Source organism: Paenibacillus allorhizosphaerae (genome assembly GCF_042659105.1).
In the GTDB taxonomy this organism is placed as follows: Bacteria; Bacillota; Bacilli; order Paenibacillales; family NBRC-103111; genus Paenibacillus_G; species Paenibacillus_G allorhizosphaerae.
This window is the reverse complement of sequence record NZ_JBHSRV010000021.1, coordinates 1-57,671: the sequence shown is the minus strand read 5'-3', so window position 1 is coordinate 57,671 and position 57,671 is coordinate 1. Positions and strand designations below refer to the sequence as shown.

57 protein-coding genes, 1 tRNA gene, 1 rRNA gene, 1 pseudogene and 1 riboswitch (1 of these 61 running past the window's edge) are annotated in these 57,671 nt (G+C 51.9%); of the genes and pseudogenes, 2 read left to right on the top strand and 58 right to left on the bottom strand.

Translation table 11 applies throughout. The annotated features are described in order from the left end of the window. The 47 genes and pseudogenes from pabC to ACFQI7_RS33820 all read right to left on the bottom strand — a co-directional run. A protein-coding gene (gene pabC / locus ACFQI7_RS34050; protein ID WP_218102600.1) for an aminodeoxychorismate lyase crosses the window boundary here: on the bottom strand, positions 1-207 show its 5' portion. Its footprint begins 687 nt before the window's first position; only the first 207 of its 894 coding nucleotides appear in the window; it begins with the start codon at positions 205-207; its stop codon lies beyond the left edge, outside the window. Further along, the gene (gene pabA, locus ACFQI7_RS34045) at positions 204-785 is read right to left on the bottom strand and encodes an aminodeoxychorismate/anthranilate synthase component II (RefSeq protein WP_218102599.1); all 582 of its coding nucleotides are present in this window, start codon (positions 783-785) and stop codon (positions 204-206) included. Before pabA ends, pabC begins: the two co-directional genes overlap by 4 nt. Continuing rightward, entirely contained in the window at positions 782-2,365 is a 1,584-nt protein-coding gene (locus ACFQI7_RS34040; RefSeq protein WP_377518360.1) for an anthranilate synthase component I family protein, read from the bottom strand. The genes pabA and ACFQI7_RS34040 overlap by 4 nt, the downstream gene beginning before the upstream one ends. 113 nt (positions 2,366-2,478) lie before the next feature. Beyond that, the gene (gene cysK, locus ACFQI7_RS34035) at positions 2,479-3,417 is read right to left on the bottom strand and encodes a cysteine synthase A (protein WP_218102597.1); all 939 of its coding nucleotides are present in this window, start codon (positions 3,415-3,417) and stop codon (positions 2,479-2,481) included. Between the two features lie 111 nt (positions 3,418-3,528). Beyond that, positions 3,529-4,470 (bottom strand): peptidyl-prolyl cis-trans isomerase, encoded by a 942-nt coding sequence (locus ACFQI7_RS34030; RefSeq protein WP_218102596.1) that lies wholly within the window; start codon positions 4,468-4,470, stop codon positions 3,529-3,531. A gap of 32 nt (positions 4,471-4,502) precedes the next feature. Then, positions 4,503-5,375, bottom strand: coding sequence for an Hsp33 family molecular chaperone HslO (hslO, locus tag ACFQI7_RS34025; RefSeq protein ID WP_218102595.1), 873 nt, complete (start codon positions 5,373-5,375; stop codon positions 4,503-4,505). 47 nt (positions 5,376-5,422) lie between these two features. After that, complete coding sequence (locus ACFQI7_RS34020) at positions 5,423-6,187, bottom strand: type III pantothenate kinase (protein WP_218102594.1); 765 nt, start codon at positions 6,185-6,187, stop codon at positions 5,423-5,425. Then, the gene (gene nadC, locus ACFQI7_RS34015; RefSeq protein ID WP_218102593.1) at positions 6,187-7,062 is read right to left on the bottom strand and encodes a carboxylating nicotinate-nucleotide diphosphorylase; all 876 of its coding nucleotides are present in this window, start codon (positions 7,060-7,062) and stop codon (positions 6,187-6,189) included. Before nadC ends, ACFQI7_RS34020 begins: the two co-directional genes overlap by 1 nt. Further along, positions 7,055-8,668 carry an L-aspartate oxidase gene (gene nadB, locus ACFQI7_RS34010; protein WP_218102592.1) on the bottom strand — a complete coding sequence of 538 codons (1,614 nt, stop codon included), beginning with the start codon at positions 8,666-8,668 and terminating at the stop codon, positions 7,055-7,057. Before nadB ends, nadC begins: the two co-directional genes overlap by 8 nt. Positions 8,669-8,707: 39 nt before the next feature. Beyond that, positions 8,708-9,646 carry a quinolinate synthase NadA gene (nadA, locus tag ACFQI7_RS34005; RefSeq protein WP_218102591.1) on the bottom strand — a complete coding sequence of 313 codons (939 nt, stop codon included), beginning with the start codon at positions 9,644-9,646 and terminating at the stop codon, positions 8,708-8,710. Positions 9,647-10,012: 366 nt separating this feature from the next. Further along, positions 10,013-11,971: an ATP-dependent zinc metalloprotease FtsH gene (gene ftsH, locus ACFQI7_RS34000; RefSeq protein WP_218102590.1), complete on the bottom strand. Its 1,959-nt coding sequence runs from the start codon at positions 11,969-11,971 to the stop codon at positions 10,013-10,015. 71 nt (positions 11,972-12,042) lie between these two features. After that, positions 12,043-12,582, bottom strand: coding sequence for a hypoxanthine phosphoribosyltransferase (hpt, locus tag ACFQI7_RS33995; protein ID WP_218102589.1), 540 nt, complete (start codon positions 12,580-12,582; stop codon positions 12,043-12,045). 43 nt (positions 12,583-12,625) lie between these two features. Continuing rightward, on the bottom strand, positions 12,626-14,077 hold the full coding sequence (gene tilS / locus ACFQI7_RS33990; RefSeq protein ID WP_377518356.1) for a tRNA lysidine(34) synthetase TilS: 1,452 nt from the start codon (positions 14,075-14,077) through the stop codon (positions 12,626-12,628). Positions 14,078-14,104: 27 nt separating this feature from the next. Continuing rightward, entirely contained in the window at positions 14,105-15,016 is a 912-nt protein-coding gene (locus tag ACFQI7_RS33985; RefSeq protein WP_230415612.1) for a protein kinase domain-containing protein, read from the bottom strand. Then, entirely contained in the window at positions 15,000-15,770 is a 771-nt protein-coding gene (locus tag ACFQI7_RS33980) for a vWA domain-containing protein (protein ID WP_218102585.1), read from the bottom strand. Before ACFQI7_RS33980 ends, ACFQI7_RS33985 begins: the two co-directional genes overlap by 17 nt. Before the next feature lie 272 nt (positions 15,771-16,042). Continuing rightward, positions 16,043-18,538 carry a stage II sporulation protein E gene (gene spoIIE, locus ACFQI7_RS33975; protein WP_218102581.1) on the bottom strand — a complete coding sequence of 832 codons (2,496 nt, stop codon included), beginning with the start codon at positions 18,536-18,538 and terminating at the stop codon, positions 16,043-16,045. A 396-nt stretch (positions 18,539-18,934) separates the two neighbouring features. Then, positions 18,935-19,720 carry a hypothetical protein gene (locus ACFQI7_RS33970; protein ID WP_218102579.1) on the bottom strand — a complete coding sequence of 262 codons (786 nt, stop codon included), beginning with the start codon at positions 19,718-19,720 and terminating at the stop codon, positions 18,935-18,937. Positions 19,721-19,778: 58 nt separating this feature from the next. Further along, complete coding sequence (locus ACFQI7_RS33965; RefSeq protein ID WP_218102578.1) at positions 19,779-21,110, bottom strand: ABC transporter substrate-binding protein; 1,332 nt, start codon at positions 21,108-21,110, stop codon at positions 19,779-19,781. 230 nt (positions 21,111-21,340) lie between these two features. Continuing rightward, entirely contained in the window at positions 21,341-22,327 is a 987-nt protein-coding gene (locus ACFQI7_RS33960) for a LacI family DNA-binding transcriptional regulator (RefSeq protein WP_218102571.1), read from the bottom strand. A gap of 118 nt (positions 22,328-22,445) precedes the next feature. Further along, positions 22,446-22,519 (bottom strand) — tRNA-Met (locus ACFQI7_RS33955). 131 nt (positions 22,520-22,650) lie between these two features. Next, the gene (locus ACFQI7_RS33950; protein WP_218102569.1) at positions 22,651-23,127 is read right to left on the bottom strand and encodes a S1 domain-containing RNA-binding protein; all 477 of its coding nucleotides are present in this window, start codon (positions 23,125-23,127) and stop codon (positions 22,651-22,653) included. A gap of 122 nt (positions 23,128-23,249) precedes the next feature. Further along, positions 23,250-23,576 (bottom strand): FtsB family cell division protein, encoded by a 327-nt coding sequence (locus ACFQI7_RS33945; protein WP_218102568.1) that lies wholly within the window; start codon positions 23,574-23,576, stop codon positions 23,250-23,252. A 204-nt stretch (positions 23,577-23,780) separates the two neighbouring features. Next, positions 23,781-24,356 carry a spore cortex biosynthesis protein YabQ gene (gene yabQ / locus ACFQI7_RS33940; protein ID WP_218102566.1) on the bottom strand — a complete coding sequence of 192 codons (576 nt, stop codon included), beginning with the start codon at positions 24,354-24,356 and terminating at the stop codon, positions 23,781-23,783. Next, positions 24,353-24,637 (bottom strand): sporulation protein YabP, encoded by a 285-nt coding sequence (gene yabP, locus ACFQI7_RS33935; protein WP_218102563.1) that lies wholly within the window; start codon positions 24,635-24,637, stop codon positions 24,353-24,355. Before yabP ends, yabQ begins: the two co-directional genes overlap by 4 nt. A 213-nt stretch (positions 24,638-24,850) precedes the next feature. Then, positions 24,851-25,126, bottom strand: coding sequence for an RNA-binding S4 domain-containing protein (locus tag ACFQI7_RS33930; RefSeq protein WP_218102560.1), 276 nt, complete (start codon positions 25,124-25,126; stop codon positions 24,851-24,853). Continuing rightward, the gene (locus ACFQI7_RS33925; protein ID WP_218102559.1) at positions 25,126-25,398 is read right to left on the bottom strand and encodes an HU family DNA-binding protein; all 273 of its coding nucleotides are present in this window, start codon (positions 25,396-25,398) and stop codon (positions 25,126-25,128) included. Before ACFQI7_RS33925 ends, ACFQI7_RS33930 begins: the two co-directional genes overlap by 1 nt. Positions 25,399-25,465: 67 nt before the next feature. Further along, on the bottom strand, positions 25,466-26,980 hold the full coding sequence (locus tag ACFQI7_RS33920; RefSeq protein ID WP_218102557.1) for a bifunctional methyltransferase/pyrophosphohydrolase YabN: 1,515 nt from the start codon (positions 26,978-26,980) through the stop codon (positions 25,466-25,468). A 37-nt stretch (positions 26,981-27,017) separates the two neighbouring features. After that, complete coding sequence (locus ACFQI7_RS33915) at positions 27,018-28,706, bottom strand: putative polysaccharide biosynthesis protein (protein ID WP_218102551.1); 1,689 nt, start codon at positions 28,704-28,706, stop codon at positions 27,018-27,020. Positions 28,707-28,879: 173 nt separating this feature from the next. Next, on the bottom strand, positions 28,880-29,422 hold the full coding sequence (gene spoVT, locus ACFQI7_RS33910; protein WP_218102549.1) for a stage V sporulation protein T: 543 nt from the start codon (positions 29,420-29,422) through the stop codon (positions 28,880-28,882). A gap of 238 nt (positions 29,423-29,660) precedes the next feature. After that, positions 29,661-30,722 carry a peptidylprolyl isomerase gene (locus ACFQI7_RS33905; protein WP_218102544.1) on the bottom strand — a complete coding sequence of 354 codons (1,062 nt, stop codon included), beginning with the start codon at positions 30,720-30,722 and terminating at the stop codon, positions 29,661-29,663. Continuing rightward, positions 30,709-34,233 carry a transcription-repair coupling factor gene (mfd, locus tag ACFQI7_RS33900; RefSeq protein ID WP_218102542.1) on the bottom strand — a complete coding sequence of 1,175 codons (3,525 nt, stop codon included), beginning with the start codon at positions 34,231-34,233 and terminating at the stop codon, positions 30,709-30,711. The genes ACFQI7_RS33905 and mfd overlap by 14 nt, the downstream gene beginning before the upstream one ends. Before the next feature lie 317 nt (positions 34,234-34,550). Continuing rightward, on the bottom strand, positions 34,551-34,781 hold the full coding sequence (locus ACFQI7_RS33895; RefSeq protein WP_218102540.1) for an anti-sigma-F factor Fin family protein: 231 nt from the start codon (positions 34,779-34,781) through the stop codon (positions 34,551-34,553). Between the two features lie 99 nt (positions 34,782-34,880). Then, complete coding sequence (pth, locus tag ACFQI7_RS33890) at positions 34,881-35,441, bottom strand: aminoacyl-tRNA hydrolase (protein ID WP_218102539.1); 561 nt, start codon at positions 35,439-35,441, stop codon at positions 34,881-34,883. Between the two features lie 232 nt (positions 35,442-35,673). Continuing rightward, positions 35,674-36,309, bottom strand: a complete 636-nt coding sequence (locus ACFQI7_RS33885) for a 50S ribosomal protein L25/general stress protein Ctc (protein WP_218102538.1) — start codon at positions 36,307-36,309, stop codon at positions 35,674-35,676. A 97-nt stretch (positions 36,310-36,406) separates the two neighbouring features. After that, complete coding sequence (gene glmU / locus ACFQI7_RS33880) at positions 36,407-37,813, bottom strand: bifunctional UDP-N-acetylglucosamine diphosphorylase/glucosamine-1-phosphate N-acetyltransferase GlmU (protein WP_329958288.1); 1,407 nt, start codon at positions 37,811-37,813, stop codon at positions 36,407-36,409. A gap of 209 nt (positions 37,814-38,022) precedes the next feature. Beyond that, complete coding sequence (spoVG, locus tag ACFQI7_RS33875; RefSeq protein WP_010501706.1) at positions 38,023-38,307, bottom strand: septation regulator SpoVG; 285 nt, start codon at positions 38,305-38,307, stop codon at positions 38,023-38,025. Between the two features lie 123 nt (positions 38,308-38,430). Next, positions 38,431-38,817 (bottom strand): RidA family protein, encoded by a 387-nt coding sequence (locus tag ACFQI7_RS33870; RefSeq protein WP_218102537.1) that lies wholly within the window; start codon positions 38,815-38,817, stop codon positions 38,431-38,433. Between the two features lie 12 nt (positions 38,818-38,829). Continuing rightward, on the bottom strand, positions 38,830-39,663 hold the full coding sequence (gene purR, locus ACFQI7_RS33865) for a pur operon repressor (protein WP_218102536.1): 834 nt from the start codon (positions 39,661-39,663) through the stop codon (positions 38,830-38,832). A 134-nt stretch (positions 39,664-39,797) separates the two neighbouring features. Then, positions 39,798-40,652, bottom strand: coding sequence for a 4-(cytidine 5'-diphospho)-2-C-methyl-D-erythritol kinase (gene ispE / locus ACFQI7_RS33860; RefSeq protein ID WP_218102535.1), 855 nt, complete (start codon positions 40,650-40,652; stop codon positions 39,798-39,800). Between the two features lie 339 nt (positions 40,653-40,991). Next, positions 40,992-41,180: pseudogene (locus ACFQI7_RS33855) on the bottom strand (small, acid-soluble spore protein, alpha/beta type); the annotation flags it as partial. Between the two features lie 309 nt (positions 41,181-41,489). Next, positions 41,490-41,762: a biofilm formation stimulator Veg gene (veg, locus tag ACFQI7_RS33850; protein WP_218102534.1), complete on the bottom strand. Its 273-nt coding sequence runs from the start codon at positions 41,760-41,762 to the stop codon at positions 41,490-41,492. Between the two features lie 207 nt (positions 41,763-41,969). After that, positions 41,970-42,845, bottom strand: a complete 876-nt coding sequence (gene yabG, locus ACFQI7_RS33845) for a sporulation peptidase YabG (protein WP_218102533.1) — start codon at positions 42,843-42,845, stop codon at positions 41,970-41,972. 68 nt (positions 42,846-42,913) lie between these two features. Further along, positions 42,914-43,837, bottom strand: a complete 924-nt coding sequence (gene rsmA / locus ACFQI7_RS33840; RefSeq protein ID WP_329958286.1) for a 16S rRNA (adenine(1518)-N(6)/adenine(1519)-N(6))-dimethyltransferase RsmA — start codon at positions 43,835-43,837, stop codon at positions 42,914-42,916. Continuing rightward, on the bottom strand, positions 43,830-44,387 hold the full coding sequence (gene rnmV / locus ACFQI7_RS33835) for a ribonuclease M5 (protein WP_218102532.1): 558 nt from the start codon (positions 44,385-44,387) through the stop codon (positions 43,830-43,832). The genes rsmA and rnmV overlap by 8 nt, the downstream gene beginning before the upstream one ends. Before the next feature lie 103 nt (positions 44,388-44,490). Continuing rightward, positions 44,491-45,624: a 3D domain-containing protein gene (locus tag ACFQI7_RS33830; protein ID WP_230415609.1), complete on the bottom strand. Its 1,134-nt coding sequence runs from the start codon at positions 45,622-45,624 to the stop codon at positions 44,491-44,493. A 320-nt stretch (positions 45,625-45,944) separates the two neighbouring features. Then, a riboswitch (cyclic di-AMP (ydaO/yuaA leader) is annotated at positions 45,945-46,170 on the bottom strand. 225 nt (positions 46,171-46,395) lie between these two features. Continuing rightward, positions 46,396-47,163, bottom strand: a complete 768-nt coding sequence (locus ACFQI7_RS33825; protein WP_218102531.1) for a TatD family hydrolase — start codon at positions 47,161-47,163, stop codon at positions 46,396-46,398. A gap of 57 nt (positions 47,164-47,220) precedes the next feature. Further along, positions 47,221-48,504 (bottom strand): HD domain-containing protein, encoded by a 1,284-nt coding sequence (locus ACFQI7_RS33820; RefSeq protein WP_218102530.1) that lies wholly within the window; start codon positions 48,502-48,504, stop codon positions 47,221-47,223. 391 nt (positions 48,505-48,895) lie between these two features. On the opposite strand from ACFQI7_RS33820, the gene ACFQI7_RS33815 reads away from it, so the two are divergent. Then, positions 48,896-49,150 carry an AbrB/MazE/SpoVT family DNA-binding domain-containing protein gene (locus tag ACFQI7_RS33815; RefSeq protein WP_218102529.1) on the top strand — a complete coding sequence of 85 codons (255 nt, stop codon included), beginning with the start codon at positions 48,896-48,898 and terminating at the stop codon, positions 49,148-49,150. A 203-nt stretch (positions 49,151-49,353) separates the two neighbouring features. Here the strand turns inward: ACFQI7_RS33815 and rsmI are convergent, their stop codons facing one another. The 10 genes from rsmI to ACFQI7_RS33765 all read right to left on the bottom strand — a co-directional run bounded on the left by rsmI (position 49,354) and on the right by ACFQI7_RS33765 (position 56,788). Next, complete coding sequence (gene rsmI, locus ACFQI7_RS33810) at positions 49,354-50,241, bottom strand: 16S rRNA (cytidine(1402)-2'-O)-methyltransferase (protein WP_218102528.1); 888 nt, start codon at positions 50,239-50,241, stop codon at positions 49,354-49,356. Between the two features lie 32 nt (positions 50,242-50,273). Continuing rightward, entirely contained in the window at positions 50,274-51,086 is an 813-nt protein-coding gene (locus tag ACFQI7_RS33805; protein ID WP_218102605.1) for a tRNA1(Val) (adenine(37)-N6)-methyltransferase, read from the bottom strand. Positions 51,087-51,159: 73 nt separating this feature from the next. Continuing rightward, complete coding sequence (gene yabA, locus ACFQI7_RS33800) at positions 51,160-51,525, bottom strand: DNA replication initiation control protein YabA (protein WP_218102527.1); 366 nt, start codon at positions 51,523-51,525, stop codon at positions 51,160-51,162. A gap of 46 nt (positions 51,526-51,571) precedes the next feature. After that, complete coding sequence (locus ACFQI7_RS33795) at positions 51,572-52,375, bottom strand: PSP1 domain-containing protein (RefSeq protein WP_218102526.1); 804 nt, start codon at positions 52,373-52,375, stop codon at positions 51,572-51,574. Positions 52,376-52,377: 2 nt separating this feature from the next. Further along, the gene (gene holB, locus ACFQI7_RS33790) at positions 52,378-53,355 is read right to left on the bottom strand and encodes a DNA polymerase III subunit delta' (RefSeq protein ID WP_218102525.1); all 978 of its coding nucleotides are present in this window, start codon (positions 53,353-53,355) and stop codon (positions 52,378-52,380) included. 45 nt (positions 53,356-53,400) lie between these two features. Beyond that, a complete protein-coding gene (locus tag ACFQI7_RS33785; protein ID WP_218102524.1) occupies positions 53,401-53,847 on the bottom strand; it encodes a YaaR family protein in 447 nt (148 codons plus the stop codon). An 18-nt stretch (positions 53,848-53,865) separates the two neighbouring features. Next, complete coding sequence (locus ACFQI7_RS33780) at positions 53,866-54,195, bottom strand: cyclic-di-AMP receptor (RefSeq protein ID WP_218102523.1); 330 nt, start codon at positions 54,193-54,195, stop codon at positions 53,866-53,868. A 108-nt stretch (positions 54,196-54,303) separates the two neighbouring features. After that, complete coding sequence (gene tmk, locus ACFQI7_RS33775) at positions 54,304-54,942, bottom strand: dTMP kinase (protein WP_218102522.1); 639 nt, start codon at positions 54,940-54,942, stop codon at positions 54,304-54,306. Positions 54,943-55,003: 61 nt separating this feature from the next. Then, complete coding sequence (locus tag ACFQI7_RS33770; protein WP_218102520.1) at positions 55,004-56,485, bottom strand: aminotransferase class I/II-fold pyridoxal phosphate-dependent enzyme; 1,482 nt, start codon at positions 56,483-56,485, stop codon at positions 55,004-55,006. Between the two features lie 99 nt (positions 56,486-56,584). Next, complete coding sequence (locus ACFQI7_RS33765) at positions 56,585-56,788, bottom strand: sigma factor G inhibitor Gin (protein WP_218102519.1); 204 nt, start codon at positions 56,786-56,788, stop codon at positions 56,585-56,587. A 185-nt stretch (positions 56,789-56,973) separates the two neighbouring features. Between ACFQI7_RS33765 and ACFQI7_RS33760 the strand changes: the two genes are divergently transcribed. Continuing rightward, positions 56,974-57,504 carry a hypothetical protein gene (locus ACFQI7_RS33760; RefSeq protein ID WP_218102518.1) on the top strand — a complete coding sequence of 177 codons (531 nt, stop codon included), beginning with the start codon at positions 56,974-56,976 and terminating at the stop codon, positions 57,502-57,504. A gap of 68 nt (positions 57,505-57,572) precedes the next feature. On the opposite strand, the gene rrf is transcribed toward ACFQI7_RS33760, so the two are convergent. Next, positions 57,573-57,671, bottom strand: a 5S ribosomal RNA gene (rrf, locus tag ACFQI7_RS33755); the annotation flags it as partial.

The window sequence follows — 57,671 nt, the reverse complement described above, 5'->3', positions numbered from 1 at the left end:
CAGTTTGTCAGGATCCGGCGTAAAGTCGATATCAAGTTCCCGGCATCCCTCTGTCATTCGCTTCAAGTGGGCATCCAGCAGAAAAGGCTGCCCGACGTAGGTGCGGAATGTTTCAAAAAGCCCCATCCCATAAAGAAAACCGTGGTCGTATACGGAGACCACGGCCTTCTTCTCGTCGATCATGCTGCCATTTAGCACAATGTTCACGCTTTGCCCACAACCGTTTCACGTAAAAAATTGCGCAGCATCTGGTGACCGTGGTCCGTAATGATCGATTCCGGATGGAACTGTACGCCTTCGATCGGGTAATGCTTGTGGCGAAGTCCCATAATCTCGCCCTCCGCTGTCTCGGCGCTAATCTCCAGGCAATCGGGCAGCGTTTCCCGCTTCACGATCAAGGAGTGATATCGCGTCGCTGTGAACGGTGACGGCAAGTCTTTGAATACCGTTTTGCCGTCATGGAAAATGTCCGACGTTTTGCCATGCATCAGCCTCTCGGCGCGAATCACGTCACCGCCAAAAACTTGTCCGATCGATTGATGGCCCAAGCATACGCCCAGAATCGGAATTTTGCCTTTGAAATGCTCGATCAGCGCGAGGCTGATGCCGGCCTCATTCGGCGTGCAAGGGCCTGGCGAAATGAGGATATGGTCCGGTTTGAGCGCCTCAATTCCGACGAGATCGATCTCGTCGTTGCGCCGTACTTCAATCTGTTCCCCGAGCTCTCCCAAATACTGTACGAGATTGTACGTAAACGAATCGTAATTATCAATGACCAGAATCATATGCTTCTACCTCCTGCGGCCGCACCGCTCTGTTCGCTGTATTGAATTGCCTTCCACATCGCCTTCGCTTTGTTGATCGACTCCGTGTATTCTTTTTCCGGCACGGAATCGATCACGATTCCCGCTCCGGCCTGCACATACCCGATGCCGTCCGAAACGACTAGCGTCCGAATAATAATGTTAAATTCCATATCTCCATTATAATCGATCCAACCGATGGAACCGGTGTACGGACCGCGCCGGACCGGCTCCAGCTCTTCGATGATTTCCATCGTTCTGATTTTGGGAGCGCCGGTGATCGTGCCGCCGGGGAATGTCGCGGCGATGACATCGAATGCGTCCCGGCCCTCGGCCAGTTTTCCATCGACTTGAGATACGATGTGCATCACGTGAGAGTAATATTCGATGACCATGAAATCTCTGACTCTCACGGTGCCGTAAGTTGAAATTCGTCCCAGATCGTTGCGTTCCAAATCGACAAGCATAATATGCTCCGCCCGTTCCTTCTCGTGTGCAATCAGCTCGCTGGCCAGACGCCGGTCTTCTTCCGCATTCGCTCCGCGAGGCCGCGTTCCGGCGATCGGCCGAGTTCGCACTTCGTCTTTCTCCACTTGCACAAGCAGCTCAGGCGAACCGGATACGAGCTGAAAATCGGCGAACCGCAGCAATCCCATGTACGGAGAAGGGTTCACCAGACGCAGCCATTCGTAAATGACTTCCGGCGACTCCTTCAGCGACTTATGCTGCCTGACCGAAAGATTGACCTGGAACACGTCACCGGCCCCGATGTAGCTTTGAATTTTCCGGACCGCTTCTATATATTGTTCTTTTTCAAAATCGGCGGCAATGCCTTCGATCGCATCAACGTCAATCTCCAGCCGGTCTTCGCGAATCGCTGCTTGCATTCGTTCCAGCCTACGTATCGTCAGCTCCTCTGTCCCTACAGAGACAATGCGATCCCACACGGCCTTCATTCGGTCAGCCGCCGCCGCCGCTTCCTCATACTTTGTCTTTAGCGAAGCTGGGGTTGAATCTTGCGCTATTACCGAATGAACCGCGCAGTACAATGTTTTCTCAGCGTGATCGATAATCCACAGCTCCTCTATACGCATAAACGCGTAATCGGGAACGGTCAAATCCGCCTTAGCCCGGACCGGGATGCGCTCAATGGAGCGAATAACGTCGTATCCCCAAAAACCGATGCAGCCGCCAATCCACTTCGGAGCCCCGTCTACCTTCGGCGAGCGGTAAGGCTCCATCCAACGTTTGACCAGCTGAAGCGGCTTCCCGGTCCATTGCTCCCGCTCTACGCCGCGATTGGTAACCACCGCTTGCTCCACAGTACCCCGGATCGTCGAAACCGGTGCCAGTCCAATGAACGTATAGCGCCCGCCTTTGCCGCTCTCCAGCACGAACGATTCCGGAGCCGACTGCCGCCAAGCTAGTTCCCATGTGAGCGGCCGATCCTCTTCGAGAGGCCAGCTTACGATATAAGGGAGCGCGGTGAATTCACCTGCCCAACGCAACCACTGCTCTAATGAGGTGAGAATCACGCTACGGCCCCCTTTCCGTTCTTCCATAGATGGAATTAGTATACTTGAAAATGCACACGATGAAAAGGAGATAGCTTCATATAACCGGAGGCTAAAAAAAAGAAAAACCCCTTCAAGTATCGAAGGGGGCGGTTGCCTGATTAGTCTTCAAACTGATAAAGCGGTGTAGAGAGATAACGTTCGCCGTTGCTTGGAACAACCGCTACGACGCGTTTGCCGGCTCCTAATTCTTTGGCCACCTTCAAAGCGGCGAAAATCGCTGCACCGGAGGAAATTCCGCCGAGGATCCCTTCCTCTTTCGCTACGCGACGGGACGTTTCGAACGCTTCATCGTTCTCTACCGGAATCACTTCATCATACACGTTCGTGTTCAAGATGTCAGGCACGAATCCTGCGCCAATGCCTTGAATTTTGTGAGGACCCGGTTGGCCTCCGGACAATACCGGAGAAGCTTTTGGCTCCACCGCGTAAATCTTGATGTTCGGGAAGTTTTCCTTCAGCACGCTGCCGGCACCTGTGATCGTTCCGCCCGTACCGATCCCTGCAACGAACGCATCGAGCTTGCCGTCGTACCCTTTAATCGCTTCGACGATTTCCGGCCCGGTCGTTTCACGGTGAATTTTCACGTTCGCCTGATTTTTGAACTGCTGCGGCATGTAGTAGCCCGGATTGGCTGCAACAATTTCTTCCGCCCGCTTAATGGCGCCCTTCATTCCTTCCGCTCCAGGCGTCAACACCAGCTCGGCCCCATATGCGCGAAGCAGATTGCGGCGTTCGATGGACATCGTTTCCGGCATAACCAGAATTGCTTTATAGCCTTTCGCCGCGGCGACCATCGCAAGCCCGATCCCCGTGTTTCCGCTGGTCGGCTCCACAATCGTATCCCCCGGTTTAATGCGGCCTTCCTGCTCGGCAACTTCGATCATGGAGATCGCAATGCGGTCTTTTACGCTGGCGCCGGGATTCTGGAACTCCAGCTTCACGTATACTTCTGCACTGCCTTCCGGAACAACCCGGTTTAATTTAACAAGCGGTGTATCCCCAATCAATTGCGTAACGCTTTGCACTAATCTGGCCATATCCGTTTTCCCTCTCCTTATTAAATAATATCCGAGTATTTTGGTAGGTATTATATTACTTATCTTATCAACACGTATCCATGTTGTCAATACGTATTTACCAATTGCATCCTATAATGACTGGAGAATCGTTACCTTCCATTTTTCACGCAGCTTTTTTATGATTTCTTTGATGGACGGCGCTTCACGGAGCGCCATTTCTTTGCGAACCTGCTCCTTGATTGCGTTGTCGCTTCCCGTTTTTAGCGCCTCTTTCCGTTCTTTCAGCTTCAGCACGACGAATGCGCCGTCCACCTCGATCGGGGCTGACGTTTGCCCTGGCTTCAGCTGCTTGGCGGACTTCATCACCGCGGCGGGAATGAACGGATCATCCTCCTCGAGCCACCCGAGATCGCCGCCGTTTTCCCGCGTTGCATCGTCGAGCGACCGTTCTTTGGCAACTTGAGCAAAATCGCTGCCTTTGGCCAAATCGTTCAGCGCCCGGTTCGCCTGATCTTTATTCGCCGTAACGATCTGCGCAAGCTTTAACTGCGCCGGCGTTTTGAATTCATCCGCATGCGCCTTGATGTACGCTTCTACCTGTTCGTCGGTAATCCGAATCCCCTGCATGGCGATTTTTTCCGACAGCAGCTTATAATATATATCTTTCTTCAGCGCTTCCGGCGTGAAGCCAAGCTGCTCCTTCATTGCTTTAAAAAATTGCTCTTCACTGTCGTATCCTTGCTGCATCCGCTTGATTTCCTGCTGGACCTCGCTATCGTCCACGCTAATCCCCTGCGCTTTGCCTTCCATGCGAATGACTTCATGATCAATGATTTGATTCAGCAGTTCCCGGCCATACTTGCTCATCAGCTGCTCTTCCAACATACGAACGGTAATGGTTTTGTCTCCTACGGTTGCTATGGGCCGCGCTCTGTCGTCCTGTTTCGTTTGATCCGGGGTCATCCCGACATTGGATTGCTTCAAGGAATTGGCTGTCAGTACGGAGGAAAGGGAGATCACAGCTATCAACAATACCGCGATAGTGCCCCATAATACCTTGACGTTTCGCATCTCCTAATCCCCTCGTACGATCACTCTCATCCTTATAACTGCCTAATAATTCCCTTTAAATCTTCCCCATTGAAACGGTACGCTTCATTGCAAAAATGGCACACCACTTCCGCCTGCCCGTCTTCTTCCAGTATATGCTCCATTTCATCCCGTCCTAATGAGATCAAGGTTTGCTCTACCCGCTCCCGAGAACATTTGCATTGAAACCGAATGTCCTCCCGGCGCTCGAGCACCTCCACATCGGGCAGAAAAGCGGTGAGAATATCTTCCAGCTTCTCCCCCCGGTCCAGCAGCGAAGTGATCGGCGGAAGCAATCCGAGCTCCTTCTCGATCTGCGCAATCTCTTCGTCGGTCAGTCCAGGCAACAGCTGGATAATAAAACCACCTGCCGTTTTGACCGTATAGTCGACATCGACGAGCACGCCCAGCGCTACTGCGGAAGGCGTCTGCTCCGACTTGGCAAAATAGTAAGTAAAATCTTCGCCGAGTTCGCCCGAAATGATCGGAACGCTTCCACGATACGGCTCCTTTAGCCCCAGATCCTTAATCACGTACATAAACCCGTCCGTACCGACCGCGCCCGCTACATCGAGCTTGCCGATCGCATTGAGCGGCAGATCGACCCCCGGATTGTCCACATAGCCGCGTACGTCCCCTTGGGCGTCGGCATCGACAACGATTTGCCCGATGGGACCGCCGCCCTTCACCTGAAGGGTAAGCTTCTCCTCACCCTTCAGCATCGCCCCCATCATGACGCCGGCCGTAGCCGTCCGTCCCAGCGCCGCCGTAGCCACAGGTGTGGTCTGGTGGCGCCTTCTCATTTCCTCGACGATGGAAGTCGTCAGCACCGCAAAGGCGCGAACTTTCCCGCCATAAGCCGTCGCGCGAATCAAATAATCCTGCATGGGAAAAGACTCCTTCTTTTGTTCTAAAAACTGGATGCCATATACCGTTAAATGTTGCGCTCATAAATCAGTTGCAAGCCTTGCAGGGTGAGCAGCGGGTTAACAAGCTGTATCGTTCGGGACTCGGCAATAATCAGTTCCGCGAGGCCGCCGGTAGCGACGACTTTCGGTTCCGAGCGGAATTCCTGGCGAATTCGTTCCACAATGCCGTCGACTTGCCCGGCAAAACCGTAGATGATGCCCGCCTGCATCGATGCGATCGTATTGCGCCCGACCACGCTCTTGGGCTTGACGAGCTCAATGCGGGGCAGCTTCGCCGCGCGCTGATAGAGCGCCTCGGTGGAAATGCCGATGCCCGGGGCGACCGCTCCGCCGATATACTGCGCATTTTCATCGATGTAATCGAACGTCGTAGCGGTGCCGAAGTCGACGACAATGCACGGCGCGCCGTACAGTTCAATCGCCGCCACACTATTTACGATCCGATCCGCGCCGACTTCCCTGGGATTTTCGTAGCGGATGTTGAGCCCGGTCTTGATTCCCGGTCCAACAATGAGCGGATTCTTCTTTAAGTATTTTAAACACAAAGTCTCGAGCACAAACATCAAAGGAGGAACGACGGAAGAAATAATGACCCCTTCCACCTGATGTAATGCGATGCCCGCATGATGGAACAAATTGTACATCGTCATGCCGTATTCGTCTGCCGTCGCCGACCGGTTGGTGCTGAGCCGCCAATGGTGCAGCAGCTCTTTGCCCTCGTAAATACCAAGTACGATATTCGTGTTCCCCACGTCCACGACCAAAATCATTAACGGGCCTCCCTTTGTCCCTTTTGCTCGTTCAAATCCAGACTAATATCCAGCGACTGCACGGAATAAGTCAGCCGGCCGACCGAGATGACGTCGACCCCCGTTTCCGCAATGCCCCTCACCGTCTCCAGAGACACGCTGCCGGACGCTTCTACAATGATATGCGGCGCCTGTTGTTTCATGCGCTGTACCGCTTGCTTCATCCGGTCGGGCGTCATGTTGTCCAGCATAATAATGTCGGGCTTCGCGGCAAGCGCTTCTTCCAGCTGTTCGAAGCTCTCCACTTCCACTTCGATTTTCATCGTGTGCGGAATTTGCGAGCGGGCCGCGGCAATCGCTTTGGCGATGCCGCCGGCGCCTTTTATGTGGTTATCCTTGATCATGGCGGCATCGTACAAGCCGAACCGGTGATTATGGCCGCCCCCAACGCGAACGGCGTATTTTTCAAGCATCCGGTGCCCCGGCGTTGTTTTCCGTGTATCGACCAGACGCGTGGGGAGCCCGTCCAGCTGATCGACGAATTGCCTTGTACGGGTCGCAATGCCCGACATCCGCTGCAGCAGATTCAGTGCAAGCCGTTCTCCGAGTAAAATGCTCCGCGTGCTGCCGCTCACCTCCGCGATGACCTTTCCATAACCGACGCGTTCGCCGTCGACTGCTTTCGCTTCAAAGCAAAGCTGCGGGTCCACCAAGGCAAATACTGCTTCCGCCACGGACAGCCCGGCAACAATCCCCGTATCCTTCATATGGATGATCCCTTTGGACTGTCCGTCTAAAGGGATGGTAGTCATGGTGGTTACGTCTCCCATGCCGATATCTTCTTCCAGCCAAAGGCGCAGATTCGGTTCCAGCAGGGACCGGTTCAGCTCAAACATCGTCGATCCTTCCTTCCGTTATCCCGTTTACCCGGTTAAAGATGATATGCTTTCGCCAAGTCAAATCGTCTTTCTCCGGAAAATCTACCCGATAATGTCCGCCGCGGCTTTCCTGCCGGGCCAAAGCGGCTTGGGTCGTTAACAAAGCGCAAATCAGCAGGTTGGCAAACTCATATTCTTCTCTCTTGGATAAGTGACTGTCGTAAATGGTTATGTGCCGCCTTAGTTCCTCGTAGCCTTTCTCCAGTCCCCGGGCATCGCGCTTCAAACCTACATAGCGCAGCATCACCTTTTGCAGCTTCAGCTTCTTTTCCACGACAGGCTGGATGGCGTTGCCGTTGCGGCCAAGCTGCTCGCGGATCACCGGCGTCCGTTCCACCGGAGACAAGCCTTCAATGCGCTGGACGATCCGGCGGCCGAAGACAATCGCTTCCGACAGCGAATTACTGGCAAGCCGGTTCGCGCCGTGAACGCCCGTAGACGAAACTTCCCCGCATGCGAAAAGACGTTTGACGGAGGTTTCCCCATACAGATCGGTTTCGACCCCGCCCATCATATAATGCGCGGCAGGGGCGACCGGGATCCAATCTGACGAAAGATCAAGCCCATAAGTGAGGCAAAACTCGTATATTGTGGGGAACCGGTGTTTGGTGGCCTCTTCCGATTCATGCGTAAAATCGATATAGACGAATGTCGATTTGGTCGTTTCCATTTCATTCACAATCGCTCGCGCTACGACATCCCTCGGAGCGAGCTCCAGCTGCGGGTGATATTTCTCCATGAAGCGTTCCCCGTTAATATTTCGCAGAACCGCGCCTTCTCCGCGAACCGCTTCAGAGATGAGAAACCGAGGCGCGCCCGGATAACATAGCGATGTCGGATGGAATTGAATGAATTCGACATCGCGTATATTCGCTCCGGCACGGTAAGCGATCGATATGCCGTCCGCGGTAGCGATTTCCGGATTCGTCGTATAACGGTACAGCTGTCCTGCGCCGCCGCTGCAAAGGATTGTCGCGTTGGCGCGCACGAATATTTTGTGTCCGTCCGGCTTCTGTACCAGGGCACCGAAACACTCGCCGTCTTCCGTAATCAGATCGATCACGAAATGATCGTCCCATACTTCGATATTCTCATCTTGCTTCGTTTTTTCCGATAACGCCCGGACAATTTCCGCCCCGGTCGCATCGCCCTGCGCGTGCAAGATACGTCGCTGGCTGTGAGCACCTTCTTTGGTCAGAGCATAATGTCCGTCTTCCATGTCGAATTCCGTACCCATACGAATCAAATCGTTGACACCGGCCGGCCCTTCGTGGACAAGCACATCGACAGCGTCGGAAGAACAGAGCCCCGCGCCTGCAATGAGCGTATCCTGCCGATGGTAATCCGGCGAATCCTCATCGGAAATAACAGCGGCAATCCCGCCCTGGGCGTAACGCGTATTGCTGTCGAGCAGCGACTTCTTGGTCACCATGAGCACCTTGTGGTTCTCCGCCGCCTTCAATGCGGTAAAAAGACCGGCGATGCCGGCACCGATCACGATGACGTCGGTATGTACTTGCGGCAAGCTTTGCAGATCCAAATCGACTAAATAACGAGGAATCATAAGTCCCACCTATCCTTACAAGAAGAGAAGTAGCGCATGCTACTTGACCTGCAGCATGCGCTCCAAGGATGCTCTGGCTTTGTCGGCAACATGAGGCGGTACGTATATCTGAGGGCCGTTCGTCTCCAGGCATTTGACTACTTTTTTCAAATTGTTCACTTTCATATTCGGACAAACCAAATATTTCGTGGCAAAGTGGAACTTTTTATTCGGGCTGTCCAGCCGCAGCTGATACCCTGTTCCGTCTTCCGTGCCTACGATGAACTCCTGACAATCCGATTCGCGGCAGTATTTGATGATCGCTGTCGTGCTGCCGACAAAATCACCCATCTTGACCACTTCGGGACGGCATTCCGGATGAACGACGAACTGGGCATTCGGGTACTGCGCCTTCATTTCCTCTACATCTTTTACGGTCAACATGTCGTGGGTGTTGCAGTATCCTTCCCAGATGATCATCTTTTTATCGGTAAACTTGGATACGTAGTCGCCCAAATTTTTATCCGGCACCCATATGATTTCATCCGAGTCGACCGACTCGATGACTTTGATCGCATTCGCGGATGTACAGCAAATGTCCGTCTCGGACTTCACGTCCGCCGATGTATTAATGTAAGCGACCACTTTGGCGTTCGGGTGCTGCTTCTTCAAAGCACGCAGACCGTCGACGTTCACCATATCCGCCATAGGACAACCGGCACGCTCATCCGGGATCAGTACGGTTTTGTTAGGGGCCAATATTTTAGCGCTTTCTCCCATAAAATGAACGCCGCAAAAGACGATGACATCCGCATCGGTGGAAGCCGCCTTTTGTGCGAGCAGGAACGAATCCCCGCGGAAATCGGCTACTTCTTGAATTTCATCCCTTTGATAATAATGAGCAAGAATAATAGCGTTTCGTTCCTTCTTCAGCTGAGCAATTCGCTCTTTCAGTTCTCTGTTCTGCTCGGCCTTGCGTTCCAACGCTAATGCTTCCATGGTACACCATCCTTTTTCTAAACACCTGGTAGTTAGTGAAAACCTTCACAAATAGCTTAAAGGTTTGCACCTTATCGCTTGCAGATTTACACCTAATTTACACAACGATCCCTGTTGTGTCAATGATTAAATAACCATGAAAACTTCCGATAAACGCCGATTTCAATGCGGTAAGAAGCTTCCTGCTCGCCTTAGGTGTAGTTTCTCGCCAAACCCTCGTTTTTACCCAGACCAAGGATAACCGGATTCCCCGTCCTCCCGACTGTACCCGATTGTTAAGATCATATGAAGCGTACATAGCGCAAGCGATATATTTCCTTGTGACCAAACAAAAAACCGGTGCTTGCCGCACCGGTTTGTTTGTTGTTATTTCTCGTCTTTATTGTCATCCGTACCTTCTTTATCGAAATCCAGCTTATTGTCGCCGGATTCCTGATGTTGGCTTTGGATGTTCACTTTCACGTCGTCGTTCTTATGCGTAGGTTCCTGGATCGCACCCAGTTTGCCGCTTTCGATCAATTCCCGGATCTGCTCTTTCTCGAGCGTCTCTTTCTCGATCAACGTTTCGGCAATGAGTCGAACCTGGTCGGCATATTTCGTTAACGTTTCTTTGGCGCGATCATAGCATTCGCGAATAATGCTCTGCATTTCCTGATCGATCTCATAGGCAATGGCGTCGCTGTAGTTCTGCTCATGCCCGATATCGCGGCCGAGGAATACTTGGCCTTGCGTCGTACCGAATTGCATCGGACCGAGCTTGTCGCTCATCCCGAACTCGGTAATCATGCGGCGGACAATGCCGGTCGCGCGTTGGAAGTCGCTGTATGCGCCCGTTCCAACCTCACCGATGAACAGCTCCTCGGAAACGCGGCCCGCAAGCAAGCCCGTTACCTTATCCAGAAGCTCGGACTTCGTCTGCATCATGCGGTCTTCGCCTTCTTTAGGGAGCATCATCACATATCCGCCTGCGCGTCCGCGCGGGATGATCGTCACTTTGTGCACCATCTCGGCGTTCTCGACATGGACGCCTACGATCGTATGACCTGCTTCGTGGAAAGCAACCATTCGCTTCTCACGCTCGCTGATCACACGGCTTTTCTTCTGCGTTCCGACGATGACGCGATCGAACGCTTCGTCGATCTCGTCCATCGATATATCTTTGCGGTTGCGGCGCGCCGCGATCAATGCCGCTTCGTTCAACAAATTCTCAAGATCGGCTCCCGTAAAGCCTGTCGTATAACGGGACAACTGCTCGAGCTTTACATCTTTGGCAAGCGGCTTGTTGCGCGCGTGCACTTTAAGTACCGCTTCGCGTCCTTTCACATCCGGACGATCTACCGTGATTTGACGGTCGAAACGACCTGGACGGAGAAGCGCCGGGTCCAGGATGTCCGGTCGGTTCGTTGCGGCGACGATAATAATGCCCTCGTTCGCGCCGAAGCCGTCCATCTCGACAAGAAGCTGATTAAGCGTCTGCTCGCGCTCGTCGTGACCGCCGCCTAGACCGGCACCGCGCTGACGGCCTACCGCATCAATCTCATCTATAAATATGATACACGGTGCATTTTTCTTAGCATTCTCGAACAAATCGCGTACACGCGATGCCCCGACCCCAACGAACATTTCCACGAAATCGGAACCGCTGATACTGAAGAACGGAACACCGGCTTCACCGGCAACCGCACGGGCGAGCAATGTTTTACCTGTACCCGGAGGCCCTACGAGAAGCACCCCTTTTGGAATTCGGGCGCCAACGGCCGAAAATTTCCGGGGATCTTTCAAGAATTCAACAACCTCGACAAGCTCCTGCTTCTCTTCGTCAGCGCCGGCGACGTCCTCGAACGTAACCCGCTTCTTCTCTTCATTGTAAAGCCGCGCCCGGCTTTTCCCGAAATTCATTACTTTCCCGCCGCCACCTTGGGCTTGGTTCAGCAAAAAGAAGAACAGGATGAAGATGATCACGAACGGAATAATGGAGGTAAGGAAGCTGATCCAAACGTTGTCCCCTTCCATCTTCTCAATGTTCACGTTTGGTACTTCGCTCGTCTGAATCATCTTGAATATTTCGTCGCTGTAAGGTGCACGGGTCTCAAAATTTTTCTTGTCCGCGGCAGGCGCGTTTTTGTATTTCCCCCGAACCAAATACGTTTGAGCGTCATATTTCACAATGATGGATTCGACATTTTTCTGTGCTAACGCTTGTTGAAGCTTATCGTAGCTTATGACATCTTTCTGATCATTTTGCGTGCTGATAAAATGTACGATACCGACGGTGACCAAAAAAATGAGCAGATAAAAGCCCGTATTGCGAATAATTCGATTCATCCCCTACCTCCTCTCAAAAAACGGCAACATTGTATATTGTACCACAGCAAGTCTCGGCATCTCAAGAAATGCTAATGGGAGTACACTTCTGGCTTCAAGATCCCTACATAAGGCAAGTTCCGGTACTTCTCCGCATAGTCTAACCCATAGCCGACCACAAATGCATCGGGTATGACAAATCCTTTGTAGTCCGCATCCAAATCGACGGTGCGGCGCCCCGGTTTATCGAATAGGGCTGCAATCGTGATCGATTGCGCATTGCGGCGTTCCAGCACGTCGATCAAGTAGCTGAGCGTCAGCCCGCTGTCGATGATGTCCTCGACGATCAGGACATGCCTGCCCTCAACGGAAATGTCCAGATCCTTGATGATTTTAACGACACCCGACGACTTGGTCGTGGCTCCGTAGCTGGATACGGCCATAAAGTCAATTTCCAGCGGGACGTCAATCTGCTTGACAAGGTCGCCCATAAAAATAAAGGCTCCTTTCAATACGCAGATCACGAGTGGATTACGCCCCTCGAAATCCCGACTGATCGCAGCGCCCATCTCCTTTACTTTGTCTTGAATTTGTTGTTCCGAGTAGAGTATTTCTTGTACGTCGTTTTGCAAGAGAGATCCTCCCACTTTTCAGTTAAAATTGGTTGTATTATGATTATCTTGACATGCTGAAAAGAGGACTCTCCGGCATGTGAAGCTTCATATGTAGATAGTGTACCGTCTTGGCGCCGCATCCGGCATGAGCCGAGCGTCTGACGCCGGGAAGCCAAAGCACCGTTCCCTTCGCATCTTCCACTATCGGTATGCGCTCCCTAAGCAGCGGAGGGATCTTTGCGTCGATGTACATATCTTTTACTTTTTTTGTTCCGTTTAGTCCGTACGGCTTCATGCGGTCCCCCGGCTTGCGGCTGCGAACCGACAACGGAAAATCAAGCTCATCGGCATCAAACCAAGCCTCGTAAGGAGCAGCGCCCCGCGCAGGAGAAATTTCGCCATCCAGCCACCGAAACTCCAGCATGACGCCGGTCTCCGGAATGACGATCGTTTCGCTCCCCCGCTCTACAGCATACGCATAAGCCACTGGCTGTAAAACCATAGTATGAACAGCAATTCGATCATATTCCCTGACGATCGTAATGTTTTGTCCGATCTCTCTCCGGAAATTCGAAGGCTCCTTCGCCGCAATCGCGAGCCTGGCTCCTTCAACAGTCACAAAATCAATGCCGTCCGGGTCAGAGGCAAGATAATTTAATATTAGTTTAATCAAACGCCTTTGTAAAGCAACATGTACCCCTGCGAACGATTTTGCGGACCAGGTGTAGATTCCGCCATCCCGCTTCACCATTTGCTTGAAAATTTCGCTAGTTTCCCGCTCCATATAATCGTTTTCCGCGGCCGCCATTTCCGTAAGGTGAAGCAGCGAGGAGGACAGCTGTTCATTATACTGTCTCAAAAACGGAAGCGCTACGTTGCGCATCTGGTTGCGAAAATATTTGTTCTCCAAATTGCTGCTGTCCGTGCAATAGGGCAGGCGGTGCCGATGGCAGTAATCAACCAGGTCTGATTTGTATATACGAAGCAATGGGCGAATAAGTTCCAACCCATTTTTTACCATCCGCCGCATCGGCATGCCGGCTAGTCCGGAAGGCCCCGTTCCGCGGATAAACCGCATCAGCGCGGTCTCCGCCTGATCGTCGGCGTGATGCGCCAGTGCGATACGGCTGGCACTCGAACGCTCCGCAACTTCCGTCAAAAATGCATAGCGCAGCTCCCTGGCGGCAACTTGCGCATTTTTGCCGGTTTCCCGTATGTGCCGCGGCACATCGATATCCACGCTCTCGCAAGGCAGCCGCAGCTCTTGCGCTAACCCCACCACAATTGCAGCCTCCCGTTCGGATTCCTCGCCGCGGAAGCCGTGATTGACGTGGGCAACGGTGAGCCTCCACCTATAGCGCCCGGACAGCGCAAAAAGGAGATGCAGCAGCGCGACGGAATCGGGCCCTCCTGATACCGCGACAACGACGCCGTCCCCTGGCGAAATCAAATGTTCCGTGCGGATTAACCGTTCTACGCGAGCCGTCAACTCTCCTGCAGATTCCATCCCCATAAACCTCTTCCTTTGGTTGAAAGCAACTTACGGCCAAAACATATAGACCGTAGCTCCGAATAACAGCAGCGAAGCGGCAAAGCATAATTTGATCCAGTTGCCGCTTACCGGTTTTTTACGCACGGGTCGCTTGGCGAGGCTGCGCGCCCGCCAATCGGCTAACGCTTGCTTCGAGCCGGCGTATTGGCCCAACAGCGCTTTGCGCAGCACCGGCGCCGCAGGCGCAAGCAGTTCGTTATCCCGCAGCATCTCGATCAGCGTATCGACGTTGCGGTTCTGCGGAAGAATCGTCTTGAAGCCTTGAAGCCGCCGCTGCCGGTCCGTCACGCTAAGGAGCAATACAGCGAAGGAGAACAAATCGTAAGCCTCATCCGCGGTGCGCGTACCCGCATTCCAGAATCCCCGGTCATACACTTCCGTAAACTGCTTAATCGAGCGACCCTTCGCGGTCAGTCCGCCGAAATCGATCAGCTCTGTATCGCCATAGCCGCTTATAATCATATTCTCGGCTTTCAAATCGCCGAACACGAAGCCGCCGGCGTGAAGCTCAGTCAGCTTGCGCAACAGCTGCAGTCCAACCAGATGCACCCAGTCCCGGCCGTTATCTGCAAGAAAATCCGTTAACGATTTGCCTCGTATGTATCTCATGACATAAAAAGGATAGTCTTTCCCTTTATATACAAAGTCGTCGGAATCGACCATAAACTGCTGAAACGCGCTCGAAGAACGGGACAACGCTTTAAGCGCGTTCACTTCCGATTGATGATCATGCGGATCAAAACCGGATTTCAGCGCAAAGTGCAGTTTGCCTTTGCGAACAAGATAGACCCTGCCGTTCGCTCCCTCGCCAAGAAGCCTTTCTATGCGGTATTGGCCGTTATTCCACTTCCCCTGAATCAGGGTTCCTGCCGGAAAAGCAGGCTCAAACGACGTAGTCACTCCATATCCCATCCCTACCTGCGTTTGCACGGTTGTGTATTTCGCGGCCCTCCCGATGCAGCGTATCCGCTTCGATCTCATCGGCATCTCCGGCTATAAACCGAATCACTTTCAGCAAAGCCGGACCGGTTGGTGTCGTTCCCTTCATGTTTAATTTATAAAACAACCGGTTTAAATTTGCAAGGTCTCGCGTCCAATCCAGATCCATCTCCACCTCCTGATCCCCTGAAACATTTCCGGGGAAATGAAAAACGGACAGCAAGCTCTCGCCGGCACGGGACTGCAAACTGAGCTGCAAATCATATATGGCGTCCTTGACGGCGTTTAGCTTAGGCTTCATGCTGGCGCTGGCGTCGATTAGAAGCGCCACTTTGAGCGCTGTCGTCTCCGTCAACTCATCGATAACGCGCACAACGTCGGACCGCTGTTCCGGGGGAAGCGCTTCAAGCTTCGAATGCCCGAGTATCGTTCTTAATTCTTCACTTACCACCTGCTGAATCGTCTGAATCACCGTTTTGCGCGTCATCATTTGTACGGTTTGGGACAGCTGCGCAGGCTGCACCATCCGGCTCATGCCGCCTCCGGCTTTGGCAATCTCCTGGATTTCTTCCGCGCCCTGCTCCCCTATGCCACCGCCGTCCAATACGCCGATGACGTGCACGACGATCCCTTCCGCTTTGGCATGGGCAGCCGCCACTACCGGACTGATCCCCACGTTCGAGCAGCCGTCGGTAATGAGAATAATTTGTTTCATTGGCTTCCTGCCTCCCTTCTATCTATCTTCTAGTTTTTCCATTTGAAATATTTCTAAACTTAAGGAGGCAGTATTGTAGCTTGGCGCGTTCGAACAGAAGGCTTGCCAATGGCATTCAGCGGCCTGCAGTCAAAGGCGCAGCCTCTTAGGGGGAAGCTACTCGTACGAGTGAATCTGAGAGGACAGCACAAAAAAGCGGCATCCGTCTCGGATCGCCGCTTTATATCGCTTTTTCCTGAATAACGCTCATTTGAAGCCGCCTCTGCCGCCGGTTAGCTGACTGTCTTCGGCCGTTCGATCCGCTGCAAGCCCGGCCAGCGGAACGTCGCCCACTCGGGTTGGAACTTCTCGACGCGCGCGACAACGACCGTCATATCGTCGAAGATTTCGCCGTGATGATATCGTACGACCCGCTCCAGCAGCACATCGGCAAAATCCTGCGGCGTCTCCGCATCGATTTCGCTGATCATCCGCTTTATCCATATTTCTTTGTTGACCGCATGGCCCGGAGCGTCATAAATGCCGTCGGTGATCATAATGAGCGTATCGCCGTGCTGCAGCGGGATGCTGACCAGATCGACATCAATATCGTGCACAATGCCAACCGGCAAGTTGTTGGCCGTCACCGGGAATACCTCATTGCCGCGCTTGATAAAGCTTGGCGTCGACCCGATCTTCATGAACGTCGTCTGGGCGCTGTACAGATCGATCAATGCCACATCGACCGTCGCGTATATTTCGTCGGAGGAACGCAGCATCAGAATCGAATTCACCGACTTGATCGCCAGCTTCTCGTCCATTCCCGACTGCAGCAGCTGCTGCAAGATGGTGAGCGCCGTGCTGCTCTCCGCCCGCGCCCGCTCGCCGTTGCCCATGCCGTCGCTAAGCGCAACAGCGAATTTGCCGTTGCCGAGCTCCGTTGTGCTGAAGCTGTCGCCGGACAGCAAATCGCCGCCCTTCGCCGCACCCGCTACGCCCGTCTCCACTTCGTATTCCTTGGCGGAGCCGAACAGCACCGTGCTGTAGCCTTCTTTCCGTTCCAACGCCTGCTCGTTCTTCACAGCGATATGCTCACCCAAAATTTCAGAGAGCAGCGGCGCAATAATTTTACGGCATTCGTCAAACCCTTTCGTATACTGATGAATAATTTCGATTTCTACATTCCCTTCGTCAAGGCTGATCACGTCAATGCTGTGAATGGAAAGTCCCAGCTCTTCGAGCGCGCTGCGGATTTGCTCCTCCTGCATGAACATCTCCTGTCCTTCGCGTTTGATCTCTTTGGCCAAATCCTCCATCACCTGCGAAACGCCCGACAGCTGCTCCGCCACGAGCTGCCTGCTGTCGATGATCTGCTTCTTCCAATGCTGATCGTTCTTATATAAATCGTACTGCTGCTTCATGACGCCAAGCACCTGATCCGGCTTAACGCACGCTTTCTTCCATTCCGGCAGCAAATCCTTCTTCGTCATATTTTCCCGCAGCTCCACTTCGGTCATCATATCGGTCATGTATTTATACGTTTGGTAAAACTTTTCGTCCCAGCATTGCTGCCTTTTCCAGCATGAGGCGCATGATTTCTCCGCAACCGAGTTCATGAAATGACCGACCTCTTCTTCGCGCCGCATCGGCTGCGCTTCGGCCGTAATTTGCTTGAAGCTGCGGGATAGCTGCCGGAACACCTCCGAAAACTGCTCAACCCGGCCAGCTGTCACGTCGCGCACCCGCTTCGCATAGTCATGCTGCGACTTCAAATTTTCCTGCGTCCCAGGAACGTATTTGGCAAGCGTCTGTATGACGCCTCTCGGCGTAAGGAGGAACAGCAGGACGGCGGCAACGGATTCCCACGTCGAGTTGAGTACTTCCGACTGGTTGCCCAAATACACGGACAATATCGACGTCCCGAGCAGCATGCCGATCGATACGGCCATTTTATTGCCTTCTTTGAGCAGGCCGGCGAGCATGCCGGCAAACGCGAGAAGGCTCATTTGATAAATGGCGCTTGAGTTCGCCAAACTTAGAATGAGTCCGGTAATGACGCCAACCGATGCCCCAAGGGGCGCACCGCCGACAAGCGCGAACAGTAAAATCAAATAGCGCGACAGCACATGCTCGAGCGTAACGGGGCCGATCAGCCAGCCTACGGTTCCCGTCATGACCGAAGCGAGCAATATAATGAGACAAATGACTTCCTCGTTTTTGAGAACGTAATTTTTGCGAGATAGCGTGAACACCGGAATCGCTTGTAAAAAGATGTGCGTCAAAATGAGACTGAGCATGGACTCCACGCCGGTCATCATGAATGTATACCAGCTCAGCTGGGCATCGGCCAGATGCGAGAACAACTGCACAAGAAAGGTGGAAGCAAACACGATCACCGGCGCATACGAAATATCGGACCGTTCAAAGCGTTCCACGCCTTTTTGAATAAGAATGAACACAAGCATCTCTACGACCAAATATCCCGTGTGCGTCGGATCCATCGAGAAGAGACTCCCTGCCGCCAAAAAAGCGCCCGACCAATACAGCAATTCCCTTCGCAAAAAGTACATGACTGCAAAAAAAGCGACCGCGAACGGAGCGAGCTGGTCAAGTATCATCGCCCGACCGAGCAGAAAAGCCATAAAGAGCAGCAAAATGGACCACTTCTTGGCGACGAGCGTCTGCACGAGCCGGTTTTTCACAAATGCATTGCCCGCTGCCTGCTTTGCACGAAGCATCCATCCAGACCAAACCGTTTCCACCTGATTAAAAGTTTGCCATTTTTGCATATTCTCATTACACCACCCATAAGCTATTAGTGGTACTTAGTATAATGGGTGTCTACCGGAAAGTTTGTCATAATGAGTTGGTAGATTCAAAGTTTTTTCCGACAAAAAGGTTGTCCTTCGCGAATTGTGAGGAAGAGTACGCATCAAAAGTATTGTAAGCGCTTGCAAATATAAATCGTCGAACAGTTTTAGAACGCACGTTCGAAAGACTGCCGAACTGAACGCGGCTGAATACGTTACAACGTGTCGATTCGCGGGGACTGACCCGTTCATCCGACAAAACCAGTGGCCGCAACGAGCGCGTTTGACTCGTAAAAACAACAAAAAATAAGCTTAGTCCGGGAAAGTGACACCGGGCTAAGCTTATTTTCATCGTGCCGCCGCATATTGTCGCCGTCAGGTTCCGGCCTGCCGCTTTCGAATAAACGTCTGCATATCGGTCATGCCATACAAGGAAATACTGCTGAAGGCGATGGTTTTGCCTTCGGACTGCTTCCGCAATATGTCGTCCAACCGCTTAAGGGAGCCGGCGGATTGTTCGCCCAGATCCTTGTTGGCAAAATAGCCGAGCGACACATGCGGCCGATAATCCGCCGAAGCCGTTGCAATTCCGAACCGCTCCTGAAAATCGGCGTTCAGCTCACTGCGCAGCCGCTCCACTTCCTTCAGTCTGGCCGCCGACTCCGGATCGGCCGCCTTCACATTAACGACCAGCGCGCTGTTGCCGCGGTTCTCCAAAGCGTCATATACGAATCGGATGTCGCCGTCCGAATCGATCCGGATCGCTTCGCCGCTAGCCCGTTGCACGAACGGGCTGTCGACTAGAAGACTTTCCGGCAGCGCCGAAACAAAACGCTCCGCATCCCGGCTGTGCGCCGTCGAAATCTTCTTCACATTCGATACGTTCAGCCCGTCCCAAACCGTTACATGATACGAATGGAATGGCAGGGGGCAAAGCAGGTAAGATGCTAGCAGCTGTTCCAACTCCCCAGACTGCTCCCAGAACGTTCGATATAACGACAAGGCCGGTTCATCCGGGGAGCAAGCCATTGCTTCCAGCTTTCCTTCCGTATCTGCTGCCGCTACGCTTTGCCCCGGATTATCGAACAGCAAGGAAAAACCGTGAAAAGGCGCCCATACGGGCGTAAGGCCAGCCACTTTCCGATTGGTGATGGCGATCATGATGAAATATTTCCTCCTTCAATCTACAACAACCATTGTGTAGGATCGGGTAATATCGCTATTTTTTCATTTGCGTTTCGATATTTTTGTTGATCGTTTCCTCGGCATCTCTCAGGGAGGAGTTCAAGTCTTTCCCCTTCGTCACGACGTTTTTCAATTCGTTCTGTAGTGCCGTCATCGCCGCAGAATCGTAAATCGAAGGTATGTAAGGGTTAGCAAGCTTGGTTTTGAAGATGGCTCCAACATTGCGCCCTTTCATGAAAGCCATCCCTTCTCCATATACTTTTTGAAACTTGCCGTCTTTCAAAATGCTGATTCTGCCTTGTCTTGCCATCTCAAGTTGAACTTCATCAGAGAGCACGGTCGACATGAGCCGGAACGCATCTTCTTTATGTTTGCTTACTTTGCTGAGCACCATCAAATGCTCGTCGGGTCCCGGACCGACGCCAGGCGCCTCAGGCCACACCGGGAAAGAGACCATATCCCACTGCAAATCGGGGAGCTCGTTTAATTTGGCGTCAAACAATATATTGATTTCGGCCAGCATCGCCAGCGTCCTGTCCTTTGCGAATTGATCGTCCGCCTTGCTCTTATACTTGATATCCTTGTTGCCCGGGATCTCATAGATAGACGCCAGTTGGCCGAGTACTTTCTTCCAAGCATCCGTATTGACCGCTGCACGGTTGTTCTTATCGACAAAAGAAAGCGACAACTGAGATCCTAATCGTTCCGGCACATTCGGCTCCAGCCCCCGATACTGCACCCCGCCGTCGCTGCGCGTAACCTTCTTGGCCAGCTCCGTTACTTGCTCCCACGTCATATCGTCCTTCGGGTAGGGAACGGCGAAACGGTCAAAAATGTCTTTGTTATAATAAAGTACGGCAAAATTGCGGGTATACGGCAGCGCCACGAGATCCTCACGGTTCGTCGCCGCTTTGACCGCTGCGAGCGCTTCCGGCTCAATGCGCGAAAGATCGAACCCTTGCTTTTGCATCAAACCTTGTAAGGAATCCAGCAAATCCAGATCGCGAAGCTGCGGCATCCCGTTCACATTGTTCGTAATGATAATATCCGGCGTTTGTCCCGATACGACTAGCTCGTTGATGGAATTATTCGTGTATACGACTCGTTCCGCCGTAATCCATGGATACTTGGCCTTTACCGGCTTAGCAATATATTTGTCGAATTCCTCCTCACTTAAATAGCCGGTCGATTTAATGCCTACCGTAATGTTCACCGGCTCGTGCTTTTCATCGACGGACTGAACCGCCGCATTGTCTTTGCCTTTGCTGCATCCGCCAAGCAGTGCGATCAGCGCCATGGCTGCCGCCCCTGTCCTTAACATGCCGCTTGGCATGAGGCGTCTGTTTTTTTCTTGATACCCCTTCATGAAACCTCACCCTTTCATGGAATCGATTACATTTTATGATCAATTTTTTATTATATATTATTTATTGATTATGTCAATAAAATATTCTATTGGATCTTTCTAAGAAGATGTTTTTGTAGTTTCAACGGAGCTTGTCTCTTAATCCATATGGTTGCATTCCGCAGCGCTTTCGCGATGCACACAAAAAAAATCACCCGTGAGAATGCACGGATGATGGATGATTTACTCTTTCATGTTTCCCGAACAATAAGCCGATGCGGCAAAAAGAGACGCTTGTCCGCTGTCTCCGGTTTGTTCCGCAGCTTCTGGAGCAGCAGTCCCACCGATGAAAAACCAAGGTCGTACATCGGCTGCGCCACGGTCGACAACGCCGGATTCATCACCTCGGAAAGGAACGTCCCGTCAAAACTGATTAAGCCTACATGGCCGGGTAGACGAATTTCCCCTTCCTTGATTCCTTTCAATATGTATGAGGCCAGCATGTCCGAATTCGCGATGATTCCTTCGATGGACTTCTCTTTGTCGGCGATGCTGTTTACGACCTCAATGACTTGCTCATAGTTGCTCTTCGCTTTGGCGACAAGGTTGGCATTGAACGCAATGCCCGCTTCCTGCAGCGCTTCCCGATACCCGCTCATTCGGCCGAGCAGCGAGCTCGATTCTCTTGTCCCCGTAATGTAGCCAATACTCCGGTATCCCCTTCCAAGCAATTCACACGTTGCGTCGTATCCGGCTTGACGGTTATTGATGCTGACGCTCTGAATATCCAGATCGTCGTAGTATTCGTTGCACAGTACGACGGGATGCTGCTTCGCCAATTGCCGCAGCGCCTCTTTCGGCATGTTCGAAGAGACAAGGATTAGGCCGTCCGCCAAATTCGTATTGAGCAAATTCACGTACGTGCTCAACTGCAGCTTATCGAACTCCGTTGTCCCGATGATCACGTTATAACCGCTTTGCGAAATCGCCGCCTGCGCTCCTCTGGCTATTCCGGCAAAAAACGGATTGGCCATCGTAGGAAGCACCATAACGATCGTCTTGCTGGACTGCTTCCGCAAGTTTTTGGCCATCAGGTTAGGCTTGTAGTTCAGCTCGCGAATGATTTGCAGCACTTTGTTCCTTGTTTCCGGCTTGACCGCGGGATCTTTGTTCAACACTCTCGACACGGTAGCGGAGGAAACCCCCGCTCGTTTCGCTACTTCTTTTACCGAACTCATCGTCGCTCTTCCTTTTGCTTATATAATGACAATGCGCCTGTCCGTCAACTTGCTCCGCCAACAATAAAATGACCCTGGCAGCTTCAATTCGAGCCGCAGGGTCGGATGGGTGTGCTTATAGCGGCAGAGGGGATCGAACCCCCGACCTTACGGGTATGAACCGTACGCTCTAGCCAGCTGAGCTATGCCGCCGCGATAAGCATGAGTATATAACAGTCGCCGGGCCGTTGTCAACAAGCAGCCCAACCGTTCGCTTTTGAAGCAGTCCGCAGCAAAATTAAAACCGTATAAGCCGCAAGGCCATACGGTTGCCGATGAATATATTAGTCACGACGAGCGCCGCGTCCGCCTCTCTTGCCTTCGGTGTTCTTCTTCAAGGAAGAAATGCGGTCTTCGCTGTCTTTCAAGAAACGTGCCATCTTGTCTTCGAACGTAAGACGGTTTGGTTGGGGAGGTCTTCCACCGCCACGGCCACCACGGTCGCCTCGGCCAAATCCGCCGCGGTCTCCGCCGCCGCCCTGGCGTTCAAAACGAGCGGGCCTTGTTGGGGGCGCGTCCACCGGTTTATCTACCGCTTGTTTGATCGATAACCCGATTTTGCCGTCTTTGTCGACATTAATCACTTTCACGGTGACGGTATCGTTCAGCTTCAGATGATCGTTTACATCCTTGACATAGTTGTCTGCAATCTCCGAGATATGAACCAAACCGGTCACGCCCTCGGAAAGCTCAACGAACGCGCCAAAGTGAGTAATCCCTGTCACTTTTCCTTGCAGCTTGCTGCCCACTTCGATTGACATAAAGTAAAATGTTCCTCCCTTAAATAGTTAAAAAAAGACGTGGAAAAATCGGAGCTATGCCGATTATATCGTACGAACAATATACGGTCAACAGGACTTTATAGCGCACGCTTCACTTTTTATTACTTCTGAGGTTTCGGGGTAAAAAAGAGCGTTTCTCCCGGTCTCACGTAATGAAGGTCCTTGCGAATTTTTTGCTCCACATACTCGGGGTCATTCAAACGATCAATTTCCCGCCGGGTATTGCTGTTGATTTGCTCGGCTTCCAACTGCTTTTGCTCCAGAGCGCTTACCTTCTCCTGGCGCTCAGCCAGTTTGCCTTCTTGGTTCCATAACGTAATTCCAGCCCAGCTCATAAAACCGGCAAGCACAAGAAACACCAATCGACGTCTGCGGAACGAACCCTTGTTTATCGGTTGCGTCTGGTTTGCTTTAGACACTGCCTGCATGAACTGGTTATCCTCCTACGTCCGATAAGAAAAACTCCGACCCAGAGTTCTTCCAGTAGCCAGACCGTTTTTTTGATGCAGCTTTCTTGCAAGATCGGAAAGACGAATCTGATGTTATGCGATACGCCCGGATCCCGCCAAGAAACGCTTCGGCTCGAAGCCCCTTTCGGTAAACATAGCAATCATTCCCATTTCGCAGAATCATTAAAAGAGCCTGCGAATCCACGCCGCGATGCTCCGACCCAACTTCTTCACCCAATCGGGAACCGGAATACGAATATAGCGACCTAACGGCCGTACCATCCATAATAGCAATTTCCACACAGGGTAGCATAATTGTAACATAATTTTGTACAGGAATATAGCGGTAGCGCATAAAAATCCTAAAATGATCACGATCAGGCGGTACAGCATGATCACAGGCTTGATGATAAACAGCTCGATCATCCGCTTCCCGATGCGAATGGTCGCAAGCACCATGCGGATCATAAACTGTATTACCCGGATGACGGGCCGGCTAAACAGCCAAAAATAAAAAAGAATGCCCGCGATCAGCCCTACGAATATATAAAATCGCACTTCGCCCCAGTTGCTCTCGTAGAGCAATTTAAACACGATGATCGTGCCGACAAACCAGTACAGCAGGTCGAGAACCGCCTTCAACCATAAGGGCACTCTGAGCTGGCCTGAAAGCACCCGGTACACATCGAACAGTCCTCCTAGCGCTAGTCCCCCCGCATACATCATGCCCATCGTCACGAATTGAATTTGCAGCGTCACTTAAACAGCTTGCCGAAAAATCCCTTGGCTTTGCCTTGGGAGTTTGTGTCGACGTACGCCAGCTCGTTCACATAGCCTTCGATGGACACCAAGCCTTGATCCAGGCTGAGGTTTTTGATGTGTAGGTTTTGTCCTTTAATCATCAGAAAGCCGCACTCGGTTTCAAGTAAAAATTCCTCGCTGTCGAAGCTTTCGACATTCATCACGCCCGATACTTCCAGAAGCTTGCGATTGAGCATTCGAATTTCCTGGCGCTTTACTTTACCCGGTTGTTCGACCATAGGTATCGATCCCCTCCTTGACGGTTTGCCTGCATCCAAACTTGCAACTGTTACTCCGCTAAAGAGAGCGGAGTCAGTTATCAAGGCCACTTGTCTACTATAAACGTATGGGGGTCGTCCGAGGTTTAGAACAATCAGTTTCTGCGTTCCGGTCGTGCCGCGAATGCAAAATGAAAAGACCGGGCATCGCCCGGCCTCTTCTCACGGGTCCGCTTACAGGAACCCGTTCTCGCTCTTATTCATTTCTTCCTTCAGCAGCGTGTACATTTGAGCCGCGTCTTCCTTGCGGGTAGACTCCGACAAAAGCTCCACGCGAACGGTGACCAGCTTCTGGCCGAACTGAACCGTCAGTTCATCGCCTACCTTCACCGCGCTGCTCGGTTTCGCTTCCCGGCCGTTGATCCAGACGCGTCCCTGTTCGGACACGTCCTTGGCGACGGTACGCCGCTTGATCAAACGGGAGAGCTTAAGAAACTTGTCAAGCCGCATTACTTCACCGCTTCTTTAAGCTTGTTGCCTGCTTTGAACGCAGGAACTTTCGATTCCGGAATCTCGATTTCTTTGCCCGTTTGCGGGTTACGGCCAGTGCGGCCGGAGCGTTTGCGAGTTTCAAATGTACCAAAGCCGATCAGCTGTACTTTATCGCCGGACGACAAAGCCTCGGTTACTTCGCCAAGAAAGCTGTTCAATACGGACTCAACGTCTTTTTTCGTCAGGCCGCTTTTTTCTGCAATGTTGTTGATCAAGTCAGTTTTGTTCATGAGTCAATAATCCTCCTCTTTAAATAAAGCTAAGCTAATGTATTCTTTGCTGATCAGGAAATTCCTGCTAGCCTCGTTTGTTTTTTAGAACTTTTTTTGCTTCCTGCCACAAAGATTCCATCTCTAGCAAATCAGTTTGGTCAAAATGTTTGCCCTTTAAACGCAGCTGCGACTCGATGTAACCGAATCGCTCGAAAAATTTGCGGTTGGCGTCCGCCATCGCTTCTTCGGGGTCCACCTTGAGAAAACGCGCCAAGTTGACGGCCGCAAACAGCAAATCTCCAAGTTCCTCCTGCTGCTCCGCTTTGCCAAACTGTTCAATTGCTTCTTTCAGCTCCGCCAGCTCGGATTCGACAATGGGCATCACTTGTTCCAGCGTGCTCCAATCGAATCCGACGCTTGCCGCTTTTTTTTGCAGCTTGTACGCTTTCATCAGCCCCGGAAGCTCCCGGGGAATTCCGGACAGCAGCGGCAGCGCGTCGGGATCGATGCCTTTGCTGCGCTTCTCCTCCGCTTTGATCTGCTGCCAGTTGCCGAGCGCTTCCTCCGCATCGTCCGCTTTCATCGTGCCGAACACATGCGGATGGCGGCGAATCAGTTTCTCGTTGAGCCCCTGAATGACGTCATATATGGTAAACGTGCCCGCTTCGGCCTCGATTTGCGAATGCAGCATGATCTGCAGCATGAGGTCACCGAGCTCCTCGCACATATGATCCGGGTCGTCTTCGTCGATCGTCTCCAGTACTTCGTAAGCTTCTTCGATCAGATTTTTGCGCAGCGACGCATGCGTCTGCTCCCGATCCCACGGACAGCCTTCCGGGCTGCGCAGAATATCGACGATTTCATGCAGCCGGGTGAAGGTCCGGTTGCGAATCTCGTCACCGGTTCCTTTCGGCACCCAGACGAGCGACAAATTGCCGAACCCCTCGACGCGGTCCAGCTCATAGAGCGGCACTTCCTTTACGCGCTCTTCTCCGGCCACGCCCAGCGCATGCCCTACGACAACGCGGTAATCGTCAGGATACAGCTCCATCAGCGTCAGCTTCACGTCGGAGGCGGTATACGCATCGTATACTTGGCCGATCAGCGTATGCATGAGCGGATTAAGGGCGCTCGCGGCAAGCGACGTGCCGTCCAGCAGCTGAAAGCCTTCGATCGGGTCAAAGCTGAGACGAAGAAACGCCTGGTCCAGGAAGCTCTCGCCCCCCATCAGTGCAAGTACGATGTTTTCCGCGGAGCAGCGCTCGCGCAGCAGTTGAACCGTCCGCTCCGCGACCATCGGGTGCCCCGGAACCGCGTACAATACTTCCGCGGTGTCCGACTTGGCCAGCCGCATCAGTTCCGCGGCGATCTGCTCGTACACGTTCTCGAACGCATCGTTCGCTTCGTATACGGCGTCGAACGATTGGTAGCGCAGCCCATGATGGTCGAGCATCGAGACCATCGGATGCTCTTTGGTTCGCAAGTACAGCGAACCGTCGCCTTTGCCGGCGGCCTGCAGCTTTCTCCAGACGCCGAGCGTCAATTGATTTTCGTCGCCGGTCCCGAGGCCGACGACGGTAATTTGCGGTTGCGTTGGCATGGCCCGCCACTCTCCTTTATCATTGGGGCTGCCCGTGTTACGAGCGGAGCAGCCGTAGTTTGCGAAGCAGCGCCGTCGGCTTGCCCGCGAGCTGCGGGACGAGCGCAAGCTCGGCCGCGGTCACGACGCCGAGGCGCAGCACCGCGAGCGCGTACACGAGCGCGCCCGCGGCGACGCCGCCGAGCGCGACGACCGTGGCAAAGCCCCGCGGGGGCATCGCCACGGCCAGCCGTGCAAGCGGTGCAGCGCCGTGCGTCACGGCCAGCAGGCCTAACGCCATGCAGCAGATCGCCGCGATCTGCCGCATGAGCGCACGGCCGCCCGGGGCTGTGACGCCGCACACGCGCTTCGCGTGCGCGAGCGCGAGCCCGCCCGCGAGCGCGTAGGCGGCGACGGCGGCCCAGGCCGCGCCGTCGATCCCCAGGCGCGGCACGAGCACCGCGTTGGCCGCCGCCTTCACGCCTGCAGCGAGCAGCAGGTACAGCGCCGGCGCCCGAACGGCGCCGAAGCCCTGCAGTACGCTGCTTGCGACGATATTGACCGCCGAGAACAAGGCGGTGAACGAAAGGACCGCCATCGCCGTTGTGCCTTCGGCGGTTTTGAACAACATCCCGTTGACGGGCTCCGCCAGCATCGCCAGCCCGACCGATGCCGGAAGAGCGAGGAGCCAAGTAGAACGGAGCGACATCCCGGCGCGCATCTGTACGGCCGCCCGGTCGCCGCGCTGGCGCGCCTCGGCAATAGCCGGAACAATCGCGGCCGACATCGACGAGGCGATCATCGCCACGAGCTGCACCAACGGAAGTCCATGATTATACAATCCGAATTGATACAGCGCAGCCGTTTCTGCAAGACCGGTTCCTTTGAGCAGCCGGGGAACGGTAAACGAATCGACCAGCGTCAGCACCGGGGTGGCGATCGTGCCGAGACAGAGCGGGATGGCATACACTGCCATCCGTTTCAGAAGCGCCCAGTCGTTACGGAAAGACTTCTTTTCGCGCGCCTCGCGGTTCGCCGGTGCAGGCGCATGTTTTTCACGCTCTGCATGCCGCCAGAAATACAGCATCACGCCAAGTCCTGCGGCCGCACCGGTCACGGAACCGAAGGTCGCGCCCGCTGCTATCGCGCTGGGCCCGAGCCCGGCATGCATCAATATAAGCAGCAGCGTGAACATCGTCGCTACCCGTACGGCTTGTTCGACCACTTGCGACCATGCGGTCGGCGCCATCTGCTGAAACCCTTGAAAATATCCGCGGAGGGCCGACATGAGCGGCACGAGCAGCAGCGCGAACGATACGCTTCGAATCGCCGGCCCGGTTTGGGCGACGCCCATCCATACGGCGATGCGGTCGCTGCCGAAATACAGCAGCCCGCAGCACAACGCGCCGGTAAACGTCAGAGCGGCGGATGCGACCCGCACGACCCGGCGCGCTTCCTCCGGCCGCCCCTGTGCCGCAAATTCCGATACAAATTTCGATACGACCAGCGGAAAGCCCGCGGTTGCCAAAAATAAAATTAAAATGTATAGCGGATATACCGCATTATAAATGCCGAATACCGCATCTCCGGCCATGTTTTGCAGCGGTATTTTTTGCAGGGTGCCGATGAGCTTCGAGATGACGGCAGCCAGCCCGAGAACAGCGGCCCCCTTCAGCAGCGCGGAGCCGGCGCCCGGTTTGTCCGCCTGTCCGTGACCTGATCGGTCCCGCTCGTTACCTTTCTCCATCCCGGTCCCTCTTTTCCTCTGCCACCGCCAACATTATATCGTATTTGCCGTGCATTTCCAAAGCGCCGCCCGCGAAAAAAGCTCCCTGCCCATCCCGCAAAGGGAGTGAACAGGAAGCTTATCCGTCACTAAAGCGATTTAATTGCAATGTAATACCGGATGCCAACGTCGGATTACTGCTCCATTTGCTTCGCAAGGAAGCCGGCCGCCGTTTCCGCCATTTTCAGCTCCATTTGGCCCATCTTCACGCTCTCGTCTTTGTTGACCAGGATTACGGAGCCGATCGGGTCGCCGCCCGCTACAATTGGAGCCACAACATAGGAGCTGTAGTTTTCGGGCATGTCTTTGCAAATTTCGTAGGTCCCTGCGTTGCTTTCGATCGTCGCCTTGCGGTTATCCATACATTGTTCGACCATCGGACCGATTGGTTTCTCCAGGTAGTCTTTCTTCGAACCGCCGGCTACGGCGATCAGTGTATCGCGGTCAGAAATCATCGTAATATGATTCGTGCTTTCAAAAAGCGATTCGGCATATTCCTTGGCGAAATCTCCGAGCTCACCAATCGGAGAGTATTTTTTTAAGATTACCTCTCCGTCTCGATCGACGAAAATTTCCAGCGGATCTCCTTCCCGAATGCGTAAGGTGCGGCGTATTTCTTTGGGGATTACGACCCTTCCAAGGTCGTCAATGCGGCGAACGATTCCAGTTGCTTTCATAAGTCTAGATGCCTCGCTTTCCATGAAGAAATTGGATACAGACTGGATTGATTCTTGTATACGTATGGAGGGAATTCGACTAACCATAGTATTCTTCGATTCCCAGAAGCTTATGCATGCACTGCTTTGTTACGCGGGTCGCCTCTCCACTATGTACCAAGCTTGCCGCCGCTGTTTTCATTATGTCCAAAAAAAAGAAAACAAACCAAGGCCCCCTTGCGGAGGCCTTGGTAAAATATTACTTGGTTTCTGTTTTCGGCGCATCGGCTTTCGGCGCTTCCGCCGGTGCCTGTTCCGGCGCTTTCGGCTGCGGCAAATTATTTTTCTCGATCAACGTCGGCAGCTCCTTATCGACGAAATCATATACTTTCGTCTCGGCCGCTTCCGCTTTTAATTCCTCTTTCACTTCATCGAACGTTTTCGTTTTGCGCGATTCTACTTTCATCACGTGATAACCGTAGCTCGTTTCCACCGGATCGCTGATTTTGCCGACCGGCAGCTCCAATGCCGCTTTCTTAAACTCCGGTACCCATTGCGAAATATTGACGTTCTCGTATTTGCCGCCATTGTCCTTGGAGCCCGGATCCTCCGAGTACTCCTTCGCCAGAGCGACAAAATCTCCGCCTTTATTCAGCTTGTCCTGCACTTCTTTCGCACGCTTTAGGGCATCTTCTTTGGTTCGGGATTCTTTACCGGTCGTCGGATCGGTCGTGCCGATCAAAATATGGCTGACGGTTGCAAAATCGTAGGCGTTTTTATCTTGGGCAAGCTTACCGTCGTAAACATCTTTAATGTCTTTATCGGTAACTTTGCTTTCCTCGGATACGATGGCAAGCACGCTGCGATGAACGAAATCCTCCACATCCTTTGCGGTGAGGTTCGCATCTTTCAGCAGCTTGTCCATCCCCCCTTCCTGCGCGTTCAGGAACGTCTTGATCTGTTCCAGCTGTTCTTTCGACTGCTTGTCCGCTTCCGTCTTCGCTTTATCGTCCGCGCGGGCCGATAATATTTTGAAAGTGACGAGCTGTTTCATCATATCTTGCTGAAAGGCAGGGTCGTCTTTGAACTGGGCGTACTGCTTATAGAAAAACATATTGACGTTCAAAAACTTATCGAACTCTTCGCGGGTCACATTTCCCCCGTCCTTGTACGTAACAAGCACTTCGCCCGGTTTGCCCGTCGCTGCCGCATTCGGAGCTTCGGTCTTCTTGCCGCATCCTGTCGCTACTGTAAATACGAGTATAATGGCCAAAAGAGCGGTCAGCCCTTTTTGTATCGATCTCCTGTTATTTCGCCACATGTTGCAGCTCTCCCTTCGATTTGAGCACACGCTTATATTGTACCAGAAACCTTTCGAGCAAATCGATGGATTCTTCTGGCTTGAGTCCTTTGCCTTTCAGTTCGATATGGATTTGAGGGCCGCTGATCAGCTTTACGCGATTGTCGAACTCGGATGCGACTTGAAAAAGCTTTTGTCCATCCAGATTGCCGTTTTGCCCTGCATGGATCTTCAGCTCGTAGTCGGCGCCTTTTTGCGAGATCGTCTCGATCGCATACATCGAGCCGTATACTTTAAGCTTGGCGGCGAGCAGCAAATTGTGCACGGCTTGCGGAAGATCGCCGAAGCGGTCCACCAGCTCGTCATGCAGCTCCGCAACTTCTTCGAGCGTTTGGGCCCCTGCCACTTTTTTGTAGATTTCGATTTTTTGCACGCTGTCGTAAATGTAATCGCCGGGAATGTAAGCGTCGAGGGAAATATCGAGCTGCGTCGACCAAATCTTGATTTCTTGGACGGTTTCGCCGCCGATCTCCTTCTTCCGCTTCTGAATTTCTTCCGCGAGCATTTGCGAATACAAATCAAAACCGACCGATGCAATGAATCCATGCTGCTCCGCACCTAGCAAATTGCCGGCGCCGCGTATGGACAAATCTCTCATTGCAATTTTAAACCCTGACCCAAGCTCTGTAAACTCTTTTATGGCTTGCAGACGCTTCTCCGCCACTTCGGTCAGTACTTTATCGCGCTGATAGGTGAAATATGCGTAGGCGATTCGGTTCGATCGGCCGACCCGTCCTCTCAGCTGGTACAGCTGGGATAAGCCCATTTTATCGGCGTCATGCACGATCAGCGTATTGACGTTCGGTATATCGACCCCGGTTTCAATAATGCTCGTACTGACCAGAACGTCGTATTCCCCGTCAAGAAAGTCCAGAATCGCCTTTTCCAGCTCCTGCTCGGACATTTGCCCGTGCGCAACCGTTACGCGGGCGTCCGGTACGAGCATGGAAATTTGCTCCGCCATTTGCGTAATCCCTTGCACGCGGTTGAACAAGTAGTATACTTGCCCTTCCCGCGCAAGCTCCCGCTCGATCGCTTCGCGAACGAGCGACGCGTTATGCTCGACCACGTAGGTTTGAACCGGAAAGCGGTTTTCCGGCGGTGTTTCGATAACGGACAAATCGCGTACGCCGAGCATGGACATGTGCAGCGTGCGAGGAATCGGCGTAGCCGTCAACGTCAGCACGTCCACGTTCGTTTTTAGCCGTTTCAGCTTCTCTTTATGCGATACGCCGAAGCGCTGCTCCTCGTCCACAATCAGCAGTCCAAGCTCCTTAAAGACCACATCTTTGGACAAAAGGCGATGTGTCCCTATGACGACGTCAACGGTACCGTTCTTGACGCCTTTCATGGTCTCGGTTTGTTCCTTTTTGGAACGGAACCGGCTGAGCACCTGAATGTTGAACGGAAACCCGGAAAACCGCTCGCGGAACGTTTCGTAATGCTGCTGCGCCAAAATCGTTGTCGGCACGAGAACCGCCACTTGTTTGCCGTCGATCGCCGCTTTGAATGCCGCACGAATGGCCACTTCCGTTTTGCCGTAGCCTACGTCGCCGCAAAGCAGCCGGTCCATTGGCCGCGGCTTCTCCATGTCTTTCTTGATTTCGGTGATGGCGCGCAATTGATCCGTTGTTTCGTCGTAAGGGAACATGCCTTCGAATTCCTGCTGATACGCGCTGTCCGGATTGAACGCGTAGCCTTTGGTCGCCTGCCGTTCCGCATACAGCTTGATTAGGTCGTCCGCAATATCCTGTACGGATGCGCGCGCCTTGCTTTTGACTCGGTTCCAATCGGTGCCGCCGAGCTTATAAATTTTCGGCTCCTTGCCTTCTTCGGCCCCGACGTATTTCTGAATATGGTCGATTTGCTCGATCGGCACCGACAGCTTATCGCCGCCGGCGTACATAATGTGAAGATAATCTTTATGAATGCCGCCTACTTCGAGCGTTCCGATGCCGACAAATTTCCCGATGCCGTGATTTACGTGCACGACATAGTCACCGACCTTGAGCTCCTGATAGCTCTTAATACGCTCGGCGTTGTCGATCTTCGTGTCCACTTTGCGCGCTTTGCGCTGCTTGCGGGTAAACATCTCGCCTTCCGTAATTACCACCAGATGAATGCCCGGCAGTTCGAAGCCGGTTTGCAGATTGCCATCGAGGATTTGCGGCTCCTCGATATGGTAATCGGCGAGTACCCGCTTCATCCGCTCCACCCGATCCGCACCGCTCGCCAGCATGATGACTTTGGCGCCCGCTTTTTTCCAGCGTTCCATTTCGCTCTTGAGCAAGTTCATCTGACCGTGAAAGGTTTGCATGACGCGGCACATGAAGTTGACGATATTTTGCGGCGTCGTCTGCGGAACCTGGCGCAAAAACAGCGACATGTACAACGTAGGATACGGTCTGCGGTGCAGCAGCGTTTCATAAGGTTTAGACAGCACAAACGAAGGAAGGCTTTTGCCCTCCTGCAGCGACATGGTTATCCATTCCGCTTCGTCCTTCTCGAGCTGCTTTGCTGTTTCGAGCAGCCGGGAAGGTTCGTCGACCAGTAAAATCGTATCCTTCGGCAAATAATCAAGCAGCGTTTGCTTCTCGGGAAACAGCAGCGATACATATTTGAATAAGCCGGGAAAAAATTGGCCTTCCCGAAGCATTTCAATTTCGTGGCCGATACCTTCGAGCAGCCTGTCTTTCGCCTGGCGGTCGGTCATTTTGCCAATCTGCTCCTGCAGCAGCTCAAAAGCGTGCTGCGCGGCCGATTGTAAACGGTTTCGGTCCGTTACGATCTCACGGCACGGCGTGACCCGCAGTTCCTCAATCTTATCGATGGAGCGCTGATCGCTCGCGTCGAACGAGCGGATGGAGTCGATTTCCACATCGAACAATTCCACACGGTAAGGGTGCGGAGATGCTAACGGAAAAAAGTCGATGATGCCGCCGCGAACGCTAAGCTCTCCCTTGTTCTCGACCCGCTCCACGCGTTCGTAACCCAGCTCGACCATCCGTGTGACCAAATCATCCATCGCGATGGTTTGCCCGACTTTAATCGAGAACTGCGCGGCCGCGATCGATTCCTGGCTCGGCAGTATGCGACGCATGCCCGCGTAAGGAACGACAACAATGCCGCGGAATCCTGCGTTAAGCTTCGATAAAGCATCGATGCGCTGCGCCAGCATTTCCGGGCTTGCGATCGCCGCCTCCGCCGCGAGCAGCTCCTGCGCGGGGAACAGTACCACTTGGCCCGAAGGCACGAGCTCGGCCAGATCCTCGAACATTTTTTGGGCGGAAAACATGTTGTGCGTTACAATAAAGAGCGGCTGCTTCAGCTCCTCATAGAGGGCAGCCAGCATAACTTGTCGTGATGAACCGGTCAATCCGGCGATGAGCTGTTCCCTCATTCCGGAACGAATGCCGGTTACAATGCTTTGAAAATCCGAATCCGTAGAAAACGTCTGGATTAAAGCCTGCAAAGCTGGACACTCCTCTCGAGCCACGTAAACACAAGGATAAACGTCTAATGCCGCCCGGGTGGCGGCAGACGTTTAACCAAGACAATGAACAATCAGCAAAGAAATGCTTACACGTCGTAAAGAAAAGCTTCTGACCGAAGCCCTTTCGAGGAAGATACATTCGTGTTTTAGCGGAAGCATTTCTTGAAACATCAAAATTGTTCAGCTATATTGAAACCTAATAATTCTGATGTTATAAAAAAGCCTAGAGCGGTTCACGCTTTAGGCCGGTCCACTAAGTAAAAAACATCCGGATAGCCGAAATACGAAAAAAACCCTTATTGCAGAGGACTCCCCAGCAGCGAAAGCTCCGGATGGGCTTCAAGCGCTTCACGGCAGTAATCGCATACTACCTTCACGGTGACGTCCCCACTTGGGTCATATGATATTATATCTCTACGTTCCTCGGGGGTCAAGAAATGGAAGCCCAGCTGGTATTCGCTAACCCCGTTTTGATGAATTTCCCCGATCGAGGTTTGACAATGACGACAAGTATATTTAATAGCCATAGGTAGAACTCCTCCCGTCTTTACCGAACGACTCCGGCAAAACACATTTTTAAACATTATGTCCAGATCGGGAGAATCTTAGCCTCTGTCTATGTACCGCTATGCATTGTATTTGCCCATCGTTTTCTCGAAAGAATTCGTCAGCAAATGTTCCATCGCTTCGGCCGTCTTATCTAGGACGCTCGGCATCGTTTGCGCCTCCTCCTTCGTGAATGAACCGAGAACATAGTCTACCACTTCTCTTCCCGGTGCCGGACGGGAGATCCCCATACGAATCCGGTTAAACGACTGCGTGCCGAGATGCTGGATCGTCGACTTGATCCCGTTATGTCCTCCTGCGCTTCCCTGATAGCGAAGCCGAATATTGCCGAACGGCGTATCCAAATCGTCGTAAATGACGACCAAATCCTCTATTGAAGCTTTGTAGAAATCCATAAATGCACGTATGGATTCCCCGGATAAGTTCATATACGTTTGCGGCTTCAGCAAATATACTTTTTGCCCGGCCACATGTCCTTCGCCGAGCAGCCCTTTGCATTTACTTTGCGCGATTTTGATCCCGTGCTGCTCAGCAAACCGGTCAATCGCCATGAAGCCGATATTATGACGCGTCGTTTCATATTGCCGTCCCGGATTGCCGAGACCAACAAACCATTTCAACCCCATCTTGCCCCTTTCACAATCCATGCTGACCACAGCCAAATTAGAACCGTTTATAACATCATATCGCAAAAAGGTTTCGTGCGCCAATCCGACAAAAGTCGTTTGCGATGCGACATAAACCATCATGATTGCGAGACCGGGCATTTACCTCCTGCTTTACCGGACCAGCTTCGGCCGACCTTCACATATGAAAAAGAGCGCCCTTCCTTCAGGCGCTCTCTCACAGCAGTTACACCGTTTCTTCCGCAGGCTCAGCCGCTTCGGTCTTGTCCGTCTTCGCAGCCGGTTCTTCCTCCGTCGCCTCCGGCTCCGCTTCTTTCTGCGGCAGCAAAATGGTCGCAAGAACGTCGTTCGGATCGGATTTCACTTCAATGTTGTCCGCGAGCGCCAGCTGTGAAACCAGCATGTTATCGCCGATTTCAAGCCCGCTTACATCGACTTGAATCGCGGAAGGGATTTGATTCGGCAAGCAGCGGATATCCACTTCGTGGCGCTGAAGCTGCAGGATTCCGCCGGCTTGCACGCCTGCCGGGTCTCCGACGAATTCGAGACGGACCGTTGTATTGACCGGCTCGTCCATGTTGATTTGATGAAAATCGACGTGCAGCAGCTGGCGGCTGAGCGGATCGCGCTGTACTTCATTAATCATGACCGGTTGTTTGCCGATTTGCGGCACATCCATATCGATAATCGCGTGCGGATTCGACTTCAGCACGGCAAGCAGCTCTTTCTGATCGATGCTAATAGCGGTTTGCGGTACTTTTTTACCATACACGACACCCGGGATTTTGCCCTGGGCGCGAAGCTGCTTACGATCTCCTTTGGTTGAGCCTGTACGCGCTTCTGCTTTCATTGTTGTGGACATAGTAAAAAACCTCCTTCAATCCAAGCTTCTACTACTTTACCCAATTGAAGGAGGTTCAAAACATGTTTTTGAAATTTTTAAGGCCAACCGTCCGCTGTTACTCCCGGTTTTGCTTCGAAGCCCGCTTTTTCGCGGCAAATTTGTTCCGCAGCTTTTCTGCATAACCCGCCTTGTTCACTTGGCGTTCACGGGCAATGGCCATATCATTCGCATCCACGTTGCTCGTTATGGTCGATCCGGCGACCACATAGGCACCCTTGCCGATTTTCACCGGGGCAATCAGATTGACGTTGCTCCCGACAAAGGCGTCGTCCTCGACCTCGGTCAGCTGTTTGTTAAAGCCGTCGTAATTGACGGTAATCGCACCGCAGCCGAAATTGACATTGCGTCCGATCACCGCATCGCCGATGTAACTGAGGTGGGACACCTTCGCTTCATCGCCGAGCTTTGCATTTTTGATTTCGACAAAGTCGCCGATCTTGACATTTTCCCCAAGATCCGCACCCGGACGAAGATAGGCAAACGGACCGATGGATGTGCCGTTTCCGACGGAAGCTTCCTGCACTACGGACTGTTTCACGGTTACACCGCTTGCAATCGTGCTGTCGGTTATATCGGTTTGCGGACCAATGACGCAGTCTTCCCCGATCGTAGTACGTCCTTTAATGAGCGTTCCAGGCAAAATGACCGTGTCCGCCCCTATTTTCACATCCGCCTCGATATATGTCGCCGCCGGGTCGATAATGGTCACACCGTCCAGCATATGTTTGCGGTTAATCCGCTCCCGCATCAGCCGCTCCGCTTCCGATAGCGCAAGGCGGTCATTGACGCCGATCGACTCGGCCGCATCCTGCATCACGTAGCCTTCGACTATTTCATTTTGGCTTGTCAAAATGCCGATGACATCCGTAATATAATATTCGTTCTGCGCGTTATCGTTTTTCACCTGCGATAGCGCCTCGAACAATTTTTTGTTGTCAAAACAGTACGTTCCGGTATTGATTTCGCGAACGAGTCGCTCCGTGTCGTTGCAATCTTTCTCTTCGACGATCCGCTTCACGGTACCGTTCGTATCGCGAATGATTCGGCCGTACCCGCGAGGGTTATCGATATCCGCCGTCAAAATCGTTCCGGCCGCGCCTTTCTGCTGATGCAGTTGAATTAGTCCCTGCAGCGTCTCCTCCGAGACAAGCGGCGTATCCCCGCATATGACGATCGTCAGCCCTTCTTCCGAACCGAGAAGCGCTTTCGCCTGCAGAACGGCGTGCCCTGTGCCTAGCTGTTGTTCTTGCAGCGCATATTCCACCCGGTCACCCAAATACGATTGCACCGCATCCGCGCCGTGTCCAACGATAACGACGGAACGGGTAACGTTTATATTTTCAAGCGTCGTAACGACGTGTCCGACCATCGGTTTCCCGCATACTTTATGCAGCACCTTGTACAGTTTCGATTTCATCCGCTTGCCTTGACCCGCAGCCAAGACGATTCCCATGATGTTCAAGCGCGTTCCAACTCCTTTTAAAAAATAAATGAGTCCACAATAAGAAAACCCTCTACAAAGGCCATTCCAGGTCGAGCAGCCGCAATTCAAAAAATAAAGCCAAATCACCCCAAACGGGCGATTAGGCGCAGGCGAACCTATTTCCAATATAGCTTACTTCCCAAAAAAAGAAAAGAGAGCCCGGTCGGGGCCCTCTTGCAAATCAAACGTTACGCGCCTTCTTCAATGACTTCTTCTTCCGTTGCGGCACGCTCGTACTCTGCTAGCACAGCGGCTTGAATCTTCTCACGAGTAGAAGACGAGATCGGGTGAGCGATATCCCGAAACTCACCATCCGGAGTCCGTTTGCTAGGCATAGCCACGAACATTCCGTTGTTACCGTCAATCACACGAATATCATGAACCACGAATTCGTTATCGATGGTAATGGAAGCAATGGCTTTCATTCTGCCTTCGGAGTTAACCCGGCGAAGCCTGACATCTGTAATTTGCACTTAAGTTTCACCACCTTTTTCCATTTCAAAGGACTTGTGCTATAAATTCCACATTTTGCGCCTGATTCCTTCTTGCAAAAGAAGTTTTTTATTGAATTTTATAAATAATTTATAAATTAGAAATTATTCGACATTAACCGCCGCAATCAGCTCGATTTCGACAAGAACATCCTTCGGCAGACGGGCGACTTCGACGGTCGAACGTGCCGGTTTGTGATCGCCGAAGTACGAAGCGTAAATTTCATTGATGGTTCCAAACTGATTCATGTCTTTGATGAAAACGGTTGCTTTAATCACTTGCTGGAAATCGGTTCCTGCGCCTGCCAGCACCGCCTGTAAATTACGGAATACTTGATGCGTTTGTTCCTCCACGCCGCCGGCCACGACTTGGCCGTCCAGACCAAGCGGGATTTGCCCGGAAGTGAACAGCAAATTGCCGAATTGCACGGCTTGTGAATACGGTCCGATCGCTGCCGGTGCCTCTGTCGTCGACACTTTTTTCAATGTCATCGTTTATCACTCCTATATGAATTCGTTATGTTTAAAATAATTGCCCGGTTCCACGGTAATTTGTTTGGTCTTCGGGTCTACGGCGGATAGCTTGGCGAGCGATACGTATTCGTCGATCAAATGTTCCTCCACTTCGCCCGACTCGACGAATACGCCGACCCCCTTGACCGTCGCTTTAAATTCCTGCAGCAAATCCATCATGCCGTGGATCGTGCCACCGACGCGCATGAAGTCGTCGATAATGAGCACCTTCGATTCTTCCTTGAGCGCACGACGCGACAACGACATCGTCTGAATCCGTTTATTCGAACCGGATACATAGTTGATGCTGACCGCCGAGCCTTCCGTTACCTTGTTGTCCCGGCGCACAATGACGACCGGCAAGTTCAAGTAGGTGGCCGTTGCGTAAGCTAACGGGATCCCCTTCGTTTCTACCGTCATAACGACATCGATATCGCTTGCGGCAAAAACGGAGGCGAACATTTTGCCCACCTCGTTCAAAATCATCGGCTGGCCCATAATATCGGACATATACAAATATCCGCCCGGCAAAACCCGCTCCGGCTGCTCCAGTTGTCGGCACAGTTGTTCGACGATCCGCAGTGAATTCGCTTTCGATACTTTCGGAATGAATTTGACGCCTCCTGCCGCTCCGGCCAGCGTCGTCAACTCCCCAAGGCCTTCCTCTTCAAACACTTCTTTTATGATAGCCAAGTCTTCACTGATCGAAGATTTGGCAGAATGATAACGATCCGCGAACGTCGTCAAAGGAATAAGCGTATGGGGGCGAAAAAGCAAGTATTGCGTCATCTCGACCAATCTTGCGCTTCTTTTAAGTTTTTTCATCACGTGTCCCCCCAGAACAATAAATAATGTAGTTAAAATCCGAATATTATAAGCAAATATACCATTTTTATACGTATTTATTCAAGTTAGTTCATGAAAATTTTCCTTACACAAACATAACACAAGGCGGCTGACTAAGTCAGCAGCCTCACTGCGTACACTTCTTTGCAAAATCCTCTAAGTCCATTATAGATGCGCGCGACCTTTGATTCTTTCGAGACCAGACCGAATACGGTAGGCCCGCTTCCCGACATCAGCACGCCGTCCGCCCCGAGACGCTGCATGACCTCTCTCAGCTGCCGCACCTCCGGATACAGGTCAAAGGTGACCTCCTCCAGTACATTTCCGAGCTCTGAGCACACCATATCGAATCGTTTCTCCCGAATCGCCCTCAGCATTCCGGACGTCGACGGGTGCTTACGGATCGCCTTCGCATCCAGCTTTCCGTATATTTCATGAGTCGACACGTTGATCGGGGGCTTGGCCAATACAACCCAGCACTGTGGCGGCGATTCGATCGGCTCCAGCTTTTCGCCGCGCCCTCGGGCGATAGCCGTTCCTCCCGTCACGCAAAAGGGAACGTCTGAGCCAAGCTCTGCCCCGAGCCGCTGCAGCTCCTCCGAACCGATGTTCAGCCTCCACAGCCGATTGAGTCCGCGCAACGTCGCCGCCGCGTCGCTGCTGCCGCCTGCAAGTCCGGCCGCTACCGGAATTTTTTTGTCCAAATGAATATAGACGCCTTGACGCACGTCATACCGGTCTTTAATCAGCCGCGCAGCCTGAAAAGCCAAGTTTTTCTCATCCAACGGTATGTATCCGGCTTGACTTGAAATAATGATCGTGTCGCGGGGCAGTTCCTGCATCTCGATGCGGTCCGCAAGATCAACCATCGTCATGACCATCTCAACCTCATGATATCCATCCTGCCGTTTATGTAAAACATCTAGCGATAAATTGATTTTAGCCGGCGCTTTCTCGAATACTTTCATTACGACACCTTCTTTAACCTGTCTAAAGCCCGAATTTGGGGGCTCGTGCCATTTATATCTAATACTATACCAAAATGATAACAAAAAAAAGCTAAAGCCGTCTCTTGCGCGCTTTAGCTTTCTTTTATGGCTCTTCCCTGCTGCAAACCGTCATTGCGGAGTTTGATATTGCGAGCCGTACGGCTGCTGCATCCCGGCGCCGGACGGCTGCATGTAAGGCTGGGCCGTTACAGGGATATATGCGGGAGCAGCTGCGTATTGCGGCCGAGCCGCCATAGAACTCGGAAGCGGCTGTGCATAAGCCGGCTGCCCGTACGATGCGGCGTTTTGCGGCGATCTTTGCTGCTGTTGTTGCTGCGCGAGGGTCTGCTCCGCGATTTGAATGGCCCGTTTCACCATATTCCCGGCATCCTTCGTCCGGATTCCCGCCCAGCCTTCACGCTGTACCGTCTCATAAAAGCCGAGATCTTTGGCCAGCTCATATTTGAATTCTTCCGACATGATGCCTCTGCGGCTTCTGCGTCCCATTATTTACTCATCCTCCCTCACTTGCTCAATTGATCAAGTTATGAAGTATTATTCCTCACAGCAAAAAGTTCATGCATGAATGCAACCTTACCGACGTATCGTCCGTCAAATAGGCATAAGGAAAAGTTGCCGTAAAAATAAGAAAAACTCCTGATCGAAGTCCTTCAAGTAGCCAGACCGTCTTTAGAGGTAGTTTGTCTTGGTACAGAAAATTTTCGTTCGCTTTATCGCTTCACTGAAACTGAACTTAAACTTTCTGTAAAAATCAAAAACGGCCCGCCTGTCGGCAAGCCGTTATGTAACATGTATTTATTGATGTATGGTTATGCGAAATTCACCGTCGTTGCTTTGAACCGTCACTTCAACGGATTCCGTCAGTATATCCGCATAGCTGTAGGAAACGCGCTTGAAAGCGTTCTGCTCTTGATCCAGCTTTACGATAAAAACGGAAGGGTAGGTTTCCTCCAAAACACCGGATCGTTCGATTGTCTTTCGGCGACCACCATTCGCTCTTAACATAATCTTTTGTCCGACATGAGGTTCCAAACTACGTTTGATCTCCAATAGCGTATTTTTAGCCATTGACCACTACCACCTCTTTCCTATAAGATTATACCCCAATGTAGGTAGTATGTCAATTTAAGCGAAATATTATATCAGCCGTACAAACCCATTGTCAACGGGATATTTCCTCATATTATGTAGAAAGGGGGGGAGTAAAGTAAGGTTTCGTTCACCATTTCTTCACATTGGTAACATTTGGAAAAAGAAAAAAGCACCTTTCGGCGCTTAAGTGAGGGTCGAATATTGCATTTTGGGTACGCCGCGACGGTAGCTTCCTAGTGATTCGACACCGCCTAGCCCTTCCAATCCGCTATGTGTCAAGCCGATGACATCGACGATGTTTACCGTCTCTTTAATCGGTGTATAGGCCACTTTCGCCGCAATGCAGAGCGGGTCGAGCGCATGAATGAGCACGCGGGCCGGAGAACTGGCGAAATTCGCTCCTGCGTGCAGGAGCGCTTCAAAGTGGGATTGGCAGGCTCCCGCAATCACGGTCAGTACATCGCGGTTTTTCTCATATTGTCTGGCAATGCGGACTGCATTTACAAAGTTATGTGAGTTTTTATAGCTGCTCAGCTGTGAAATATCGCCGGCGTTTCGATGCTTCAGAATGCCGTCATGCCCCGTAATCACAACGATATCCGGTTGGGTTTGCGGAAGCAAGCGATACAGGGCGTCGGCCATACTCGCTTCGGTTACGTAATATCCTTCGGCCGGGACTCGCAGTTCGCTGTACAGATTCATGCATTTGCGCAAGTAAAACGGGTCGCCGTCCAAATGAAGCACTTTTCCGGGGAGATCAAAATAAACCGGCCTGATCTTTATTTTCTCGCCCATGTCGGGCTGCAGATTTGCAGGAACGGCGGGCATCGGCGGAACAACCGCAGAACGCTTGAGCGAATCCAGCCATTGCGGGCTGGCCGCCGCCACATATTGGAAAGGGTCCCGCTGCGGTAAGGCATCCAGGTCCAAGAGCGGAGCGTCCGCGAGCAGCCGAAGCTCCACACCGCGGAGCACCGCATATTGCTGTCTTATCTCTTGAATCTTGAAAACAATGTCACCGCCATACGATCTGCGAGTGACCAAGTCTCCTTGCTTCATAGCTGCATCGCCTCCTCGTCTATCGTATGGCGACGATGGGCAAATGGTGCAAGGAACACTTGTTTTGGCTAGCCGTTTCCTCTCAAAGCCTGGCTCAGATGCCGGCTTAGAACGGCATATTCTTCAATTGACAGCGTTTCGCCGCGGCGGGAGGGCTCGATCCCTGCAGCGTGCAAAATATGCTCCAGCTCACTCTTCGTCTCCTTGCTGAAAAATTTGGAGGCGAGATTATTATAGATGGTTTTTCTTCGTTGAACGAAGCTCGCGTGCACGACATCAAAGAAAAACGATTCGTCCTCGACGTCAACCGGTGGGCGTTCGCGCACTTTCAGCTTGATGACGGCCGAATCCACGTTAGGCTGAGGAATAAAGACGGTACGCGGCACAACCGTTACGATCTCCGGCTCGCAATAATATTGAACCGCAATGCTGAGGCTGCCGTATTCTTTGCCGCCGGGCTTTGCCGCCATGCGCTCGGCCACTTCTTTCTGGATCATCACGACGATGTTCTCCAAAGGCAGCTTTTGTTCCAAAAGCATCATAATGATCGGAGTCGTAATGTAATACGGCAAATTGGCTACAACGCTCACGCGGGCAACTTCGTGAAAATGCTCGTCAAACAGCTTCTTCAAATCGATCTTCAGCACATCGCCGTGAATAACCGCAGCGTGAGGATAGCCTTCCAGCGTCTCCTGCAGCAGCGGAAGCAGCCTTTGGTCGATTTCAACGGCTACGACGCGCTTAGCGACTTTCGCGAGCTGCTGGGTCAGCGCCCCGATGCCCGGACCGATCTCAAGGGCGCCTTTTGCTGCATCCAGATTTGCGGCCGATACAATTTTGTTTAAGATGTTCGGATCAATCAGAAAATTTTGTCCGAGGCTTTTTTTCAGCACGAATCCGTGCCTTTTAAGCAGGTCATTGGTTCGTTTGGGCGTCGCGATATCTTCCAGCACCGCCCGTTCCGTCTGTCCATGGATGTGATCTCTAGTCATGATTTGTACCCTCATTTTCCGCTAGCGGACGGCACGCTTCCAGAAACTCTTCCTGCGAAATCTGAAACATGCGGCAGCGGTTATAAAATTGTTTTCCGTTACAATAGCCGATTCCTAAATATTTGCCGACCATCATTCTTCGGGCGGCCGCCTCGGGATGGACGATGAGTCCAGCTTCCATCAGGTCTTCCCATGAAATTTGGGCTTCCGCCGACTGATAATCGGTGCGCACATTCTCAAGCGCCTCGCGAATCGCTTCTACGGATGCGTTCTCCACGCCGATATCTCCGCGGCTCGTCGCCGCTTCCTGGGTCAAAAAAGCATGCTTGCAGCCGGGCACTTCTTTCGAAATGATTTTGCGGATCCGTTCCCCCGCGTGGTCCGGGTCGGTGAAGACGATGACGCCTCTGCGCTCTTGCGCCAATCGGATCCGTTTCAACACATCTTTGTTGATCGCCGACCCGCCGGTTTCGATCGTCTCGGCTTCGACAGCCCGTTTCACGGCCGTTGTATCGTCTTTTCCTTCAACGACAATGATTTCCTTAATCATACCATACTTACCTTCTTTCGCTAACAGCAGAAAAGAAGAGGAACGTGTCGCACCTCTTCTTTCCTTCTCGTCTATATTATGAGTCTGCCCTAATTGCAAGTCATTAATCGGTTGTCGGCTTCTTCGGTCCGATGACATACACGGTATACCCGCGCTTCAATCCGAACCGGTTCGCATACGTATTGCTCTCGAAATAAACGTCCATGACGTTTCCTTTGATAGCGCTACCCGTATCCTCCGCTCTGCGGAATCCGATACCATCGATATAAACCCACCAACCCAAAGGAACGACCTTTGGATCTACTGCAATCGTGCGACCTTCCGTTACTGTCGTACCTGTAGCCGTCTTACCGAATCCCGGATGCGAGGTTCCTTTTCCTGTGGAACCAGCGGTATAAGCGGTAAGCGTGACATTATTGATGACCTGCTTGTAAGCAAAGGTCACTCCATTTTTCGATATTTCATCCACAGTGGGCGACGAGGCCGACAACACCGTTACCGGGTTTTTCGTGCCGATCGCAACAATCTTTTTTATACTTTCCGATTGGACTTTCTCGTCAACTACCTGTTCAGACACCAATTCGCCGTCTTCAAACACTTTTTCCTTCGTTTTGAGCAAGACGCCTTCTTGCCCTTCCTGAACTACTTGTTCTTTACCTTTCAAGAGCTGCGGTTCGTTGCGTTTGACAACTTCAAATGCAATCGGTTCCGTTACTTCTTCCGTCTCTTTCTTCACCCGTACAATTTGAATTTTATCATTTTCCGGCAAAGGCGCATCGATCGCAGGGGTTATTTTATCAAGCTCGCCCAAAGAAATGCTTAGTTCCTGCAGCGCACTTCCCACCGTTTTACCGATCGTGTATACCGTTTTGGTTTCTCCATCGGCGGTAAGCTCTACCGGCTTCGCCCGTTCAATCATAATCCGCTCTCCCGATTTGATCGCGCTCGCCAGGGAGTGAGACAGATGATCGTGCTCGCCGACAGCAATGCCTTGTTCATCCAGTATTCGTTGCAGATTCCCGTGCCGGGTTTGAAATGTTTTCTCCTGGCCGTCTACAACTACCGATACGCGCTTAATGGCCGTACCATACAACATCATTAAAAACATGAAAGCCATCGCGAATGAAATGAGTGCAATAATCGATATCATACGCAAGTTTTCATGCTTCCATCGCAATGCGAAGGACATGCTGGATGATCGTCTTACATGGGTTTGTTCCGTTGACACAACGCCCACTAGTTCGGTCCTCCTTCAAAGCCTCGCCACCCGAGTGTTTTGCATGAGTAGATCTGACGCGACTATGGTAATTTAGTTTGGCTCCACACCAACGCTGCTTCCGAGTAGCGCATCGCTGCGTTACAGTTTGCAGCAACCTCCGTCCGGTGTCATCAGAACTGCGACTTGCCTGCAGCCCCACCTCCTTGGGACACATGTTTATGAACCGGCTCGGACCTTTATCCCATCTAACGGGGAAACACAAAAAAAAGTCAGCGGAGAAGAGGGCTCTTCCCGTGACTTTTCTCATTTGTTCAAATGAAAATAGAAGCACACGACAATTTACCTCTCTCTTAACGCTTACGAGGTTAGCTGACGGATTCGGACTTGAGAGTCGCCCTACCCATGTTGCAATGAATAGCCGGAATACCGGTATTCGTTGTCAACCAGTGCATCTGCATGCACTTGGGATTCACCCCTATTTTACACCGCTGCCGCCGGCCGAAGCCAAACAGCATGCAATGCGGTTCCCCCGTTTCCCATTTGGAAACTCAGCGAAGTTGGAAATATGGTAATCGTTATGAAGTTATTATTGAGTTTACGATGGGAAGGTAGAAGTTGTAAAGTATACAAACTCGAAAAATTAGAGTGAATTTTGGCCGAAATCACCATTATTCATTGTTTTTCCGAATAAAAACCTTATATTTCTTTTCCGCACATCTATTTTTCATCGTTTTTCTTCATTTATCTTCAGTCGAACAAAAAACAGGCCGTCCCCATCGGCACCTTTTTTCACTTTAAGCGAAAAAAAGCCATCGCATTTCGGGTTGTGATCTCCGCCAGCTCCTCTACCGAAATTCCCTTAATTTCCGCCGCAGTCTCGGCAACAAGACGGACGTAGGAAGACTCGTTTCGCTTGCCGCGGTAAGGGTGCGGGGCCAAATAAGGCGCGTCCGTCTCAATCAATAAGCGGTCGAGCGGCACGTGTTGAAGCACTTCTTTGGGCTGCCTGGCATTTTTGAACGTAACCGGTCCGCCGAATGAAATGTAAAAATTCATATCCAGACACAGCTTCGCCGTCTCCCAGCTTCCGGAATAGCAATGCATGACGCCGCCGACCTCCGCCGCCTTTTCTTCTCGGAGCGTTTGCACCACATCGTGATGGGCGTCCCGGTTATGGATGACAATCGGCATTCCGACTTTGCGGGCCAGCCGGATTTGCTCCCGGAATACCCGATCCTGCACGTCTTTGGGGGACGTGTCCCAATAATAATCGAGGCCGATCTCGCCGATCGCCACCACTTTCTCATGCCGGCAAAGCGACTCGAGCCATTCCAGATCTTCAGGCAGCATATCTTTGGCATCCGTCGGATGCCAGCCAACCGTAGAATAGATGAAATCGTACTGCTCGGCCAGCGCAATGGAGCTCGGTATCGTTTCCCGGTTAAAACCGACATTGATAATTCGACGAATTCCGTTCTGCTGCGCGCGTTCGATGACCTGTTGTCGATCTTCATCGAACTGAGGCGCATTCAAGTGTGCATGCGTATCTATGAGCATAAAGCGACTCCTTTTGTCTTCTATTTGATAATCATCTTGGAAAGGAAGGAAAATCATTTAAGTTGAGAGCAGTTTTTGCAAATCCGGGTCAAATTGAGAAAGATGTTTCGTAATGAACTCCTGTGGGTAATACAGATGGTATTTTCCCATGTGGATGCCGCTGATCGATCTTACGATCTCGGATTTTCTGGAAATTTCAGTAAGACGATCTTTGGAATCGAGCAGCAGGATGGGCAATTTTTCATCGTGCACACCGGGTCGATATACATCATAGGAAAGATCGGACGGAAAATCAATTTCCAGATAATATGCCGGATCGATGCCGAACCGTTCTAATTGGGCTCGGAGCCGCTCCATTTGCCCGTCGTCGATCCGCTCCAGCGTTATATATTGGAACAATCGCCGCTGCAAAAAACGGGAGCATAAGTCGGCCAAAGTCCGATCCTCTTCCATGGACCATTGCATCAAAGCTGTTTGCATCAAGGCTTCGTCCAGCAAGTAATAATCATCCACCGTCAATGCTTGATTAAACAGGTTGAGTAGAGGCGGAAGCATGAAGCGGAACGAGTAGCTGCTTTCATACAAGTGCTTCGCTCTCTGAAAAATTTTGTGCAAAATGACTTCAGCACTTCGGGTGACAGGATGAAAGTAGACCTGCCAATACATTTGATAGCGCGACATTAAGTAATCTTCCACAGCATGCATGCCGCTTTCTTTCACGACAATATGACCTTGATAAGGACGCATGACGCGAAGAATGCGCTCCAAATCAAAAGTGCCATAATTGACGCCTGTAAAATAAGCATCGCGCAGCAAGTAATCCATCCGGTCCGCATCCAACTGGCTGGATACAAGGCTGACGACGATTTCGTGGGTGTATGTCTTGGCAATAATACCGGCAACCTGCTGGGGAAAGGTAGGCGAAGCTTGCCGCAGAACTTGATTGACTTCCGTGTCGCCCAGCACAATTCGACACGACCATTCTTCATGATGCGTACCGAACGTTTTTTCGATGGAATGGGAGAACGGCCCGTGTCCGACATCGTGCAGAAGCGCGGCACAAAGGCACAGCAATCGTTCTTCCTTCGGCCAGTCTACATACGCGTTGCGTTCAAATTGCGAGATGATTTTGCGGGTGATTTCATATACCCCAAGCGAATGGGAAAAACGACTGTGTTCCGCGCCATGGAAAGTCAGAAAGCATGTGCCTAACTGGCGAATGCGCCGCAATCGTTGAAATTCTTTTGTATTAATCAAATCCCAAATCGTTTGATCCTGCACGTAAATATATTTGTGTACCGGATCTTTGAAAACTTTTTCTTCGTGCAAGGGGGTTGTCATCTGCATCTTCCTCCGAAACCCGATTTGTTTCATTCCGTTGTTTTTCGACAAAGAAAGTCATGGAACGTTCACATACTTGTCGAATAATGTCGTACTTTTAGCCTTAATAAAATACCATCTTTCGTTATATTTTACCAAGAAATCGATCCATGTAGTATATTTTCAATCGGAAAAATCGCGAAGAAACGGGGGAAATTCGTGTTCTGGCGCGCTATTGCATGACACTTTCGTTTTTCTTGGTGAACGTCATGAAATAAATCTATGAAAATATGGTTGACTATTTTGGGAATGGTTGGTATCATATGTATAAAGAATTATGTCGAATAATGACGATTAATTTTTTCGTAGCGATTCGCTGCTCCGCATAACTTCATGAGAGGGGAATATCATTATGATGAAATCTACTGGTATTGTTAGAAAGGTCGACGAGTTGGGACGTGTCGTTATTCCTATCGAACTGCGCAGAACGCTGGGCATCGGAGAAAAAGACGCTTTGGAAATTTACGTAGACGGCGAACGCATCATGCTGAAGAAATATGAGCCTGCATGTATCTTCTGCGGCAACGCAGAAAACGTTTCGTACTTCAAAGGAAAAATTGTTTGCCATGAATGCCTAACGGAAATGCCAATACCTGTGACAAAATAAAAAAAATAGGTTATAATAAAGATAGCAATTTTAACTAAGGTAATTCTAACCTTTTTCATATCTCCTCTATTCCCTGACTCGACATGAGTCAGGGATTTTTTTTGTAACGTTCGGCGCCCTGCTTTATCCAATCCGCTTTCCTTTCCGTCGGAGTATGCCCTCTGAAGCCGGTGGGTATACGGCCGGATCCGGAACATCCGCGTTTATTCGCGATGCAGCAAATTATACAGCTCCCGCTTCGGAACTCCCCGATCGTGAGCGGCTTTCCGCAGCGCTTCCTTGTGGTCCACGCCTTCGCTCTCGTACTTCGCCACATGCTGCTCCGGCGTCAGGCCCATCCACCAGGCGGCTTCCGCTTGATCCTCCGAAGCCAGGCCGCCGCGCACTACGACACAATATTCGCCCTGCGGCGGATGTTCATCCAAATGCTCGAGACACTCTGCGATCGTGCCGCGAACGGCTTCCTCGTACTTTTTGGTCAATTCCCGCACAAGGCAAATGTCCCGGTCTTCGCCCAACACTTCGGCCATCACCGACAGCATTTTCACAAGCCGGTGTGGCGACTCGTAGCAGATCCAAGTGCCACTCTCGCGCTTCAGCGTACCGAGCTCGCGCTCAAGCGGCTTTTTGTCGCGGGGCAGGAAGCCGACGAAGGCGAACCGGTCTGTCGGCAAGCCGGAGATGATCAATGCGGACAGCGCCGCATTCGCCCCCGGAATCGGCACGACGGCGATGCCGGCGTCCACCGCCATCCGTACGAGATCCTCTCCAGGATCGCAGATCGCGGGCAGCCCCGCATCGCTGACCAGCGCGATGGAGTCGCCTGCCTGAAGCAGCCGGATGAGTTCCGGTCCACTGGCGTTCTTGTTATGCTCGTGATAGCTCACGAGTCGCGTCCCAATGTCGAAGTGCGTCAGCAGCTTGCGCGTTTGACGCGTATCCTCCGCGGCGATCCATTGCACTTCCCGCAGCACTCGAACCGCACGATACGTCATATCTTCCAAATTGCCGATGGGGGTTCCGACCAAATACAGCTTGCCGAGAGCCGTGGCTCCCCCCGAAGGCTCAACATAGCTTTTTTGAATAATCAATATGCATCGTTTCCTTTACTATGTAATCATGATCAATCGCGTCGTGCCATTTCTTCATCTATAAGAGCTTCACGTTTGCCGTAATAAATCTCGATGAGTTCGTCGCTATATTCGGTCCCGTTCTTGTAAACGATCAGCGGCGGGAGCAGCCGCACTTCCGGTTTCCCGTCGCGCAGCGCCTCGATCAGCACCATATTGGCTTCGCTATCGGCGCGGGGATGAACAAAGCGGATTCGCTTCGGCTCCAGCCGATGCTCCCGCATCGCAGCGAAGATTTCGACAAGCCGGCTCGGCCGATGAACCATGGCCACCCGTCCGCCGCTGCGGACGAGCCTGCTGCTGACGCGAACGACATCGTCCAGCGTACAGAATACTTCATGTCTTGCTGCAGCCACATGCAAATTTTCATTTTGTTCGCCGCTCGGTACTGGCAAATACGGCGGGTTGATGGTGACCACATCGAATACGCCGTTTCCCAGGTCCCTGACTGCATCGCGAAGATCGCCGTGTACGACCGTGATCCGCTCTTCCAATCCGTTCAGCCTTACATTGCGATGGGCCATATCCGCGAGCCGTTCCTGAATTTCTACACATGTAATATGCGCTTTCGTGCGCGTTGTCAACAGCAGCGGAATGACGCCGTTGCCGGTGCACAAGTCGGCAATCCTGCCGCGAGGCGGCAGTTGGCAGAACCGCGCCAGCAGTACGGCATCCAAGGAAAAGCTGAATACTTCCTCGCTTTGAATGATTTTCAATTGCTGCGTGAGCAGGTCGTCAACCCGCTCAGATGCATGTAAAGGTATCGTTTCCAAGCTTTCGCCTCTTTCTGATTCACAAAACTTCATTAGATGCATTTCGAATCCAACCTATTGCTCTGAAAAAAACCGTAGAGAAGGTTCGCTTCCCTACGGCCGGTTGTTATTTATTTAAAAATGACATACAGAACAAGCAATCGCCTTCCATCCGCAGATGGCCGTAATTAACATTACAGATGTGAAAGCCTTCTTGATAAATACGCGCAAGATTGTCGTAGCCTTCCCCTGTAGGTTCTCTGCCTTGAGCCGTTGAAACGGCTGCACCGCCCGAAGCCGCTTGCAATAAAGGAGCAGCCGGTGCGGAATCTTTCTTTAACAGCTTACGCAGTTGACCGTTTTCTATACTGAGCCGCTTGTTTTCCTCAAGCAATTCGATAATTTGCCGTTTAATTTCGCCAAGCTCGGTATATAAAGCGCCCATCTGCTCTTCCATCTGATCAATTTGTACGAATATATCTCTTTTATCCACGCTCTCACCCCAAAGTGTAAGCAGCTTGTCCGTATCGATTGCCTCCTTAATGCTGCTCTACCACGTCATCCAATGGAAGATCCATTACTTTCTTCAATTCGAATACTTGCACTTTCGCCGTACGTTCGTTCACATTGAGCGAAATCAGCCGTCCGTTACCGAACGATGTAATCACTTCGCAGCCTACGCGTGGCAAATCGTCTTTCGCGCTTTCATAATTGTCGTGCTCGTATTTGAGACAGCACATCAGCCGCCCGCATAAACCGGAAATTTTTGTCGGATTGAGCGACAAATTTTGATCCTTGGCCATCTTGATGGACACGGGCTCAAAATCGCCGAGGAACGAGGAGCAGCAAAGAATGCGTCCGCAAGGACCAATGCCTCCGAGCATCTTGGCTTCATCCCTGACGCCGATTTGGCGCAATTCGATCCGGGTCCGGAATATGCTGGCCAAATCTTTCACCAATTCGCGAAAATCGACTCGTCCTTCCGCGGTGAAATAAAAAATAATTTTGTTCCGGTCAAATGTATATTCAACATCAACCAGCTTCATTCGCAGCTGATGATCCCTGATTTTCTCCTGACATATGGCAAACGCGTTTTTCGCCGCCTGCTTATTATCTTCGACTAGCTGCGCATCCTGCGTATCCGCTATGCGAATAACTTTTTTGAGCGGAAGCACGACATCGGCTTCGCCTACCGTTCGGCGGCCAATCACGACTTTCCCGTATTCGACGCCGCGCGCGGTTTCCACAATGACGCTGCTGTCTTTGTCTACCGGTAAATCGCTCGGGTCGAAGTAATAAATTTTCCCCGCCTTCTTGAAGCGGACCCCTACAACAGAGAACAACCCTACACCCCCTTGAGCCGCATTAGTAGTTTTTCCAGCGCTAGCTGGGGATTCGTATGAAAACGCAGTCGTTTCTGCGTCTCTATCGCTTGTTCCATGCATGCAATCCAATGATGCGTCGGATACAGCATTGCCTGCTGGGCCATCCAGTCCGTTTGATCCTTATATATAAGTGACTCTCGGTTTCCAACGCTAAGCTGTACCATATCCTTGAGCCATAAGATAAGCATGTCCAAAAATGTTACAAGATGCTCCGAGAGCTCCCCCTTCGTCAGCTTCTGCTGTGCGGTGAGCAGCGCTGAAGGCAACCGGCTGAGACTCTCCTTCGTTAATTGTATCACTAGGTTTCGGAGTTCTGCAAACCCATTTCCTTGCATTAACGCGCGAGCAGCGTCGACTCCGGCCGCCAACTGCACGGAAATTTGCACTAAAGCGGACGGATGCCCTTCTTTCAGCAGCGCTTCCGTCATGGCACTCCGCGCCATCGGCACAAAAGGAATCCATTGAGAACGAGAGCGAATGGTAGGCAGCAAAGCTTGTCCGTTCTCGGTAATGAGGATCGCCACGACTTGGGATGCCGGCTCCTCCAAAAATTTGAGCAGGCTGTTGGCAGCCTGCACTGTCATCGTCTCCGCCTTCTCCAGCACATACATCTTCGTACCCGACGCGGAAGCACGGTAGGCGAACTGCTGCTGCAGCTCGCGGATTTGCTCAATCTTGATCGACGCCCCGTCGGGTACGACCCAATGCAAATCCGGATGATTGCCGTGCTCCACCTTGCGGCAGTTCAAGCATTCCCCGCAAGCATCATCCTCCAGCACCTGACAGTAAATGGCCTTGGCAAACTCTTTTGCCATCGCTCTTCGCCCGGTTCCGGAAGGTCCGGTAAATATATAGGCATGCGATACTTTGTCCGACCTCAAGCTGTTTTGCAATATACGTTTGACTCGGTCTTGACCGGCTATCGATTGAAAAGACATGATTGCGTTCCTTTCTGCTGCCCGCGCGGTCCGTTAACCGGCTAGCTAGAAGAACAAATTGATCAGCATGCCGCGAACCTCGCCGATCTTTTGCAGCAGGTCAATTCGTCCCTGCTCCGATTCCAGCATCTCGTCGGCCATGCCGAGCAGTTCAAGATCAATCTCCTCGAGCAGCTTATACCGCTTCGTCCGCCCGCGGCGATCCCAACCGCGCGTTTCCCTCAGCTGTACCCCGCGGCGGACGGTTTCCTCCAAAAACCGCTTTACGAGCAGCTTATACTGCCGCAGCTCGCGAACCGTCATCGATTTGGCAAGCCGCTGCCCCTGCTGGTCGATTTGAAGCAGGCTTTGCTGCAGCTCTTCCCGGGTTGCCCTCTCATGCTGGCTCAGCATCATGTCGGAGAACGATTTTTGCCCAAGCTGCTGGGATGACAAGCTCTCGTTTCGGATCAGTTCTTTTCCGAGAGGGCGCCAACCGGGGTTTATTTTCACAGACGACAGTCCTCTCTTCTAGAAGTGTTCGAACCGTTCCACCGGAAGCACGAACACCGCGGCACCACCGACCTGCACCTCAACCGGGAATGGAATATAGGAGTCCGTTGTTCCTCCCATAGGAGAAACGGGTGTGACCATTTGCTCTCTGATTTTACAGTTCGACTTAATGACCGTAAGCACTTCATTCACCCGGTCATCTTCCGTACCGATCAGAAACGTCGTGTTTCCCGCCCGCAAAAAGCCGCCAGTACTTGCTAATTTGGTCGCCCGAAAGCCCTCTTTAATCAGCGCATTCGACAAGCGGTTGCTGTCCTTATCCTGCACAACGGCAATAACCAGCTTCATAGCCCAGCCTCCTCGTTTCTAAAGGATTAACTACCTTTTCCTACGGTTGCCACGTGTACTAATTAGACAAAAAGTCGAAAAATTCCTTCAATAATATAGGTAAAATTATTATACTCGTCTGAGTAGGCTTTGGTTCAAAATTTCTTTAATTTGTTCCAGCACCGTCTCCAGTCGTTGTTCGGCGTCGACGCGAATGACCCTCTCCGGGAACATCGCTATCACCTTCGCATAGCCTTCTCTTACTTTTTCGTGAAAATCGAGCGATTCCAGATCGAGCCGATTCACTTCCCGGCTTTGATCGGCCCGGATGCGAGCCAGTCCGGTTTCGGGGCGAACGTCCATATAAATCGTTAGATCAGGCATCCAGTCTCCGATCGCAAAACGGTTCACAGCCCATACTTCATTCATTCCGAGTCCACGCGCATATCCTTGATAGGCCAAGCTGCTGTCGATAAAGCGGTCGCATACGACGACCTTCCCCGCCTGCAAAGCCGGAATGACCTTCTCCGCCAGGTGCTGCCTTCGGGCGGCAGCATACAATAGAGCCTCCGTGCGTCCATCCATGGCGGTGTTGCTTTTGTCCAAAATGACGGAGCGGATTTGTTCCGCGATCGGAATGCCTCCGGGTTCGCGTGTGGATACCGCTTCATATCCGTTTTTCGTTACTTGTTCTATGATGACGCGGATCGCGGAAGTTTTTCCCGCACCTTCTCCGCCTTCCACCGTAATAAAAAGACCGTTTCGCACGTTTTCTAGACTCCTGTTCTGCTTAAACGTTTACAATACCACTATACCACAAAATTGCATATCACGCCGGAGCAATCCGATCCGGGAATACCGGAACGGTTCGTTGCGCCGCAAGATCGTGTCCGTGAAACCTGGAACCCCCTTCGGCGAGCCGCTTCAGATAAGCTGCCATCGAAGGGCTGATAAGCTCACCCCGATGCAGAACAGGAATGCCCGGCGGGTAGGGAACGATCATTTCCGCAGCCGTATGGCCGGCGCATTCAGCAATCTGCATGTATGCGATATCGCCTTCCTCATTCGCCAGTGCACTCAAATCAAATGCAACCGGATGCGAGATTGATTCCTCCCAGTAGCTTTGTCCGCGGGGACGGACGATCGCCACTTGATTCGCTCGCCCTGGCGCATCGCAAGTGCGGGCGATGTCTGCCAACGCCTCGCTTAACCGGTGGGCATCCTCCGGCTTACTGGACAAACTAAACACCAACAGCACATAATCCGGATCTGCCATTTCAGGGAAACAGCCTCGTTGTTCCAATGCTTCCTTTAGCGCATAGCCATCCATAAGTCCAGCGGAATCATATATCAACACTTTGAACGGATCGAACGTTAGCTCCCCTTTTCTCTCAACAACACGAAAACGGTCTTGCTGCCTGATTCGGTTTATGCTTTCCTTTACCGTCAGAAGCCCCTGTTCCATTAGCGCTGCGCCCTGCTCCTGCATCATTCTCCGGCTGATATCCAGGCTCGCCATAATCGGGTAGGACGGGCTGGAGCTCTGAATCATCGCAAGCGACTTCCCGATGGCACTGCGCTGAACCCGTTCTCCCTGCACGTGCAGCATGGCTCCCATGGTCATTGCCGACAACATTTTATGCGTGGATTGTACCGCCGCATCGGCTCCAGCCGTCATAGCACGTTCGGGCAGCGCCGGATGAAATCCGAAATGCGCGCCGTGCGCTTCATCTACCAGCAGCACCTTGTCATGAGCGTGAAGCAGCTGTGCCAGTGCTTTCAAATCTGCCGCCGTCCCATAGTAGCTTGGACTTGTAACGAACAGTCCTTTCGCTTCGGGATATCGTCTCAACGCCTCTATAAGCTCTTCCGGATGAACGCCGAGCCGCAGTCCCGTTTGCTCGCAAATCCTTGGCGTGACAAATACGGCCCTCGCTCCTGCCAGCATCAATCCGTGCAGCACCGACTTGTGCGCGTCCCGTTGGACCAGCAGCACATCCCCCCGCCGGCAAACCGCCATGATCATCGCCAAATTACCCGATGTGCTGCCGCCAACAAGAAACCACGTTTGTTCCGCCCCAAAGCACTCGGCTGCCAACTTCTGCGCCTCGTCTATCGCCTCTTCCGGATGATGCAGATCGTCTAGCCCCGGAATTTCAGTCAAATCTATTTTCAACAGATGGTGATAATACCGCTCGGCCTCCCCGTAGCCTTTCGATCCCGATTTATGCCCCGGTACGTGAAAGCTGACGACATCCGCATCATGATGTGCTTTTAGCCGCTCGAACAAGGGGGCTTTCGTACTTCTCATTATGAAATTTCACCCTTTTTCGATAATTTGCTTTATTGTATCAAACAAAACGGCCCGCTTCCATCCTGTTGGATAAAAGGGGCTTCTTATCTCATACATCTATGCATTTTTTTTATATAAAATCTGCTTCATTTGGTGTATAAAAAAAGGATACTTTACATCGCTGACGTCCGTTCTTATCATTTCCGTCTCGCAATCCTCACATATGAATTCCGATATAATCATGATGCCTTGTTCTTTTGCTTGACCGCAAATGATACAGGAAGGAGCTGGAGCTAAATCGTTTTGCAGCGCATCGCCCATGTCGATTCACCTCTATTCTTCTTTTCTACCAGTATGTCCGTATATGCTCTGCTATAAACGTCCTAAACTATTTTTATGTAAATAGGGCTTATCCGGTGCATTGACGCTTATGTTTTTTTCGGCCTTGTCCGATATATGTATTGTACTGCAAGTCACTTTGGAACGAAAAGGTGAGGTTAGATCGCTTGAAACCGTTGAATGACAAATCTCTTTCCAAAAATTCTACCATTTACAACTATCGCCTGCTTAAAAGAGTATATCATAATCCGGTCATCGTTTGGATCATTTGGGCGTTACCGGGTTGCTTGCTCATTCTCGATCTGCTGCTGGGCTACTCGGTGCTGCCGCTTCTGCTCGGCATGGCGGCATTACCGATCGTTCACTCCTTGTTTATTCGTTTGCTCTATAAAATGAAGGAAGGCCGGGCACCGCGAGACTGGCTTTGGTCTTTGGACCAACCATGGCTCGGAGTTATACCGGGAAGCTACATCTCGTTCTCCAAACTTTTCAGCATACATCTGCAATTGTTTTGGATGACACTGGTTATTATGTGCTGCTTTTATCCCTGGACCTCTTCTAATGTATTATCGCACATCATTTTTGTTCATCTGTGGATCATGGTACCGCGGTTTGTCATATTTTATCGCATGCGCCAATACATATCGGAAGGCTACATTCGATTGAATAAAAAAGAAACGTCCTGCTATGAGCAATAGCGGGACGTTCTCCGTTCCACAGTCACAAAAAAGCCTCACTGGATTTCTCCAATGAGGCTCTTCTTGTTGCTTGGCGACGTTCTACTCTCCCAGGACCCTGCGGTCCAAGTACCATCGACGCTGGAAGGCTTAACGTTCGTGTTCGGGATGGGTACGCGTGGTTCCCT

Excerpts from the sequence above, each read along its gene's own strand:
- rsmA (WP_329958286.1), bottom strand. The coding sequence starts at position 43,837 with ATGACTAGAGATCACATCCATGGACAGACGGAACGGGCGGTGCTGGAA.
- nadA (WP_218102591.1), bottom strand. The coding sequence starts at position 9,646 with ATGGAAGCATTAGCGTTGGAACGCAAGGCCGAGCAGAACAGAGAACTG.
- ACFQI7_RS34040 (WP_377518360.1), bottom strand. The coding sequence starts at position 2,365 with ATGGAAGAACGGAAAGGGGGCCGTAGCGTGATTCTCACCTCATTAGAG.
- spoIIE (WP_218102581.1), bottom strand. The coding sequence starts at position 18,538 with ATGCAAAAATGGCAAACTTTTAATCAGGTGGAAACGGTTTGGTCTGGA.
- spoVT (WP_218102549.1), bottom strand. The coding sequence starts at position 29,422 with ATGAAAGCAACTGGAATCGTTCGCCGCATTGACGACCTTGGAAGGGTC.
- ftsH (WP_218102590.1), bottom strand. The coding sequence starts at position 11,971 with ATGAATCGAATTATTCGCAATACGGGCTTTTATCTGCTCATTTTTTTG.
- ACFQI7_RS33965 (WP_218102578.1), bottom strand. The coding sequence starts at position 21,110 with ATGAAGGGGTATCAAGAAAAAAACAGACGCCTCATGCCAAGCGGCATG.
- purR (WP_218102536.1), bottom strand. The coding sequence starts at position 39,663 with ATGAAAAAACTTAAAAGAAGCGCAAGATTGGTCGAGATGACGCAATAC.
- nadC (WP_218102593.1), bottom strand. The coding sequence starts at position 7,062 with ATGTTTGAGCTGAACCGGTCCCTGCTGGAACCGAATCTGCGCCTTTGG.
- ACFQI7_RS33885 (WP_218102538.1), bottom strand. The coding sequence starts at position 36,309 with ATGTCCACAACAATGAAAGCAGAAGCGCGTACAGGCTCAACCAAAGGA.
- ispE (WP_218102535.1), bottom strand. The coding sequence starts at position 40,652 with ATGAAAGTATTCGAGAAAGCGCCGGCTAAAATCAATTTATCGCTAGAT.
- ACFQI7_RS33960 (WP_218102571.1), bottom strand. The coding sequence starts at position 22,327 with ATGAGTTCGGTAAAAGAAGTAGCGAAACGAGCGGGGGTTTCCTCCGCT.
- rnmV (WP_218102532.1), bottom strand. The coding sequence starts at position 44,387 with ATGATTAAGGAAATCATTGTCGTTGAAGGAAAAGACGATACAACGGCC.
- ACFQI7_RS33895 (WP_218102540.1), bottom strand. The coding sequence starts at position 34,781 with ATGGCTATTAAATATACTTGTCGTCATTGTCAAACCTCGATCGGGGAA.
- holB (WP_218102525.1), bottom strand. The coding sequence starts at position 53,355 with ATGTCTTTTCAATCGATAGCCGGTCAAGACCGAGTCAAACGTATATTG.
- ACFQI7_RS33980 (WP_218102585.1), bottom strand. The coding sequence starts at position 15,770 with ATGAAACAAATTATTCTCATTACCGACGGCTGCTCGAACGTGGGGATC.
- ACFQI7_RS33905 (WP_218102544.1), bottom strand. The coding sequence starts at position 30,722 with ATGTGGCGAAATAACAGGAGATCGATACAAAAAGGGCTGACCGCTCTT.
- ACFQI7_RS33770 (WP_218102520.1), bottom strand. The coding sequence starts at position 56,485 with ATGAGAAGTACGAAAGCCCCCTTGTTCGAGCGGCTAAAAGCACATCAT.
- ACFQI7_RS34030 (WP_218102596.1), bottom strand. The coding sequence starts at position 4,470 with ATGCGAAACGTCAAGGTATTATGGGGCACTATCGCGGTATTGTTGATA.
- ACFQI7_RS33825 (WP_218102531.1), bottom strand. The coding sequence starts at position 47,163 with ATGCTCATAGATACGCATGCACACTTGAATGCGCCTCAGTTCGATGAA.
- yabP (WP_218102563.1), bottom strand. The coding sequence starts at position 24,637 with ATGGTCGAACAACCGGGTAAAGTAAAGCGCCAGGAAATTCGAATGCTC.
- ACFQI7_RS34020 (WP_218102594.1), bottom strand. The coding sequence starts at position 6,187 with ATGATTTTGGTCGTGGACGTGGGGAACACGAATATCGTACTTGGTATT.
- ACFQI7_RS33970 (WP_218102579.1), bottom strand. The coding sequence starts at position 19,720 with ATGATCGCCATCACCAATCGGAAAGTGGCTGGCCTTACGCCCGTATGG.
- hslO (WP_218102595.1), bottom strand. The coding sequence starts at position 5,375 with ATGCAGGATTATTTGATTCGCGCGACGGCTTATGGCGGGAAAGTTCGC.
- pabA (WP_218102599.1), bottom strand. The coding sequence starts at position 785 with ATGATTCTGGTCATTGATAATTACGATTCGTTTACGTACAATCTCGTA.
- ACFQI7_RS33765 (WP_218102519.1), bottom strand. The coding sequence starts at position 56,788 with ATGGGCGATGCGCTGCAAAACGATTTAGCTCCAGCTCCTTCCTGTATC.
- nadB (WP_218102592.1), bottom strand. The coding sequence starts at position 8,668 with ATGATTCCTCGTTATTTAGTCGATTTGGATCTGCAAAGCTTGCCGCAA.
- ACFQI7_RS33805 (WP_218102605.1), bottom strand. The coding sequence starts at position 51,086 with ATGAAGTTTTGTGAATCAGAAAGAGGCGAAAGCTTGGAAACGATACCT.
- ACFQI7_RS33930 (WP_218102560.1), bottom strand. The coding sequence starts at position 25,126 with ATGCGGCTTGACAAGTTTCTTAAGCTCTCCCGTTTGATCAAGCGGCGT.
- ACFQI7_RS33920 (WP_218102557.1), bottom strand. The coding sequence starts at position 26,980 with ATGCCAACGCAACCGCAAATTACCGTCGTCGGCCTCGGGACCGGCGAC.
- yabG (WP_218102533.1), bottom strand. The coding sequence starts at position 42,845 with ATGAAGCAAGGAGACTTGGTCACTCGCAGATCGTATGGCGGTGACATT.
- tilS (WP_377518356.1), bottom strand. The coding sequence starts at position 14,077 with ATGGGGATGGAATCTGCAGGAGAGTTGACGGCTCGCGTAGAACGGTTA.
- cysK (WP_218102597.1), bottom strand. The coding sequence starts at position 3,417 with ATGGCCAGATTAGTGCAAAGCGTTACGCAATTGATTGGGGATACACCG.
- ACFQI7_RS33815 (WP_218102529.1), top strand. The coding sequence starts at position 48,896 with ATGATGAAATCTACTGGTATTGTTAGAAAGGTCGACGAGTTGGGACGT.
- ACFQI7_RS33945 (WP_218102568.1), bottom strand. The coding sequence starts at position 23,576 with ATGCAGGCAGTGTCTAAAGCAAACCAGACGCAACCGATAAACAAGGGT.
- ACFQI7_RS33870 (WP_218102537.1), bottom strand. The coding sequence starts at position 38,817 with ATGACATTGAAAAAAGTGTCGACGACAGAGGCACCGGCAGCGATCGGA.
- ACFQI7_RS33950 (WP_218102569.1), bottom strand. The coding sequence starts at position 23,127 with ATGTCAATCGAAGTGGGCAGCAAGCTGCAAGGAAAAGTGACAGGGATT.
- ACFQI7_RS33780 (WP_218102523.1), bottom strand. The coding sequence starts at position 54,195 with ATGAAGCTGGTTATTGCCGTTGTGCAGGATAAGGACAGCAACCGCTTG.
- ACFQI7_RS33925 (WP_218102559.1), bottom strand. The coding sequence starts at position 25,398 with ATGAACAAAACTGACTTGATCAACAACATTGCAGAAAAAAGCGGCCTG.
- ACFQI7_RS33820 (WP_218102530.1), bottom strand. The coding sequence starts at position 48,504 with ATGACAACCCCCTTGCACGAAGAAAAAGTTTTCAAAGATCCGGTACAC.
- veg (WP_218102534.1), bottom strand. The coding sequence starts at position 41,762 with ATGGCTAAAAATACGCTATTGGAGATCAAACGTAGTTTGGAACCTCAT.
- ACFQI7_RS33915 (WP_218102551.1), bottom strand. The coding sequence starts at position 28,706 with ATGGAGAAAGGTAACGAGCGGGACCGATCAGGTCACGGACAGGCGGAC.